Here is a 42,292-nt window from a genome sequence, read left to right on the forward strand (position 1 = left end):
ATTGCAGTTTGATGATGAGATTGCCGCAACACAATACAATGTTTTTTTACAGACGGATATCAGCCTGGCAGAAAATTTTATTATAAATGCAGGGGTTAGTTATAATAATTACAATTATGGTTTTACAAGGTTGAATCAACACCCGGTAACAACCATCAATAAAACATTTAACCCCGTTATTGTACCCCGCATTTCTTTATTAAAAAAGATACATAAAAATTACAGTCTGTATGCAACTGTCAGTAAAGGATACTCTCCGCCAACGATAGATGAGATAGTACCTTCTGCAGGTATTTTTAATGCCGGGCTGGATGCAGAAAAGGCCGTGAATTACGAGTTGGGGCTAAGAATGGAACCGGTAAAAAATAAATTATTTATAGATGCGGCGTATTATATTTTTTACCTGAACAATACAATTGTTACAAGGCGTGACGCAAGCGGTGCGGATTACTTTGTAAACACCGGCAAAACCGAACAGCATGGTTTGGAGCTGGCTATAAATTATTATCCTGTTCGCCGCAGCACAGGTTTTGTACAAAGCTTGCACTTGTGGAGTAATTATACAAAAAGTATGGCAAGGTTTAAAGAGTATAAACAGGTAGCCAATGATTATAGCGGCAATAAGTTAACCGGTACACCACCCAATGTATTTTTATTGGGTACAGATATTGTTACGGGCACTGGGTTGTATGCTAATATTACTTACAGGTATACAGATATATTGCCGCTAAATGATGCAAATACTTTTTTTGCAAGTCAATATAATTTGTTATTGGGTAGGGTGGGTTACAAAAAGAAATTTTGTAAGGTGCTGGAAGGGGAAATTTATATTGCTTTCGACAGATCTTTTAATACACCGTATAGCCTGGGTAACGATCTGAATGCAGCAGGAAACAAATATTTCAATCCAGCAGCACCAGAAAATTATTATAGCGGTATAAAATTAAAATTTAATTTATAAAATGATTTTCTTGAAAAAAGAGCTGACTGTTTTTTTAACAGGTGTAATGTTTTTAACCAGGCTGCCCGTGCCAAAAAATATAGATCATGGCGAAAACTATTTACAAAAGTCTCCCACGTATTTTCCATTAATAGGATGGATTGTTGGGCTGATAAGTTTTGCAGCATTTTTTATTTTTCACAAATTTGTTGGTGCAGATATTGGTTTACTGGCAGCCATCATTGCAGGAATATTTACAACAGGTTGTTTTCATGAAGATGGTTTTGCAGATACCTGTGATGCTTTTGGTGGTGGCTGGACAAAAGAAAAGATACTGGCCATTATGAAAGACAGTCGCCTTGGTACCTATGGCGTAGCCGGACTGGTGTTAATGTTAAGTGCAAAATTTTTATTGTTGAAAGAACTGGTAACCTGGTTTTCATTTAAGGCAGTAACCGAAAAGGAATTGTATCTGTTGGTAGCAGTAACCATGGTTGCTGCTCATGCTGTCAGCAGGTTAATGCCCGTATTTGTAATTCAGTATTATCAGTATGTTACCGCGGATAATGGCAGCAAATCAAAACCACTGGCATCAAAAAAATTGCAATGGCCGGAATTAACCAGTTCGGTGGTTTTTGCTTTATTACCCTTTGCGTTTTTTCATTATTATGTTTTACTGGCTATAGTGCCCGTGTTACTAATTAGTTTTAAACTGGCAAACTATTTTAAAAAATGGATTGGTGGTTACACCGGGGATTGCCTCGGTGCCATACAGCAGGTAGCAGAAGTCACCTTTTATTTATCCTTGTTAATTATATGGAAATATATCTTGTAAGGCACACAGCACCGGATGTAGCAAAAGGTATTTGCTATGGGCAGGCTGATATTGATGTGAAAGAAACGTTCGCAGCGGAAGCTGCGTGTATACAAAAATTTCTTCCTGAAAATACCGGTACTGTTTTTAGCAGTCCGTTGCAGCGGTGTAAAAAACTGGCAGCGCATTTATTTCCAACACACCACATTCACCTTCATGATGACCTGATGGAGATTAATTGTGGTCAATGGGAATTAAAAGCCTGGGACAGCATTGCAAGGGAAGAAATTGATCCCTGGATGAACGGATTTGTAACAGTGCGTATACCTGGCGGCGAAAGCTACGAAGACCTTTATCAAAGAGTAAAAAATGTCTTCATAGATATTCATCACAAAGCCGGACCAGTTGTAATTGTAGCTCATGGAGGAGTAATTAGAAGCATCTTATCTTATATAACCAATACCGCTTTAAAAGATTCTTTTAGCACTTTTTCGCTCCATTATGGCTGTGTTATAAAAATAACTGCTACACCTTTTGGTTTGCAGCACGAGATACTATCCAATATCATGCAGGAAAAAGAAACACATAAACCTTCTTATTTATAATGGCACACGTTTTTGAAAATGTATATTTGCAAAAATTGAAACCGATATGGATATCCATCAGATTGCCATTAAGGAAATACTAACTGTTACTTTTACGCTTTTTGCAGTAATTGATATGGTGGGTAATATTCCTGTATTGGCTTCTCTTAGGGTGAAGATGGGTGGAGAGATAAGGTCAACCGAGGCCACGCTGGCATCCGGAGCGTTAATGATCTTATTTTTATTTATTGGCAGGCAGTTTTTAGGGTTACTGGGGCTGGATGTGCAATCATTTGCGGTAGCCGGTAGTATCGTAATTTTTATTATCGGACTCGAAATGGTGTTGGGGCATGAGTTTTTTAAACCAGATGGCGATGCAAAAAGTGGCAGTATGGTACCCATTGCATTTCCGTTAATAGCAGGTTCCGGAACACTCACTACCCTGATGAGTTTAAAAGCCAACTACCATGATATAAATATTTTTTTCGGCATACTCATTAACTGTATAATTATTTATGTGGTACTTAAATCTTTAAAGTGGGTAGAAAGTTTTATGGGTCCCAATGGAATGATGGTTATAAGAAAATTTTTCGGTGTAATATTGCTGGCGATAGCGGTAAAAATATTTGGCAGTAATATCAGCCATTTTGGAAAGTAATGCACCAGCGGCCTCGTAGTACAATGGATAGTATAAGGGCCTCCGAAGCCCCAGATTCAGGTTCGATTCCTGACGAGGCCACTACTTAAATTTTAGATAGTTTATAATGAGCTAATTGTAACATTTATTTATTTTACACGATTACTTACACTTATTTTGGTTGTTAGGCATTTAACCGGTTTAAAATGGTATACTCTTTATAGGGAAGGTTGATGTTTGGTATTGCTTGATTATTTTTTTAAACATACCATATATTTCACTGGTAAATTTTAAAGGCCTGTCACTACCGTTACTGGAGTCTTTCGCCATTTTAACCGACACAACTTTTCTTTCTATCGCCAATAAATCAGTCTTATCTGTTTTAATTTAATAGGCTCGATACAGGAACGTTATACTATCAAATATCTTATGCGCACTGGAATTATTAAGGATTTTAGAAACAGGTTTTCCTTATTCTTCTTTAATTGGTTGAAAGTGAGAACTTTCCGTACGTTCTGTTATTTTTTTGGCTGAAATGCTCTTTTTTACCCGATCATTATGGACCCAAATCGTCGGGAATTTAAGTTCAAAAATTAATTTGATTATCAAAACTTATCCCCCTGGTTTACCAATTCCTCTTAAGGGGTGTCCTGTATGAGATTGGTAAGTTTCCTTCGCCGTTTTAAAATCTTTTTCTTCTCTAGGGATGCCCGGTTCATAGCTATTTTAAAATAGAGTTTGGCAGACACACTTTTGCTCCATTTCTTACAAAAAAACTAATCACATTTTATAATATAGATAAATAAAAAATTGTTAAAATAGTTATTGTCCTTTAGTATTTAAAATACAAATTAAACTATGGATATTATTCTTTGTCACACAGGCAACAAATAAACATTAAAAATGAAAAAGAGTATAAATTTTATCACAATATCGGCTGTTGTTTTATTGGCAACATCTTGTGCTACACCAAGGGCTGCTTCACAAACCAGTGTAGGTATTTCGGTTAGAGTCGAGCCTCCGGCTTTGCCATTTTATGCACAGCCGGTTTGTCCAAACGATGGTTATTTGTGGACACCAGGTTATTGGGCTTATGGTGATGGAGGTTATTTTTGGGTATCTGGTGTTTGGGTTCGCCCGCCACAATTAGGGTTTTTATGGACACCAGGTTATTGGGGTTATAACGATGGTGGGTATGGGTATCACGGGGGATATTGGGGGAGGCATATCGGCTTTTACGGCGGTATTAATTATGGCTACGGTTACGGCGGTTCTGGTTATGATGGGGGTCAATGGCGAGGTAATTCATTTAGCTATAACACAGCGGTAACCAATGTCAATACAACGGTGGTCAAAAATACGTATGTCAACAAAACGGTGATCAATAATACAACTATTAATAACCGTACCAGTTTTAATGGTCAAGGGGGCGTAATGGCTCAACCCCGTCAGGAAGAAAGGATTGCCATGAATGAAAAACATGTACAGCCTACGACTGAACAGGTGTTGCACCAGGGGGTAGCCAGCCACGATCGTAATCAATTTGCATCTGTAAACCATGGTCGTCCAACCACTCCAGGCATAAGTAGAATAAATGGAAATAAAATCACTTCAGAAGATCATAAGGATGCGCCTCCGGCAATAAATATTGGTAATAATTCTGCAAGGCTAAATAATACACCAGTAAATGCGCAGCGTGTAAATCAACCGAACAATCCTCCTCAGTCGTATAGCAAGTCAAACCAATTGGCACTTGTAAATTCAGCACGGGTGCATTCTAAACAACCACAACAACCTGCTTCGCAACAATATGCTCCACAACAACATGCTAATCAATATCATAATAAACCTCCTCAACAACATGCTGCTCAATATCATAATAAACCTTCACAACCACATTTTCAGCCCCAACAGCAACGCAACGGGTCTTCTCGTCAGGGATATGAAGACCGTGACAAACATCATAAATAATTACTGGGTTTCGTTTTTTCTACACGGTCACGTGCCATCCGCCCGCCTGTTTTTATCACAACCATGCAACCATTGCGCACCCTTGGAAGATAGCGGGTACATACTATTTTAAAGGTATTATGAATCCCTGCACATCGCTTTTTACAGTAATTTTATTACGGAGCTTATACAATATCAGCCCCATGCCGATTTAAGCAATTTTTATTATATGCTTTTTGTGCCATGCATTTTAGGGATCATTGACAATTATAAAGTAAATAACGAATACCTTAAAATTATTACTAACACCATTGGCAGCAACTATTTAACCTGCAGTATTTTACAATGGATGATAGGGATACAGTTAAACAGGTAAGAAAAAAGGTGTTGCCGGGTAGGGAAACGAAGTAATTAATATTTTGAAAATGCTTGATTCTACTAAAATTATTTTGTGGATGAATTGATATTATCAGCACCGCAGCATACTTCAGAAAAGATAAAAACAGCCGCTATTCATTTAATCCGCCAAAAAAATATTCCGGTTTCATTGGATGTTTTATGCAATGGTTTTAAAAAATAATAATATTGCAATCATTAAAGCCGATGCCATACAAACACTTTGTACAACTGCTATGGAGTATCCATTTGTTCTTTTAAAGGTGCCTCAATTAAATCGGCTGCAGCCTGTTCCCTCACATATCAAAACAGCAGCAATAAACCATCCGTCAAATAGGGCTTGAAAAATGTACTCAGGCAGAAAATATATTACTTCGTGCAACTGCTATGTATATTAAACTAAGTTTGTAATTTTATTGTATACATTTATCAGATGAAAAATTAAATTTTATTGTATGTCTACATCCCCCGGCAGCCAGAGTTTGTTACTGATTGAAAAAGTATTGCTATTAAGATCATTGAGTATTTTCAGCGATACACCTGAAATAATTCTTGCCGAACTGGCACCATTGATGCAGCAGAAAGAAGTAGAACAGGGAACCTTAATTTTTGAGGAAGGAGAACAGGGTGATTGTATGTACATTATTTTGAGTGGCGAAATTGAAATTCATAAGGGTAAAACCATGCTGGCTGTTTTGAAGGAAAAGGAAGTTTTTGGGGAACTGTCGTTGCTGGATGCAGAAACAAGAAGTGCTTCTGCTACCGCCAAAACAGATTGCCTGCTTTTTAAAATTGACCAGGAACCATTTTATGAATTGATTGAATCAAGACCTGAAGTAGCCATGGGGTTTATAAAAATTTTATGTAAAAGATTAAGGCAACTCAATGATAAAACAGCCTTAGGGGCAAGCTGATTTTTTAAATTTTTCTTTGGGTTTATTTATTTATTATAATTGCGCACATTTACTTTGCTATATTTTTCACATTAAAACAGAAATTCGAATAAGTTGTGTGCCAACAGCCAAATTGATTATCACTATTTAAGCTTATCTTTTCTTTTTTAATCAAAAAATATAATTCACTTTAATTCATGAAACAAAAATTCTTTACATCGACAACACTGGTACTTGCTTTTCTGTTGCTGCTAAACAGTAGTTTTATAAATGCCGTTAAAGCTCCCGGCGGCGAATATTACCAGCTTACAATTTATCATTGCAAAACCGCTGATCAACTGGGGGTAATCAATGCTTACCTTAAAAATACCTACCTGCCTGCACTGCACAAAACCGGGTTAACCAATATTGGTGTATTTAGCAGTATAGACAATGATACTGCCACAGATAAAAGATTGTATGTGTTGATACCTTTTGCATCCTTACAAAAATATGAAGCACTGATGACCAGACTAACGGAAGGGTCATTGATAAAAAATAATACTTCTGATTATAACATTGCAGCATTTAATAAAATGCCTTTTGAAAGAATAGAAACAACATTGCTAAAAGCTTTTAAAGACATGCTTCATTTAAAAAAGCCTGTACTTACCGCACCTTTAACAGAAAGGGTATATGAGTTGCGTAGTTACGAAGCCCCGACTGAAAGACTGTACCGCCAGAAAGTAAAAATGTTTAATGACGGGGGAGAAGTAACCTTGTTTGATCGTTTAAAATTTAATGCTGTTTTTTACGCTGAAGTATTAAGTGGCAGCCACATGCCCAACCTGATGTACATGACCACCTTTAATAACAAGGCTGAAAGGGATGAACACTGGAAAAATTTTGTTGATGACAGTGTTTGGAAAAAAATTTCTGTAATGCCCGAATACCTGAATACTGTTTCAAAAGCAGATATCTTTTTTCTCCATCCAACTGAATATTCAGATTATTAATACCATTGTTTCTCCATCCTCAAAAATAAATTACAGTTTAAAATCGCCACATGAAATTTAAAAATTTATCCCTGCTGTTAGTCACGGCATGTACCACTACCGTATCTTTTGCCCAGCAGGGTGATCCTACAGCAACTGAATTTTACAGCCCGGTGCCAAAAGTAATAACACCAGGCAAAACTACTGCTGATGCTCCTTCTGATGCCATCGTTTTATTTGGCGGCAAAAATCTGGATGAATGGGTATCAACAAATGACACCACAAAAGCTGCGAACTGGACAGTTGCAAAAAATATTTTAACTGTTAAAAAGGGTACCGGTAACATACAAACCAAAAAATTATTTACCGATTACCAGTTGCATATTGAATGGCGTATACCGGCTAATATTACCGGGCAGGGTCAGGCCAGAGGAAACAGCGGCGTTTTCCTGGCATCCACCGGTGGTGGCGATGCCGGTTATGAAATACAGATATTGGATTGTTATAACAATTCCACTTATGTAAACGGGCAAACAGGAAGCATTTACAAACAATCTATTCCGTTGGCGAATGCCTGTAAAAAACCAGGTGAGTGGCAGGTGTACGATATCATTTGGACGGCACCCCGGTTTAATGATGACGGCACTATTAAATTACCGGCCCGTGTAACCGCAATTCACAACGGTGTATTGGTACAAAACAATTATGAATTAAAAGGAGAAACAAAATATATTGGCGCCCCTGTGTACATAAAGCACGGACCTGAACCCATTAAATTGCAGGCTCATGGAGATAAAAGTGAACCAATTAGTTTCCGCAATATCTGGGTTAGAGAACTATAAAATATTAATTGTTGCAATAAAAAAAGGTAGTACGAAAGCACTACCTTTTTTTATTGAATTGCAAGCTGTATTTATTTTATACCGATGGCATACTGAATGCCTCCGAGAATATGTTGCAAATATAAGGGGTCACTGTAAGATTCTTCTGTGTGGCCCAATTCTGTGTAAAAAACTCTTCCGCCTTCATAGTCCTGATACCATGCCATCGGGTGATTGTCGCCGTTTTTTCCGCCTGTATAACTCGTTTCATCAATCTTTAATAAAACTTTTACATCCGGGTTCATGTTTTTAAAATTATACCACTCATCCTTTCTAACCCAGGTAGCGGGTAAATGTTTGGTGGAGGCATGCGTGTTATCTACGACAATTATTTTTGCCTGCTGTTGCTGTGGATGCGATAAAAAATTGGCGCCAATCATCTTGTCGTACCATGGCCATTCATACTCACAATCTGTTGCTGCATGAATGCCCACAAAGCCACCACCGTTGTGAATAAAATTTTGCAAAGCGAGTTCCTCACTTTTACCCAACACGGTGCCGGTAGTACTTAAAAAAATAACAGTTTTGTATTTTTTAAAATTGGCATCGTTCAGATAAACAGAGTCTTCTGTTGCATCCACATCAAAGTTATTGGCTGCTCCTAATTTTCTGATAGCAGCTATACCGGTTTCAATACTGGAATGGCGGTAACCATTTGTTTTAGAAAAAATAAGAACTTTATTTTTTTCTTGTTTTTGATGATCCAACGTAAAAGAAACTGTGGCAACAAAACATACTAGATAAAAAATGCTACGGACAAATGAAATAGCAGGCATAACGATGTTTTTTACAATTGTTTAATTTCAATATTGCGATACCAAACAGCATTGCCATGATCCTGCAGCGCTATCTTTCCTTTTTTAAAAGTGCCAAAATCCGGCATATTTTTAAACTTACTTGCAGCAATCAGTTGTTTCCAGTTGTCATTCCACATAGTAGTTGTAACTACATTGGTGCCATTCATAAATATCTGCAGCTTACCTTTATTGCAAATAATTTCAGCTGCATTCCATTCGCCCGGCTCCTTAACAGGTTCAGAAGAACTTTTTATCAAATCGTATAAATCGCCTGCACGGTGTTTAGGAATTTTTCCATCCGGATGTCCTTCATTGTCCAGCACCTGAATTTCAGGGCCGGTTTTGTAAGTTTCATTATACTTTGCAGCGTCTTCATGAACGTTGATAATGATACCGCTGTTACCGTTTTTAGAGATCTTCCATTCTAATTTTAAATCATAATTTTCATATTCTTTATCCGTTACAATATCGCCCCCTTCTTTAACTGTATTATCAATATACAGGGCGCCATCTGCAATTTTCCACCTGTCGTTTACGGAACTTTTACCATAGGTGTGCCAGCCCTTTGTTGTTTTACCATCAAACAATTTTTTCCAGCCATCATTTTTAATTGATTGACCGGGGTTGTTAATTTTTGCCATATTATTTTGGTTAATATTGCTTCCACTCATAACAAAATACAGCAAAGAAATTAAGATCATTTTCATGTGTAACTGGTTTAATTATTTTTTAATAGCAAAACATATTTAGCCATTGCTGCTGCATCTTCCACCGATAAATTAGGGTGTGCTGCCATTGGGATAGAACCCCAGTTGCCCTGGCCACCGTTAATGATCTTGTGAGCCAGTGTATCTAATGTTGCTGCGTTGTTTGGATATTTATTGGCAATATCCCTAAAGGCCGGACCAATCAGCCTTTCATCAATTTTATGACAGGTTTTACAGTCATTGTTATTTACCAGGTCCATCCCTTTATGAAATTCAGGAGTATCTGTTGGATCTGCTTTCGCTGTTACTTTGGAATCTGCTGTGGGCGCTTCAGTCTTTGCCTGATCATTTGTACCACTGTTGCACGCATAAAACCCAGCTGTTAATAAACAAATAGTTATGATTTTTTTCATGTAAATATTATTTTAATTTAAAATTATTGCATACAAAATTACTAATCTAATCCTAATATATTGCGGTTAAATTTTTCATTGTTGCCGGTGCTGGCAAAATCATCAAAAGCTTTTTCTGTTACCCGTATAATATGATCTTTAATAAAGACAGATCCTTCTTTGGCACCGTCTTCCGGATGTTTGATGGCACACTCCCATTCCATTACAGCCCAGCCTTTAAAATCGTAGGCCGCCAGTTTGCTAAAGATGCCTTTAAAATCTACCTGTCCGTCACCCAGGGAACGGAAACGTCCTGCACGGTTAATCCAGTTTTGGTAACCACCGTACACGCCTTGTTTCCCGGTTGGGTTAAACTCGGCATCCTTTACATGAAACATTTTTATCCGCTCATGGTAATGATCTATGTAGGTTAAATAATCTAGGCATTGCAATACAAAATGCGAAGGGTCATACAATAAACAGGCTCTTGGATGGTTGTTTACTTTTTCTAAAAACATTTCATAGCTAACACCATCATGCAGGTCTTCGCCTGGATGAATTTCATAGCATAGGTCTACCCCCTGTTCATCAAAATGGTTCAATATCGGTAACCATCTTTTTGCCAGTTCGTTAAAACCTGTTTCAACTAAACCTGCAGGACGCTGCGGCCATGGATACACCGTATGCCACAGCAAAGCGCCGCTAAAAGTACCGTGGGCACTCAATCCTAAATTTTTAGACGCAATGGCAGCATACTTTAATTGTTGTACGGCCCATGCTGTTCTTGCTGGTGGATTGTTGCGGTAAGCTTCGGGCGCAAAGCCATCAAACAAGGCGTCATAAGCTGGGTTCACTGCAACAAGCTGGCCTTGTAAGTGCGTAGATAATTCTGTTATTTCCAGTCCGCAACTGTTGATGATGCCTTTCAATTCATCGCAATAGGTTTTGCTTTCGGCAGCCTTTTGCAGGTCAATGAGGCGGCTGTCCCAGGTGGGTATTTGCACGCCAATAAAGCCAATACTTTTTGCCCATTTACAGATACTTTCCAGCGAATTAAACGGAGCAGTATCCCCCATAAATTGTGCAAGAAAAATTCCGGGTCCTTTTAGTGTTGTCATAAATATGTGTTAAGTTTTTTGTTTCACGCAACGAAAGCCAAGAAGACAAAATAAATGAAGGCATATTTTATTATTTTTTCTTTTGCCTGCTTTCTATCCTCTGTTTCGCTGTGTAAAAAAATATTTGTTAGCCTATTCAACTATGTGATCAAACCATTTTTTATCAGACTGTGATGAAGCAACCACGTTATCAATAAATGCCATGCCGCGAATGCCATCTTCTACTGAAGGAAAATCAAGTGCCTCTTTTGAAGGCGTTGTGCCGTCAATTTTAGCCCCTAATGTTTGCGCAAAATTTCTATAAATATTTGCAAAGGCTTCCAAATATCCTTCAGGATGTCCGCCTGGTGTACGGCAACTGTTTTTTGTAAAGCTGGAAAGCCAGGGGTAATTGCTGCCTGCCCTTAAAATTTGCGTAGGTTGATCAAGCCATTTAACCAGCAAAGTATTGGGTTCGTGTTGTGCCCATTCTACGCCTCCCTTTTCTCCATACACTCTTATTCTTAATGCATTTTCTTCACCCGCTGCAACCTGCGATGCCATTAAAACACCCGCTGCGCCATTGCTGAATTTTAGCAACACATTACCGTCATCATCCAGCGCACGGCCATCTACCAAAATATTTAAAGCTGCACACATTTGAGTAATTTGTAAACCGGTAATGTATTCTGCCAGGTGGGCTGCATGCGTTCCAATATCGCCCATGCATCCACTTTTTCCACTTTTTGTTGGGTCTGTTCTCCAGGCAGCCTGTGCGTTGCCTTCCCGCTCACTTAATTTACTCAGCCATCCCTGTGGATATTCTACCCATACTTTTCTTATCTTTCCCAACACACCTTCTGAAACCATTGCTTTGGCTTGCTTTACCATCGGGTAACCAGAGTAAGTGTGCGTTAAACAAAGTATAAGGCCTGTTTCTTCTACCTTGGCTTTTAATAGTTTTGCTTCTGCTAAAGTAAAAGCGATTGGTTTTTCAATCACCACATGAAAGCCATGCTCCAGCGCCATCATTGCGGGTGCAAAGTGCGCAAAATTGGGCGTAACGATTGTTACAAAATCGATGCGTTTATCCGCTGGCAATTCACTTTCTTTTTTTATCAGTTCATCGTAAGTAAGATAGCTTCTGTCTTTTGGTAAAAAAAGCATCTCACCCGATTCACGGGCAATATCAGGATTAATACTTAATGCACCAGCTGCCAGTTCTATCAGCCCATCCATGTTAGAGGCAAGCCGGTGTATGGCGCCGATAAAGGCATCTTTACCGCCGCCGATCATACCCATTCGTAATTTTCTGTTCATGTTATTTTTATTATAAGTGGTTGATTGTTTTTAAGCATCGTTGATGAAATGAAGACCCCCAAATTAATTGTTATTTTCTTTTCTTAACCAGCCGCTGTTTTTGGAAGGTTAAAATTATCATTTTATTTTTAACAGATGGCCCACCACGAAAATTAAAAATGATGATTTGGATTGTTAAAGATAAAAGCCAATCCCTTAAAAAATCATCTTCTTATAAATTAAAGTTTTTGGTAAAAATATCAGTACAATAATTTGAAAAGATGGGAAAAAATAGTGTGAAGGATATATATTTATTAACGATTCGATTTTTTATTTAGATAAATTCATACCTTGTTACTTCATTCCTTAAAAAAAACTTAACGATTATGCCTGCCTCTATTCAGCGAAATAAATTATTTGTAGCCAGTTGTCTCGGCCTGTTAGTAACGTCCCTTTCTTTCGGTATCAGAGCCGGGGTTTTGGGAGACCAGGGAACTCAGTTTAATCTAAATTCTGCGCAGTTAGGAACCATTGCTGCTACAGCATTTTGGGGTTTTCCACTTGCCGTAATTATAGGTGGTTTTGTTGTTGACGTTATTGGAATGAAAAAGCTATTAATAATGGCATTCGTTTTCCATCTCGCTGGTATTTTCTTAACTATTTTTGCAACCGGTTATTGGACTTTATTTTTTTCTACACTTTTGATAGGGATTGCCAACGGTACCATTGAGGCTGCTTGTAACCCTCTTGTAACAGCATTATACCCAGATAATAAAACTACAAAGCTTAACCACTTTCATCTTTGGTTTCCAGGAGGTATATTCTTAGGCACGTTAATAGTTTTCTTTTTAAGTAAACTAGGCGTTATCTGGCAATTACAGGTTGCAATAATGCTGATACCAACCTTATTATATGGCTATTTTTTCAGCAAACTGGATTTTCCACCAACAGAAAGAGTTTCCAGTGGTATCTCCACGTCACAAATGTATAAAGCTTTGCTAAATCCATTGTTTGCTGTGATGATAATATTAATGTTTGGTACGGCAATAACTGAATTATTTACTGGTCAGTGGATCGATGTTTTATTAAAAAATGTAACTGAAAACGCGTTGCTTTTGCTTACATTAGAAACAGGTATAATGGTAATAGGCCGGGCATTTGCCGGGCCTGTTGTTCATAAATTCTCTCCACCAGGGGTGTTAATAATTTCTTCAGCTTTGGCTGCATTGGGTTTATATATATTAGGTCATTCATCCGGTAGTATGTTATTCGCAGGAGCAATTGTTTTTGGAATGGGTGTATGTTATTTCTGGCCAACTATGTTAGGGTTTGTATCAGAAAACTTACCGCGTACCGGGGCTGTTGGTCTTAACTTAATGGGTGGTGCTGGAATGCTTGCGGTATCTCTTTACACGATCATAATGGGAGGTTATTATGATAAATTAATTGTTGCGAAATTGAATACTAATATACCTATTGGGGCATATTCCGCACCTTCAGCTACTCCGGAAATGATAAGTGCGCTTACAGAGGCAAAAAAGGCCGCTGGCCCACAAATTATCAATGCAACTTTAATTATTCCCATTATATTGACAGCTGCTTTCATTGGTTTATTTATTTATATCCGCTCTAGAAAAAAAGTATCAACTCAGCAACCAGCACCGATAAATGTAGAATCTTATCAACTATAAATTTTCCTCAATATGCCTTCAAATCAAAACAGACGTACGGTTATAAAAAATTTGCTGGCAGGTTCAGTGGCCGTAGGTGCGTCTTCAATTTTAAATGCCTGCGTGGCAGAAACTAAAAACGATACCCGTTCAATGAAATTAAAAGGCAATATCAATCACTCCGTTTGTCAGTGGTGCTACAGTTCTATTCCATTGGAAGAGCTCTGCCAGGCAGTAAAAGAAATGGGCTTCGGTGCCATTGATCTTATTGGACCAAAAGATTGGCCCATGCTGCAAAAATATGGGCTATACAGTTCAATGTGTTACCATGGCGGCAATGTTAGTTTAACCAATGGGTTTAATAACAAAATATACCATGAACAATTGATTAAAGATTATACAGATGTTATTCCTTTGATGAAGGAAGCGGGGTATAAAGACCTGATTTGTTTTAGCGGAAGCCGCAATGGAATGGATGATGAAACCGGGTTAAAGAATTGTGTGGAAGGCTTGCAGAAGATTTTGCCGCTGGCAGAAAAAAATGGCATAACGATCCAGATGGAATTATTAAACAGTAAAGTGGATCATAAGGATTACATGTGCGATAAATCTGCCTGGGGTGTTGACTTGTGTAAACGCCTTGGATCAGAAAATTTTAAATTGTTGTACGATATTTATCACATGCAGATAGATGAAGGAGATGTGATCCGCACTATCCAGAATAACCACCAGTACTTTGGTCATTACCATACAGGAGGTGTTCCGGGCAGGCACGAAATTGATGAAAGCCAGGAATTGTATTACCCGGCTATAATGAAAGCAATTGTTGCAACGGGCTTCAAGGGTTATACAGCACAGGAATTTATTCCAACTGCAAAAGAAAATAAAGACAAGCTGGCCAATTTAAAAAAGGCCATCCAGATTTGTGACGTGTAATTTTAATCGGATTTAGGTAGGGCAATTAATTCATAACCTGACAATGATAAACTAAAATGCCAGATAATACATACGATGCGATAGTAGTGGGTTCAGGAATAAGCGGAGGATGGGCTGCAAAAGAACTTACTGAAAAAGGATTAAAAGTTTTGATGCTGGAACGTGGACGGAATATTGAACATGTGAAAGATTATGTAAACGCCAATAAAGAGGCATGGGATTATCCACACCGGGGCGAACGCACACAACAGATGATTAAGGATTATCCTGTTTTAAAAAGAGACTATCCTTTAAACGAAACCAACCTGGATTATTGGGCAAGCGATAAAGACAGTCCTTATACTGAAATAAAGCGTTTTGACTGGTTCAGGGGATATCATGTAGGAGGAAGATCACTGATGTGGGGAAGACAGAGTTATCGGTGGAGTGATTTTGATTTTGAAGCCAACCTTAACGACAACATTGCTGTTGACTGGCCGGTACGTTACAAGGATATAGCTCCATGGTATGATTACGTGGAGAAATTTGCTGGTATAAGTGGCTCAAGAGATGGTTTACCACAATTGCCCGACGGACAGTTTATGCCAGCCATGGACATGAATATTGTTGAGAAGGATGTGAGTGCCAGAATGAACAGGCATTATAACAGTTACAGAAAAATGATCATTGGCCGCACAGCCAACATAACTGAACCGTTGCCCGGCAGAACCAATTGTCAGTACAGGGATAAATGCTGGCTGGGATGCCCTTTCGGCGCGTATTTTAGTACACAATCTTCTACTTTACCGGCAGCCAGTGTAACTGGTAAACTTACATTAAGACCCTGGAGTATTGTTACAAAAATTTTATACGATAAAGATAAAAAAAGGGCTACAGGTGTAGAAGTACTGGATGCGGAAGACAACAAAACCTACGTTTATAATTCAAAAATAATTTTTCTCAATGCTTCTACATTAAACAGTGCCTGGGTGCTGATGAACTCGGCTACTGATGTATGGGAAGGCGGTTTAGGTAGTAGCAGCGGCGAACTGGGGCATAACGTTATGGACCACCACCTGGGTGTTTACGCAAGCGGCCTGGTGGAAGGTTTTGAAGATAAAACCACTTTTGGCCGTCGTGCAAATGGCATTTATATTCCGCGGTACCGCAACCTGTTTGGCGATAAAAGAGACTACCTGCGTGGCTTCGGTTACCAGGGTGGGGCCAGTCGCGATGGATGGGGAAGAAATATTCCTGAATTCAATATTGGTGCAGGTTTTAAAGAAGCAATTACGGAACCTGGTGCATGGTCAATGGGTATCGGTGGCTTTGGGGAAACCTTGCCATACCATGAAAATAAAATAACCCTTGATAAAACCAGGAAAGATAAATGGGGGTTAAATATTCTTGCCATGGATATTGAGTATAAAGAAAACGAAAAGAAGATGCGGATTGACATGCAGAAAGATGCGGAAGAAATGCTGACCGTGGCAGGCGTTAAAAATGTACAAAGTTCAATGGGGGATGGAACCCTAGGCCGTGGCATACACGAAATGGGTTCCGCAAGAATGGGAAGAGATCCAAAAACATCCGTACTCAACAGCTTTAACCAGGTATGGGATGCACCCAATGTATTTGTAACAGACGGATCTTTTATGGTATCTGCTGCCTGTCAGAATCCGTCACTCACCTATATGGCTTTTACCGCAAGAGCAGCTGAACACGCAGTTAGTGAATTGAAGAAAATGAATCTTTAAAAGAGTTATGAATCAGGAGTTAAAAGTGAAATCTTATCTGCCTGGGAATTTAATAAGTGTTAGCAGAAGAAAATAAATAGTGTACCCAAAAAAAATAATTATGCCACAGGATTCAACCAATGTAAACAACAAAGCAGTTACCCAAAATACCTATGATGCCATCGTAATTGGTTCCGGTATCAGCGGCGGATGGGCTGCAAAAGAATTAACAGAAAAGGGGTTAAAAGTATTGATGCTGGAACGGGGACGTGATATAGAACATGTAAAGGACTATGTAAACGCTACTAAAGAAACATGGGATTATCCGCACCGCGGCAGGCGCACGCAGGAAATGATAAAAGAATACCCGGTATTAAAAAGAGATTATCCGTTAAATGAAACGAACCTGGATTATTGGGCGAGTGATAAAGACAGTCCGTATACAGAAGTAAAACGTTTTGACTGGTTTCGCGGTTACCACATGGGTGGCCGTTCGTTAATGTGGGGCAGACAAAGTTACCGTTGGAGTGATTTTGATTTTGAAGCAAATTTAAAAGACCATGTTGCGATAGACTGGCCGGTAAGATATAAAGACATTGCACCCTGGTATGATTATGTTGAGAAGTTTGCCGGTATCAGCGGATCAAGGGATGGGTTGGCTCAGTTACCAGACGGACAGTTTATGCCTGCCATGGATATGACGATTGTTGAAAAAGATGTGGCCGCAAGAATTAAAGACCATTACAAAGGTAAAAGATCAATGATCATTGGCCGTACCGCCAATATCACTGAGCCATTGCCTGGCCGTACCAATTGTCAATACAGAAATAAATGTTGGTTGGGTTGTCCGTTTGGATCCTACTTCAGCACACAATCGTCTACATTACCGGCGGCAAAAAAAACCGGTAATCTTACGGTTCGTCCATGGAGTATTGTTACAAAAATTTTATACGATAAAGATAAAAAGAAAGCTACCGGTGTGGAGGTATTGGATGGCGAGAACAACAAAACATATACCTACAATTCAAAAATAATTTTCCTTAATGCCTCTACTTTAAATAGTGCCTGGGTGCTTATGAATTCTGCTACGGATGTCTGGCAGGGAGGGCTTGGGAGCAGCAGTGGCGAACTGGGCCACAACATCATGGATCATCATTTGGGTGTTGGTGCTGGTGGCAGGGTAGAAGGCTTTGAAGATAAATACACATTTGGCCGTCGTGCCAACGGAATTTATATTCCCCGTTACCAGAATTTATTCGGTGATAAAAGAGATTACTTAAGGGGATATGGTTACCAGGGTGGAGGTTCAAGAGAAGGATACAACCGTTCCGCAGAAGAAATCTCCCTGGGTATTGGATTAAAAGAAGCATTGTCAGAACCAGGCTCCTGGACAATGAATATTGGTGGTTTTGGTGAAACACTTCCTTACCATGAAAATTTTGTAACGCTTGATAAAACCAAAAAGGATAAATGGGGTTTAAATATTTTATCAATGGACATTGAGTACAAAGAGAACGAAAAGAAGATGCGTAAAGATATGCTTGCTGATGCCATCGAAATGCTGGAAGCTTCAGGAGTTAAAGATGTAAAAGGCCGTGATGGTGATGGCACGTTGGGAAGAGGTATTCATGAAATGGGATCGGCACGTATGGGCAGAGACGCCAAAACATCGGTGTTGAACAGTTTCAACCAAATGTGGGATGCGCCCAATGTTTTTGTAACAGACGGCTCGTTTATGACTTCAGCAGCGTGTGTAAATCCATCATTAACTTACATGGCTTTTACTGCCAGGGCAGTAGATTTTGCAGTAAGTGAATTGAAGAAAGGAAATATTTAATCAGTTATAAGTTATGAGTAATAAATTATGGGTGAAAGCATGATCAGTGCTGTGATGTAGTTCCTGGAATTGATAATAATCAGAATAATAAAAGTAAAAGTATGCCAGGCGATTCAACCAACTTCAATAACAAGGCGATAGCACAGAACACGTACGATGCAATAGTAGTGGGCAGTGGCATCAGCGGTGGTTGGGCTGCTAAAGAGTTATGTGAAAAAGGTTTAAAAACTTTGGTACTTGAAAGAGGCCGCAATGTAGAGCATATAAAAGATTATACAGATACCACAAAAGATCCATGGGAGTTAACGCACCATGGTGCCACCACTCAGCCAGATAGAATCAACAGCCCGACGCAAAGTAAAATTTATGCCTGGAACGAAGTTTCTAAAAAATTCTTTGTAAACGATGTTGAAAATCCTTACACACAGGTAAAACCATTTGACTGGATAAGAGGCAACCATGTTGGCGGAAGAAGCTTAACCTGGGGAAGGCAATGTTATCGGTGGAGTGATGTGGATTTTGGTGCCAATGCAAAAGACGGGCATGGAGTAGACTGGCCCATCCGTTATAAAGACATCGCACCATGGTATGATTATGTTGAGCCTTTTGTTGGAATAAGCGGATCAATTGAAAATTTGCCACAGTTACCCGATGGTAAGTTTATGCCTCCCATGCAAATGAATTGCCTGGAAAAACAAGTAGCTGAAAGAATAAAGAAAAGTTTTGGTGATGGGAGAACAATGATCATTGGCCGTACTGCCAATCACACAATGAAAGTGGGGGATAGGGGTCCTTGCCAGTTTAGAAACAAATGCCATGAAGGCTGTCCGTTTGGAGGATATTTTAGTAGCAATGCCGCAACATTACCTGCCGCTGCAAGAACGGGTAATATGACATTAAGGCCATTTTCTGTAGTAGAGCAGGTGATATATGATAAGGATAAGAAAAAAGCAATTGGCGTACGCATTCTGGATACAGAAACAATGAAGACTGAGGAGTATTATGCAAAAATTATTTTTCTAAATGCTTCTACATTGGGCACAACCCACATTTTGCTGAATTCAGTTTCGGATGCTTTTTCTAATGGTTTGGGTAATTCAAGTGAACAGGTGGGGCATAACCTGATGGATCATCATTACGGCGTAGGGGCGCATGGAGAAACAGAAGATTTTAGTGATCAATATACATACGGACGTAGGGCCAACGGTATTTATGTTCCGCGGTTTAGAAATATCAATCAGGCTACTCAGCAAAAAGATTATGTGCGTGGTTTTGGTTACCAGGGAGGTGGAGGTCGCGGAAAAATAAGCATTGAGGGTGGGATAGGTGCCGGTTATAAAGAATCATTAACAGAACCTGGTAAATGGACATTTGGGATAGGTAGCTGGGGTGAGCATTTACCCTATTACGAAAATAAAGTAACTCTTAGTAAAGATAAGAAAGATAAATGGGGCCTGCCTTCTTTGGATATAGATTGTGAGTTTAAAGAAAACGAGAAGATAATGCGTAAGGACATGAAAGACAGTGCTGTAGAAATGCTTGAAAAAGCAGGATTGAAAAATATAGCTTCTTATGACAATGCACCTGCTCCAGGTTTTTGTATTCATGAAATGGGTACGGCAAGAATGGGAAAGAATCCAAAAACATCTGTCTTAAATGGCAACAACCAGATGCACGAGGTAAAAAATGTTTTCATAACTGATGGGTCATGTATGGCATCAAGTGCTTGTCAAAACCCATCAATCACCTATATGGCTTTAACTGCAAGAGCCTGCGATTTTGCGGTGAACGAATTAAAAAAAGGGAATTTATAATAAGCATATAAAAACTATCAATATGGAAAGAAGAGAGTTATTAAAAATGATCGCAGCTTTAACGGGCGGTGTATTCATTGGTGGTGAGTTGCTCACCAGTTGTAAAAGCGGCCCCATGGTAGGAGGTGCAACATTCGGGGAAGCAGATACTGCTTTTTTGGATGAAGTAGCTGAAACCATTTTGCCCGCAACTAAAACCCCCGGAGCTAAAGCTGCAAAAGTTGGCCAGTTTATGGTGGTAATGGTAAATGATACTTATGAAGATAAGGATCAGAAAATATTTCATGCGGGCATTGGCAAACTGGAAGAAGCCTGCAAAAAAGCCAATGGCAAATCTTTCTTAGAAGCTACTCCCGAGCAAAGAACTACCCTGCTTACTGCGCTTGATAAAGAAGCTAAAGACTACCAGAAAAGCAAAAAGCCTGAAGATCCAGCTCATTATTTTACTATGATGAAACAGTTAACTTTATTCGGGTACTTTACATCAAAAGAAGGTGCCACACAAGCTTTGCGTTATATTGCTGTGCCAGGCAAATATGATGGTTCATATCCATATAAAAAAGGAGACAGAGCCTGGGCAACATAGAATTATTTTAGCTATAAATAACTTAACTCAATAAGCAGAAGCAAATGGCCTTTGCTTATTGGTCATGTTTAAGAATTAATAAAACGATTATGAAAAGAATTGCCCTTATACTTCTTCTTCACATTGCCCCATTGTTACTCATGTGCCAAACAGTTATACCATTATACAAAGACAGCATTCCCAATAGCAAGCCGTCAAAAAATGAAGAAAAATCAGAACAGTCGAATGGTATACTGATCATTAGTAAAATATCCATACCTACCCTTAGCATTTATCTTCCGTCAAAACAAAACGCAACAGGTACGGCGGTAGTAATCTGCCCCGGTGGTGGATATTCAATTGTAGCTGCAGGGCATGAAGGTGCAGATATTGCAAAAACGTTTACAGATATGGGCGTAGCTGCCTTTGTAGTAAAATACCGGATTCCAAATATTGAAACAATGATTGATCCGGAAATTGGACCATTGCAGGATGCACAGCAAGCTATAAAGATAGTAAGGGAAGGTGCTAAACAATGGAACGTCAATTCTGCTAAAGTTGGTATAATGGGCTTTTCAGCAGGGGGACATCTTGCATCAACTGCAGGAACACATTTTAGCAAGTCAGTTATCTCAAATCCAAATAATACCAGCCTTCGCCCCGATTTTATGTTGTTGATTTACCCGGTAATCAGCTTCGCAGACAGCATCGGACACATGGGTTCCAGGGATAACCTGATTGGTAAAAATCCATCTGCTCAAAAGATTATTGAATACTCAAACGAGTTGCAGGTAAACACCGATACACCACCAACTTTTTTAGTGCATGCAAGTGATGACGACGCGGTAAAACCACAAAACAGTATTGTATTTTACCAGGCATTATTAAAAAATCATGTAGCGGCCGAAATGCATTTGTATGAAACCGGTGGACATGGTTTTGGGTTGAATTTAAAAAATAAAAATGAACATTGGATGGAACGTTGTAAAAACTGGATGCAAAACCATGGCTGGTAGAGCAGTAAATTATCTTATGAAATAAGTTGTTTTACAAAAATTACAAAATAACAGTCATGGTTACACGAAGAAAATTTATACAACAGTGTTCTGTTCTTACAGCAGTTTCAATGGTTAATACACCCAACTTATTTAAAATGCATAAAGATTTGGGTCTTCAGCTTTATACTGTAAGAGATGAAATGAAAGATATCAAAAATGCACTTGCTAAAATTTCAGCAGCAGGGTATACTAACCTGGAACTGTTCGGTTACAACAACCGTATGTTTTTCGGAAATACCGTAGAGCAGTTTGCATCGATGTTAAAAAATAACAATCTTAAAACGGTGAGTGGTCATTATGGTCTTGCAGATATGTTACATGCACCCGGTTACAACTGGGATACGTGGAAATATTTAATTGAAGATGCCACCACACTGGGCAATAAATATATTACCATTCCTTACCTCGATGACAAACACAGAACCGGCGATGACTTTAAAAGAGTTGCAGAAAGATTGAACAAGGGTGGAGAGTTAAGTAAAAAGGCTGGTATCGCCACGGCATATCATAACCATAATTTTGAATTTGAAAAAGAAGGAAATATTACCAAATATGAAATATTACTAAATAACACCGACCCTAACCTGGTGAAATTTGAAATGGATTTATATTGGGTTGTATATGCAGATCAAAACCCCGTAGAGTGGTTTAAAAAATACCCAGGACGTTTCCCAATGTGGCATATTAAGGACATGGAAAAGCCTGATGCCAGCGGCGCTAAAGGGCAAACCTGTGAAGTGGGTAAAGGTATTATTGACTGGAAGCCGATATTTGCTGCAAAAGCTATTGCCGGTCTGGAGTATACTTTTGTGGAACAGGAGCAATACAGGCATCCTGTGTTTGACTGTATAAAAACGAGTGCGGATTACATGAAAAAGAATTTGCTTAAATAAAAAAAGTTAATTAGTAATTGAATAGTTGTGCAGTGAAGACTTTACAACTATTTTTTAATATACTAAACACACTAACTTTTAGCATACCAATTTTTATATTAAAAACTAAATATGAATTACACACCTTTATCTGCAAGATATGATACCATGACTTACAACCGTTGCGGCAACAGTGGTTTATTATTACCCGCAATGTCACTGGGCCTTTGGCACAATTTCGGTGGGGTTGATAATTTTGAAAACGGCCGCGAAATTATACGTGCTGCTTTTGACAACGGCATAACGCACATTGATCTGGCTAATAATTATGGGCCACCTCCCGGTTCTGCTGAAGAGAACTTTGGCAGTATTTTGAAAAAAGATTTTACTGGTAATTTGAGGGATGAACTGATTATTTCCAGCAAGGCAGGCTATAACATGTGGCCTGGTCCTTATGGAGAATGGGGATCAAGAAAATATTTAATTGCCAGTCTTAACCAAAGCCTGCAACGCATGCAATTGGATTATGTGGATATTTTTTATTCTCATCGTCCCGATCCCGATACACCGCTGGAAGAAACAATGCAGGCTTTACATGATATTGTAAAAAGTGGTAAGGCGCTATACGTTGGTTTGTCTAATTACCGCTTGCAGGAAGCAAAACAAGCGATCAAAATATTAAAAGATCTCGGTACTCCCTGTCTTATCCATCAGCCAAAATATTCTATGTATGAGCGATGGGTGGAAGAGGGATTGATGGATGTACTGGAAAAAAATGGCGTTGGATGCATTCCGTTTTCTCCCCTGGCGCAAGGGCTGTTAACCAATAAATACCTTCAGGGAAATATACCGGAACAATCAAGGGCAGCAAAAGCGCACGGGGCATTACAGGCAAGTGCCATTACACCCGAAGTACTGGCACAATTAAATTCATTAAACAACCTGGCTCAAAAAAGAGGTCAGTCACTTGCGCAAATGGCGTTGGCCTGGATATTGAAAGATAAAAGAGTTACCACAGTTTTAGTTGGGGTAAGCAGTGTGGCACAATTACACGATAATCTTGCTACATTAAATAATCCTGACTTTAATCAGGAAGAACTTGCAGCAATAGAACAAATTTTAAAAACAGATTGATTTTTTCAGGAAACAGGTAGTGTTATCAAAAAATAATATTTCATTTTTACGAAGCAGATGGATAATACCGGGCTGCTATTATGCAAATTTATTTTGAATTGGTAAAAAAATAAATCCTTTTAGTTTTTTACAGCCATTTTTCTTAACTCTTTTATTAAATTTCATTCTTTTAAAATAGAAAATTTTTGTCAAAAACAACTAAAATTATTACTATAAAAATGCATGTTTGCTCATCGTGTTTTGTTAAATAAAATTGTTTCTGATTTTGTACTATAGTCAAAAACAGGCGGTTAATTATATTTTTATTTTTGAAGTTATTTGATGGCTACCAGAATAGTTTGTTAATTTTACGATAGTTTACTACGCAACTATTGATATATGGACTGTAAAGAAATGCCGGATACACTTGGTTTTATGATTGTTCATACAGGAAAATTACTGTTAAAAACAATCAATGGAGCCTTTTCTGATATCACTAAAGATATCACTTTCGAGCAATTAGGGGTACTGTATTATCTGTCGCGTAGCACAACAAAAGAAATGATACAACAGGATATTGCTACTATAATGGATAAAACAAAGTCTGCTATATTGAGGTCTATCGACATTTTGCAGGAAAAGGGTTTTGTAAAAAGATTGCCTGTTGCAGGAGACAGAAGAAAAAATGTGATTGAACTAACAAGCTCTGGAAAATCTGTTGTAGATATCATGCACGGTAAATTTTTGGGGCAGGATGGGATTTTGAAAGAAGGGATCAATGAAAAAGATCTGGAAACCTGTATGTGCGTGCTGGCAAAAATTCAGGAAAAATGTAAATAAAATAATTCTACTTTAATAATACAATATTTTTTGTAATTAAAACGCATAAGGAAACATTTAAAAAACTGCAATGACTAATAAAACTTTGCTAGAAAAAGTATCAGCATTTAAGACTGCTGAAGATTTAAAATCTGCTGACATTTACCCTTTTTTCAGGCCACTCGAAAGTGACCAGGATACTGAAGTAATTATTGCAGGTAAACGGGTACTAATGTTTGGTTCAAACAGTTATCTTGGTTTAACCAATCATCCCGAGGTAAAAGAAGCCGGTAAAAAAGCCATTGATAAATACGGCAGTGGTTGCGCAGGTTCCCGTTTTTTAAACGGAACCCTGGATTTGCACATTGAACTGGAAGAAGCTTTGGCGCAGTTTGTAGGTAAAGAAGCTGCCCTTGTTTTTAGTACAGGTTACCAGGTAAATGTTGGCGTATTATCAGCTTTGGGTGGCAGAACGGATTATATATTTTCAGACGAATTGAACCATGCATGTATCATTGATGGCGCACGTTTATCTTTTTCTAAATTGTACAAATATGGCCATTCCGATATGGTACATCTGGAAAAGTTATTAAGCAATGTACCGTATGAAGCCTTTAAGATAATTGCTACAGATGGTGTGTTTAGTATGGAAGGAGATATTTCCAAATTAGATGAAATAGCTGCTTTGGCAAAAAAATACAATGCCTCCATTTTTCTGGACGATGCACATTCGTTGGGTGTACTTGGGCCCGCAGGTCAGGGTACCGCAGCCCACTATAACATAACCCATAAAGTTGATCTCATCATGGGTACATTTAGTAAATCGCTCGCTTCTATCGGAGGTTTTATAGCTGCTGATAAAGTAATTATTGAATATCTAAAACATCATGCCCGCTCTTTAATTTTTAGTGCCAGCATTACGCCTGCAGCCACAGCAAGTGCTTTAGCTGCATTGGCTGTTTTAAAAAACGAGCCACAAAGAATTGAAAAATTATGGGCCAATACCAATTATGCATTGGATGCTTTTAAGAAGGCCGGGTTCGACATTGGGTTATCAGAATCTCCCATCATTCCCATTTTTGTAAGAGACAATGAGAAAACATTTTTAATGGCAAAAATGCTGATGGATGAAGGAATTTTTGTTAACCCCGTTGTTTCTCCGGCAGTCAGCAGTGATTCTTCAATGATTCGTTTTTCATTAATGGCAACGCATTCTTTTAAACAAATAGATTATGCGGTAGAAAAAATCAAGAAAGTTTCATACAAATTGAAAGTGCCATTATTAAAAGTTAAAAGAGCATGATTGAAATAAAGAAGGTTGAAGGCAAGAAGCAATTGGCAGCTTTTGTAGATTTTCCGCACATATTGTATGAGGGAGATCCTAATTATGTTCCTGAATTACACATAGCTCAGCATGATATTTTAACACCCGGTAAACATCCTTTTCACAAACATTCCACCATGCAGCTTTTTTTGGCGTATAAAGATGGGGTCATCAAAGGACGTATTGCTGCAATCTTAAATAACAATCACAATAAATTTAAAAACGTAACGGAAGGGTTTTTTGGTTTTTACGATTTGTATAATGATCGGGAAGTATCAAAAAAATTATTGAACGAAGCAGAAAAATGGCTGATTGACAAAGGCGCTACAAAAATGATTGGACCGGTAAATCCTTCCACGAACGAAACGGCCGGGTTACTGATAGATGGTTTTGATTCTCCACCTGTAGCCATGATGACATACAATAAACCTTATTATCTTGATTTGTTAACTGAAGAAGGGTTTAAAAAAAATGTTGACCTGTTAGCATATGATCTGCCCACCAACGTTGTAGATAAAAAAACGCTGAAGTTAAAAGAACTGTTGCGTCAGCGGTTAAAAGATAGAAATATCATTATTAGAAATATCAATCTCAAAGATTTCGACAGCGAGGTACAAAAAATATTAAAAGTGTACAATGCGGCATGGCAAGAGAACACCGGTTTTGTGCCTATGACCGATGATGAATTTAAATACCTGGCCAAGGATCTTAAAATGATACTGGATAAAGACTTTGCATTTGTAGCAGAGTATGAAGGAAACACCATTGGTTTTGCGTTGGCCATTCCAGATATCAACCAGACATTAATAAAAATAAAAAAAGGACGCTTATTACCGACGGGAATTTTTAAATTATTATTCGGCAAAAAGAAAATAAATTATGTAAGGGTAATAGCATTGGGCGTAAACAAGGAATATAGAAAGGCAGGAATAGAAGCATTTTTTTATGCTGAAATAATTCAAAGAGCCATGGACAAAAAAATACGGGGAGGAGAGGCTTCCTGGATTTTGGAAGACAACGAAATGATGAACAAAGGTTTGTTGAAAATGAATGCGAAGGTATACAAGCGGTATAGAATTTTTGAAAAAGCAATATGAGTGAAAGCGTTTTAGTAACAGGGGCCAGTGGGTTTTTAGGATACCATATCATATTGTCGGCGCTTGAAAAAAAACTGTTGGTATATGCAGCAATAAGAAAAAACAGCAATGTTGATCACCTGAAAAACTTTCCGGTTAAATACCTTTTTCTTGATTACAATAATGTGGATGAACTATCGAAAGTACTTGTAGAAAATAAAATACATTTTATCATTCATGTCGCTGGTGTAACAAAGGCATTGCGTCAACACCACTACAATGATATCAATGCGGTTAACTCTGTTAACCTGGCGAAAGCTGCGGAAAAAATTGGTACAAGTTTTAGAAAGATGGTATTTATCAGCAGCCTGGCAGCAGTAGGTCCGGCAATGGATTTGGCAGGCGTTATTACAGAGCAATCCAATCCCCGGCCGGTTACAGCATATGGAAAAAGTAAATTGCTGGCAGAGATAGAATTGTCAAAAATAAATATACCCCTTATCATCCTGCGCCCAACAGCTATTTATGGTCCGAGAGATAAAGATATTTTTATAATGCTTAAAACAGTGAGCAGGGGATTTGATCCATACATGGGAAAATTTTTGCAACAATTAAGTTTTGTTTATGCAGGAGATGTGTCGGATGTTGCAGTGCAGGCCTTGTTTGTAGATAAAGAAGGAGTATATAATATTTCTGATGGCAACAGTTACAAAAGGTATGAATTTGCAGACATTACCAAAAAGATATTAAACAAAAAAGCAGTCAGGTTTCACATACCAATGCCTTTAGTAAAACTATTGGCTTATTTTTTGGAAACTACCAGTAGATGGCTAAATAAACCGGCGGTAATCAACCGGGAAAAATTATACGAACTGACTGCAAGCAATTGGTTTTGTGATATAAGTAAAGCAAGAAAGGATTTAAACTTTAATCCAAAATTCAGTCTTACAGAAGGTTTAAAAGATAGCATTGCATGGTATCAGAAAAATAAATTATTATAGATATAAAATTTGGAAAAGATATTAAAATTGTGGGGGAAGAAAGTGTGGTTTAGTTTAAAATTATATTTTTAAAGATTGCAGATACAGCAATCCCGAAAAAGTATTCCTGGTTAATCGTTGTTAATTCATCAATCCGGCTTAACAATTTACGGCCGTTGAATCAATGAAATGAAGGTTTATAAAATAATAGCATCTGTACTAGGCATTGGTTATGTAGGTAAGGGTGGAGGTACTATCGCAGCTTTATTATATTGTATTATATGGTTATTACTGCCTGTCGCCTATTCAGATTCAGTCTGGCAGTGGGTAATAGCTTTTTTTATTATTGCCACAGGTATTGTAAGCGGCAATAAAGTAGATGAGATATGGGGAAAAGATAGCAGTAAAGTAGTGATAGATGAAGTAGCAGGTATGTGCGTAGCTTTATTATTTGTACCACAAAAAATTGTGTACGCTTTTATTGCATTGGTGTTATTCAGATTTTTTGATATTGTAAAACCAGCAGGAATAAAAAGTTTGGAAAAATGGCCGGGAGGCTGGGGCGTAATGGCAGATGATGTTTTGGCTGGAGTATATGCTTTGATAGGGATTAAATTGTTGTTACAGGTTCAATATTTTCTATAATAAAATTATTTCTTACAGTTACTGCGGCTTCTTTAACTATCAGGCATATGTCATTAGCTGGTGATCATTTTGGCGGCTTACTTTTTGTAGGTATACCCGCTGGAAGCGGTCGTTATAATAACGTTCTTTGGAAATACTGCAAATTATTTTATTGGCAGGCCCTGGATTTTTCTCACAGGGTAGTTTCATTAGTGTGCAGTTTAAAAGATGCTTGCTAAGCTGGACGGATAATTTAGTCTTTACACATACAGCCTTTATGTGTTGAGTACAATATTAAAAGTTCAGTATGTTATTGCAAAGTTACCACGTTTGCTATTGTGGCCTTTGCATAGAATTACTACATTCAAAAAAGGCAAGTGTTTAAAAATAAGTAATGAAAATTGAAAATTGGTGGATAAAACGAAGGGGACTATTTTTATTTATTCTGCTGATTTGTACTATAACAATAAGTGCTCAGACTTCAGTAAAGGGATTTGTAAAAGATGCCGTTACCCAGGAGCCGCTGGCTTTTGTTAGTATTTATTTTCAGGGGGGAAATGGTGTAACCAGTAATGATGATGGAAGCTATTCAATACAATCAAACAACAGCAAGTATACCACACTTGTATTTTCTTATACAGGGTATAAAAAGACACTAAAAAAAATTATTTCCGGTAAAGAGCAAATTGTTAATATAGATTTTGAAACTACCAATTCTTTAAGCACGGTAGTAATAAAAACAAAACGGGGTAAATACAGGAATAAAGATAATCCTGCAGTAGAATTAATTGATAAGGTAATTGCTAATAAAGAGAAAAATAAAATTACTGCCTACGATTTTGTACAATATCAGCAATATGAAAAACTTGAGCTGTCCCTTACCAATAAGCCGGAAAAAATAATGAGTAACCGGTTGTTTAAAAACTATAAGTTTATTCTTGAAAATGTAGATACAACTACGCTGGAAGGTAAAGCGCTGGTGCCGGTTTATCTGGAAGAAAAACTATCTCAGAATTACTACAGAAAAAATCCACTTAAAAATAAATCATTTATTCAGGCTGAAAAAAAGGTAAATTATGGTGACCTGCTGGATGAAAATGGAATAACATCTTATCTTAAAAGACTGTACGCAGATATCAATATTTATGATAACAATATTGTTGTACTCACCTCCCAGTTTTTAAGCCCTATTGCGGACATGGCACCCACATTTTACAGGTTTTACATTACCGATACTGTTGAAAATGAGGGCATCAAATTGATCAGGTTAAATTTTATGCCCCGTAATACTACCGACCTTTTATTTAAAGGGGTAATGTATGTAACGCTCGATGGCAATTATGGAGTGCAGAAAATCAATTTGTCTATCAGTAAAAAGGCCAATTTAAACTGGGCAAGAGAACTAAAGATCAACCAGGATTTTGAAAAAAATCCTGCTGATGGAAGATATCATGTGATAAAAAGCACCATGATAGCAGAGTTTTCACTCCGTCAAAATTCAAGCTCCGGTATTTTGGGTGAAAGAACAGTCTCTTTTAAGAATTTTACGGCTAATAAACCAGCCGCAGACAGTATTTACAGCGGTAGTGATGAAGTAAGGCTCAACATGCCTGGAAACAATACCGATAGTTTTTGGATGGCCAACAGGCATCAGCAACTATCAAATGTAGAAGCAAAAGTGTATGCTAATATTGACAGTTTAAAAAATATGAAATCTTTTAAAAATACCCTTAAGATTGCAACATTGCTTTTTTCAGGGTATATTAAATTTGGAGGCTTTCAACTGGGTAACACCAATACTTTTTACAGTTTTAATTCGCTTGAGGGGTTTAGGGTAAAAATAGGGGGCCGCACTACGCCTGATTTCAGCAAACATATTTATCTTGAAGGCTATGGCGGCTATGGTTTTAAAGATGAAAAATATAAATACCTCCTTGCCGGGGCCTACTCTTTTAACGGCAAATCAATTTATACCTATCCGTTAAATTATATAAAATTTACCCGGCAATATGAAACTGCTTTACCAGGGCAGGAATTGGTTTTTGCAGCAGAAGATAATTTTTTACTGTCTTTTAAACGTGGCAAAACCGGTAAATGGTTTTATCAGGATAGTTATAAGCTGGAATATGTACATGAATTTGGTAAAAACTTTACCTATAAATTCAGATATTCAAATTTAAAACAAACGCCCGCAGGATCTCTTGTATTCGAAAAAAATCTGCCTGGCCGCTTAGATACTATACCTGATATTACTACTTCAGAAATAAGTGCAGAATTAAGATGGGCACCGCATGAACAGTTTTACCAGGGCAATAATTTTCGTGCTCCTATCAGAAACAAATTTCCCATTTTTACCCTTCTTATTCAGAATGGTTTTAAAGGCTTTTTACACGGGCAATATAAATATCAGCAGCTAACGTTGGCCATCGCTAAAAGATGTTATTTATCGCAGTTGGGTTATGCAGATGTAACCCTGGAGGCAGGGCATATTTTTGGACAAGTGCCTTTCCCGTTGCTCGACATTCATCGTGCTAACCAAAGCTACGCTTATCAAGTAAACGCATATAACCTGATGAACTTTATGGAGTTTGTCAGTGATCATTATGCAGCAGTGAATACCGATTTTTATTTCAATGGTTTCTTCTTTAATAAAATACCGTTGCTAAAAAAATTAAAACTAAGGGAAGTAGCTAGTTTTAAAATACTGTATGGTGGTATCAGGGATGAAAATAATCCATCAAAAAATACCGGTGTATACAATTTTCCTAAAGCAGGTTTGTTGGGCGTGCCCACCACTTATTCACTTAGCAAAATACCTTATATGGAAGCCAGTGTAGGCATTGCCAATATTTTTAAAATATTACGGGTTGATGTGGTTAAAAGACTTACTTACCTGGATCATCCGGATATTTCAACCTGGGGAATAAGGACAAGGGTAAGGGTTGATTTTTAATAATAAAAAATGAAAGTATGGGAGATACTTTAGTAAGAGATAAACTGCAAAAAGGCATTTACATAGTGATAAACCCACTGGTAAAAGGGCTTATAAAGATAGGTTTTACGCCCAATATTGTTACTGTAGCCGGGCTGGTATTAAATATAATGGTTGCAATAGTATTTATAAAGGGTGCTGAACAGGGTAATCGTGGAGACCTGTCTTACGTGGGCTGGGCAGGGGCATTAATTTTGTTTGCCGGTTTGTTCGACATGCTGGACGGGCAGGTGGCAAGACTTGGAAATATGAGTTCATCTTTTGGGGCTTTGTTTGATTCTGTTTTGGATAGATATAGCGAACTGATTATGTTTCTCGGTATCTGTTATTACCTGGTGGCGCATCATTATTTTATCAGCTCACTGGCAGCATTTATCGCTATGATTGGTTCCATGATGGTTAGCTATATCAGGGCAAGAAGCGAAGGGCTGGGCATTCAAAATAGTGGTGGGTTAATGCAAAGACCGGAAAGAGTAATTTTAATCGCTTTATCTGCCATCGCCTGTGGCGTAACCGGTCATTTTATTGGCGGAGACTATAAATATTATGTACCTGGAATTTCTTTTCATGTATTTGAAACCATGACTATTTTTACACTACCAATTGCTGTAATGGCAGTGTTAACAAATATAACGGCAATTAAAAGATTGATGAATGCAAAACAAGCGCTGGAGGCCAAAGGCCAACAAACAAAATGATATGTATATAAAACCGTTATTTTTTGTTACGTTATTGCTCGTTACTCAACTTGTATTTAACTTTGCTGCTGCGCAGGACAAAATTTTTCCGGTACCTGGTGGCAATGAAAAGCAGTTATTTTTTTTGCAGCGTACACCCAATACAAACACCATTGTGTGCGAATTGAATTATAAAGAGGGTGTTGTTGATAAGGAAGATCCGATACATGTATTCTGGATTCGTTACCAGGAAAAAGGACAGACAGAAGACCTGAGTTATATACAACGTAAATTTGCCTATGGTGTTAAAACAAGGCAGATTGGTGAAAATAAATATGAACTGAATTTTGTATCGTACAAAAAATACAAAATGTATCTGATGCAGTCATCAGATAAACAGTTTCATGTGTACACCACCATTAATAAAAAACCGGCCATTTTAACCCGTATTTATATTGAAATAAAAGGGGGTACTTTTTGGTCGCCAAATATTGAATATGTTGAGGTAACTGGTATTGACCCAACCACCCTTTTACCCATTAAGGAACGGCTTAAAATTTAATTTTATTATTTTAAATGATCAGTAATGCAAAAGAATTATGTTTCAAATTCTGAGGAATCGATAAGAATGTTTAAGAGTGATTTAATAGAAAATCTTTCCAAAGTTCATTTTGCGGTGCCTTTATTTATTTTTGTACCCGCCATTTTTATTTTTATTTACAAAGCCTTTTCCGCAGGTGTAAACTTCTTAAATTTTGGATTGTATTTTCTTATCGGCCTTGCTGTATGGACGCTTACTGAGTATATCATGCACCGCTTTATTTTTCATTTTCAGCCAACTTCTGAATTTGGGAAAAAAATGCATTTTATTTTTCACGGTGTTCATCACGATTACCCGAGAGATAAAAAAAGACTTGTGTTACCGCCATCAGTAAGTATTCCATTGGCTACGTTATTTTATTTTTTATTCAACAGTTTTTTAGTGCCTCAATTATTATTCTCCTTTTTTCCAGGATTTTTGCTAGGCTACTTAATATATGATATGCTACATTATGCCATGCACCATCATAATTTTAAAAGTGGTATTATGAAAAAAATAAAGCAACACCACATGCTGCATCACTACCAGGATCCTGAGAAAGGCTATGGTGTAAGCAGTTCTTTATGGGATATAATACTAAGATCAGGATTTGTCAGGGAAGCTAAAAAAGTTAATGAATAATTCCGACGCTTCATTTTATTCTTTCAATGGCATTGTTATAATATTTTTTATTGTAGCCGCGTATCTGCTTGTTTCATTTCTTTTAATTGGGTATAATACAGACCAACTTGTATTGTCGGTAATATTTTGTACAGGCTATTTTGCTTCTGCCATCAGCAGAAAATTTATGATCGCTTTCGTTATTTTTATTGTGTACTGGATCATATTTGATTATATGAAAGCCTTTCCCAACTACGCTTATAGCCCGGTAAGTATTTTGCGATTGCATCAGGCCGAGTTATCCATTTTCGGTATTCATCAAAATGGAATTGTTGTAACCCCCAACGAATTTTGGTTCAATCATTCCACTACTTTTCTGGATATACTTTCCGGCATATTTTATTTATGCTGGATCCCGTTACCGCTTGCATTTGCTGCAGGACTTTTTTTTAAAGACAAAAAAACTTTCCTCCAATTCTCCTTAACTTTTCTGCTGGTAAATTTAATAGGATTTGTAATTTATTATATTTACCCGGCGGCGCCACCCTGGTATTTTCAAAAGTATGGATCTGCCTTTTTTGCCAATACGCCTGGTAACAGTGCCGGCCTGCAAAGGTTTGATGATTATTTTGATGTGGGTATTTTTAAAAGTATTTATGCCAAAAGCAGCAATGTATTTGCGGCAATGCCTTCGCTCCACGTCGCTTACCCCATGATAGTATTGTACTACGGAATAAAGAAAAAAATGGGATGGATTAATGCACTGTTTGCTCTTGTGATGGCAGGTATCTGGTTTGCAGCCATATACACTGGCCATCATTATGTGCTGGATGTTGTGGCGGGAATCGCCTGTGCAATAGCAGGCATTTTTATTTTCAAAAAATTGATTTTACCTGCGCAACCGGTTCAGCGTTTTTTACAATATTATTTATCGAAAATTTGAAGTAATGTCAAATTTTTGATGCTATGGCTCATTAGTGTGAGCATTTTGCATCGGTAAAAAATTGCACCATTTTGTATTGTCCTGATGACTTATTTGTACAACAGTTTACTAACAGTTACAGGCTACTATAATAAAAGAGGTATCCAAAAAATTGACTACCCTAGTCAGCTCAGCCATCATACATCATCCATCAAACAAGCAGCTTATTAATTTCATCAACCAATTCCGCTTTCGTAATCGGGATACCCATAATTTTATTGTAGCCTTTCGCATCCACAAAATATACATCGCGGATTATTTTTATCAACTGCCCGTTATTGATTTCGGGGATTAAAACATGATCGAAATTTTTGATGATGTCGCCCAGGTTTTTTGGAAAAGGCCGAACATACCTGAGATGTGCATGTGATACTTCCACGCCCTTTTCCTGCAATTCCTTACAGGCACTTTTAATAGTACCATACGTACTTCCCCATCCAAGCACCAACACTTTGCCTTTTTCAGCACCGCTATCTAATTTTTGTTCGGGAATGTAATTGGCAATCAGGTCAATTTTTTTCTGTCTGGTTTTTACCATGTGCTGGTGGTTCTCCGGTTCGTAGTTGATGTTGCCGGTAATATCCTGTTTTTCTAAACCACCTACCCGGTGCTCAAGGCCCGCCGTACCAGGTATTGCCCAGGGGCGTACTAGTTTTTCATCTCTTTTATACGGTTGAAATTTACCCTTATCATCCAGGTCGGTTGCAACATTCTGCGACGCAAAAGATACTTTTATTTCCTGCAGTTCATCAGCCGTTGGAAATTTCCAGGGTTCTGCACCGTTGGCAATATATCCATCACTCAATAATATAACGGGGGTCATGTGTTGTACACTTATCCTTACGGCTTCGTAGGCCGCAGCAAAGCAATCGCTTGGTGTTGTTGCGGAAACTATCGGCATCGGACACTCGCCGTTGCGGCCGTAATACGCCTGCATTAAATCACTTTGCTCTGTTTTGGTAGGTAAACCAGTGCTTGGTCCGCCACGTTGTACGTTTACAATAATCAATGGTATTTCAAGCATCACTGCTAAACCCATTGCCTCTGCTTTTAACGCCATTCCCGGGCCACTGGTGGTGGTTACCGCAAGGCTGCCACCATAACTTGCACCAATACTTGATGTGATAGCAGCTATTTCATCCTCGGCCTGAAAAGTTTTTATACCAAAGTTTTTATACTTGCTTAGTTCATGTAAAATATCGCTGGCAGGGGTTATGGGGTAGCTTCCTAAAAACAAAGGTAGACCGCTTTTTTGCGAAGCTGCAATAAGACCATAAGATAAAGCCTGGTTACCCATAATGGAACGGTACGTTCCGGTATCCATCTTTGCTTTCTCCACTTTGTAACGCGTTGTAAAGGTTTCAGTGGTATCACCATAATTGTAACCGGCCTGTAAAGCCTTAACATTACTTTCAAAAATCTCGGGCTTCTTTCCAAATTTTTCTTTAATAAATTGAATGGTATTATCCATTTCACGATTGTACATCCAATATAAAAATCCCAGTACAAACATATTTTTTGCACGATCCTTTTCTTTCATCCCCATGGTAAATTCTTTCAATGCTTCCCTTGTCATTTTGGTAACATCAATTGTAATTAACTCATAGCTTTCAAGACTATGGTCTTCCAGCGGGTTAACCCCTTCCGGATAATTAGCAAGGCGCAGATTTTTGCTGTCAAAACCTTCAATATTGGCGATGATAATTCCGCCGGGTTTTAAAGCTTTTAAATTTACTTTTAAAGCAGCCGCATTCATGGCTACCAACACATCACAGGCATCACCGGGAGTAAAAATTCTATCGCTGCTAAAACGCAACTGGTAACCACTCACGCCGGGAAGCGTACCTATCGGGGCACGGATCTCTGCCGGGAAATCAGGAAACGTTGCGAGGTCAATGCCCAGCAGGGCAGTGTTATTGGTAAACTGGCTGCCGGTTAATTGCATGCCATCGCCACTATCGCCTGCAAATTTTATTACAACTTCGGATAATACCTGGTCTGATCTCATATTTTTTTAATTACTGCAAGTTACAATCATTTTTATTTGTGTAAACAGGCTTTTGCATCTTTATTTTATCAGTAAACCTGTCATATTTTTATTTAAAAATAACAGGTTGTTCAGCGTATAAATGCAGTAAATGTTGGGCATTATTTTACATTTTTCTAACCTGCCTGATCGTACGGTTGTACATATCAGTAAAGGTCAGAAATATTTTTTCGTAAGTAAAAAAGATTAACAACACTGCAATAAATCATTTTCAATACCTGTTATTAAATTAATTAATTTTACATCCTAAAAAATTATCAATTATGTCCTTATTCAAATCAGGTAATCCTGCTTTATCAGAAAAAAATTTTCAGTCTGTATTTGTTGGTGGTAATAGTGAAACGATGACACTGAGGGGTACTTTAAATAAATTTGGGTTCATGCTGTTAATGCTGATGGGTACAGCGTATTATTCCTGGAAAGAATTTGCAATTGGCGGAAATGTACAGCCACTTATATGGACGGGCCTTATCGGTGGACTCATTACGGCAGTTATCATTATTTTTAAAAAAGAGTGGGCGGGTTATCTTGCTCCGTTGTATGCTTTACTGGAAGGCCTTTTTTTAGGTGCAATATCTGCCACGTACAATGATGTTTTTGCAACCAAAGCTCCTAATATTGTTATGAATGCGGTGGGCTTAACTTTTGGTACAGCTATCGCCATGTATTTGTTGTATAGTTTTAAAATTATAAAAGCCACTGAAAAATTTAAGGCTGTTATTTTTACGGCTACTGCAGGCATTGCAATATTTTACTTAATTGCCATGGTATTAAGGATGTTTGGTGTTGATATGGCCTTTTTGCATGAAGGTTCTTTAATGGGCATTGGCTTTTCCCTTGTAGTGGTAGTGGTAGCTGCATTAAACCTTATTTTAGATTTTGATATGATCGAAAAGGGTACAGAAGCAGGAGCACCAAAATACATGGAGTGGTACGGTGCTTTTGGATTAATGGTTACCATTGTTTGGTTATACCTGGAAATATTAAGGCTATTAGGAAAATTGAGTGATAGAAGATAATCAGTTTTTAGTAATGAAAACCGCTCCGCTATCGGGGCGGTTTTTTTATTGCAGCGATTCAATCAGTTGCTTCACTTTGTTTTTTATAAAATCCCTCACTTCATTAAACTGTTCCGGCTCCATGTTTTTTGGGTCGGGTATCTGCCAGTCGATAAATTGTTTGGCGGGCATCCAGGGGCAGGCATCACCGCAACCCATTGTTACAACCACATCAAATGGGGCATAAGCTTTTACTTCATCTAAACTTTTGCTGTCATGGATACTTAAATCGTAGCCCAGCTCTTTCATGGCTGCAATTGCTTTGGGATTTACAGTACCGCTGGGTTTACTGCCCGCGCTAAAAGCATCTACTTTATCACCACCAGTTATTTTTGCAAATGCCTGACTCATTTGCGAGCGGGTACTGTTTTCTATACATACAAACAATAGTTTCTTTTTCATTTTTTTTGATTAAAGTATTATGAAATTGCCGTTTTAGTATAATATTTTTTTCTAAACCAGAAAGCTACATTTACCAATGCAATCAAGGCTGGTACTTCTACCAACGGACCAATTACACCTGCAAAAGCCTCTCCGCTGTTGATGCCAAATACACCAATCGCAACAGCTATAACCAGTTCAAAATTATTGCCGGTGGCGGTGAATGCAATCGAGGCTGACCGGGAATAATCGGCGCCAAAATATTTACCTGTAAAAAAGCTGACTACAAACATGATCACAAAGTAAATGGCCAGTGGAACAGCAATCCTGACTACATCCATTGGTATCAGCACAATCAATTCACCCTTTAAGCTAAACATCACCAGTATGGTAAAAAGCAGCGCAATCAAGGTGACCGGAGAAATTACCGGAACATATTTTTCATTGAACCAATCTGCTCCTTTTAGTTTTATTAATGCATAGCGGCTGACGATACCGGCGGCAAAGGGAATGCCTAAATAAATACCTACCGTTTTTGCAATTTCACCAATGGTAATATTCACCGTTAATCCCTTTAACCCAAACAGCGGCGGTAAAACAGTAATAAAGATATAGGCATATATACTAAAAAATACCACCTGAAAAATACTGTTCAATGCAACCAACCCCGCGGCATATTCCCTGTTACCTTCGGCTAGTTCATTCCACACTACAACCATGGCAATACAGCGGGCCAGCCCTATCAAGATCAATCCAATCATGTATTCGGGATAGCCTTGTAAAAATGTGATAGCCAATATAAACATCAATATGGGGCCAATAACCCAGTTTAACAATAAAGAAGCCCCCAGCACTTTGATATTTTTAAACACTTCACCCATCTTCTCATACCTTACTTTTGCCAGTGGGGGATACATCATCAATATCAATCCTACCGCCAATGGGATGTTGGTTGTACCGGAAGAAAAGGAATTAATAAATGTAGATGAAGAAGGGTAAAAATACCCGATTGCCACACCCCCAGCCATTGCTAAAAAAATCCACATGGTGAGATAGCGGTCTAGAAAACTTAATTTTTTTCTTTCCTGCGCAGGGGCACAATTAATAGCACTCATAAAAATATATTTCCGGGTTTAATAATAAAGCCAGATTTTTAAAACTGGCTTTACCGAATTATCAGCAACATCCGCTTCCAGGCTCACAACAATTGCGCTCATCTTTTACCGGCTTTTCTGCATACACGGTAATGCTTGTAATTTTAGCTTTTCCATTTTTGTATTCCAGTATTTCATCCGCAGTTAAGTAATTGGATAAAATGGTATCTGGTATAATGATCACTTTGTCTTTTTGTAAATTAATATTTTTAAAACCTGCCTGTTCAATAATTTCAAGGTACAACTGCTTTTGAATGGCGCCTGAAACACAGCCAGCATACAACTCTGCGATCTCTCTCCATTTGGCAGGCAGCTCACCTTCGAGCACAATATCGCTGATAGAAAAATGGCCACCTGGCTTTAACACCCTGTAAATTTCGCTGATCACTTTATGTTTGTTAGGTACCAAATTCAAAACACAATTGCTTACAATAACGTTGGCGTAATTACTGGTCACAGGCATATCGTCAATATCACCTTGCCGGAATTCTACATTGTTCAATTCTAATTTATCTGCATTGGTTCTTGCTTTTTTTATCATCGGTTCAGTAAAATCAATTCCAATTACCTTGCCTGTTTTGCCGGTAAACCGCCTGGCTATAAATGCATCATTGCCTGCACCGCTGCCTAAATCAATTACGGTGTCGCCTTCTTTTATTTTGGCAAATTCGGTCGGCAGTCCGCAACCCAACCCCAAATCAGCATCCGGATTATAGCCCTCCAGTTTGGTATAATCATCTGCCATTATATTGTACACTTCATCCCCACAGCAGGACGATGTGGCTCCACAACAGGAAGTAGCATTTTGAGTTTGGCTTTGTAAAGCAATCGCTGTATATTTTTCTCTAACAAGTTCTTTCATTTCATGATCGTTCTTCATAATTTTTATTTTAATAGTTAACAACAGGATTTTTTATTTTTTATTTTAAGATTCGTAAACAGCAAACTAAACTGCTGGTTAAATTTTTCAAAAGCTTTCCAGTTTATACAATAGCAACTCCTTGGTCCATCCACACTTCCTTTGATGAGGCCTGCATTTTTTAATTCCTTTAAATGTTGCGATACGGTAGATTGCGCCAGTGGCAAAACCGCTACTATCTCACCACAAATACATTCGTTGTGTTCTGCCAATACTTTCAGGATAGCAATTCTTGCAGGATGGGCGAGTGCTTTTGCAAACTCGGCCAGGTCCTGTTCTTTTTGTGTAAATGATTCTTTTTTGTGAATGGCCATTATGTACTTAATTTTTTAAAGCTGCAGAATAAAAAATTTTGAAGGGTTTTAAAGGGCGTAGTGTGGTTGGTAGTAACGCAGTAAATTTTTGTAAACCAATGTTGCAAAGCGCTGGTGAGTAAATTTTCGTTATATCGCTTTACAGGTAAGCTACTGCATTTTTCAGGACCGTCGGTGGAAAATGTGCCGATAATTAATTTACCATATGTATTTAAGTGCTGTTGTGCTATACTTAAATAACTTTTCACTTCATCTTCTTTTGTAAAGAAATGAAACGCAGCCCGGTCATGCCAGCAATCATACTTTATTGTATCGGTAAATTCAAGTACATCTGCAACAATCCATTTTACTTTTGCAGCTTTACGGCCAAGCCTTTGTTTTGCCCTTTTAATTGCAGCAGATGAAATATCCAATACAGTTATATTGCTATATCCTTTATCAACAAGATTGTCTGCCAAAAAACTGTCACCTCCTCCAACATCAATAATTGCTGCAGTGTTTGGTAATTCAAGTTGTTCTATAAAGTTGATAGAATCTTGTGGTGTTTGCTGATACCAGCTTACCTCGTCTATTTTTTTTGAGGTAAAAACAGTTTCCCAATGTTGCTTTTTATTCATCTTCAAATCTTATATCGCAAATATACGATTAAATAAATTAGTCGTCCAGATAAAAAATAAAATGCCTGACTGTACAGTAAGGCCCGTATTAAGTAAAAATTTAGTGATTACTCCCTTCCATCAAATAAATTATCCAGACCGCCTAAAATACTTCCTTCTTCTTTTCTGCCAACCATTTGTGGCGCGTACCGTATCAAGCTGCCCGCAAGCCTGCTGATGGGTAAAGATTGTAACCCTACTTTTCCCGGACCGGTAAGGATTGCAAAATACAAACCGTCGCCGCCGAACATCCAGTTTTTGATGCCTCGTATAAACTCAATATCAAAATAAATTCCCTGTGTATAGGCTACCACACAATCGGTTTCTACTTTTAAAATTTACCGGCCGTCAGTTCTTATTGTATTATATATCTGCCTGCATGTGCAAATGCCAAACAATCACCTTCCAGTTTTTCCACGATAAATTCTACACCTCCGAATATACCGGTACCCAATCTTTTTGAAATTCGAATAGCTGGTTAATTCCTCGGCATCCGGAACTGTTGCTTTAATAGCCTGGTGAATTTTTCAAGTGCAGCCTGATCATTTTCTGGTTGAGCATCAATGTATGCGTCAATATCTTTTGGAATAAATTTCATGATGGCAATATTTTCTTCCTTGTCAGGGTTGACATATACTGATTGATCTACTCCTTACAAAATTATACCTATGCTATTTATCGTGGTTACTGTTGCCTTGGCTTTCAAAATATTTGTGTTGAAAGAAATGTATTTTAATGTTCCTGAAATTGCAGCTATTTGTATCATTGTTTGGCTCCTGCCCGTTGCGTTTTTGCTGCTGGATTTTTCATAAAAAGAATACCAAAGTAAATTGCAAAAAGGGCGTATACTGCAGCTGCAGCCCATAGTAAGGGAGGTAAACCGGGGTTGGCCAATACTGCTTTTACAAGGGCAGGGGCACCTATCAAAAAATGAGTAAGATTAGCAACTATAATTGGTTTGTTGTAAATGCCCCCGAATACACCTGACCTTGTCATCCAGTTTAACATGGCAAAGCTAAAGTAAAGGGCACCTGAGATTTGTATCAGTAATACAAATGGTTTAGAAGCAGCAGCATTAAAATACTGTAGTATTTCAGCAGGTAAAAAAGTAAATAGTAAACCTATTGTTGCTAATAGCAGGGCACTC

42 protein-coding genes and 1 tRNA gene are annotated in these 42,292 nt (G+C 38.0%); 30 read left to right on the plus strand and 13 right to left on the minus strand.

Annotated elements, in window-relative coordinates; genetic code table 11:
• The 10 genes from H7254_RS05490 to H7254_RS05535 all read left to right on the plus strand — a co-directional run.
• Positions 1–961 (plus strand): TonB-dependent receptor (locus H7254_RS05490; RefSeq protein WP_301932016.1); only part of this gene is annotated, 961 nt, incomplete at its 5' end.
• Position 962: 1 nt separating this feature from the next.
• A complete protein-coding gene (locus tag H7254_RS05495; RefSeq protein WP_301932017.1) occupies positions 963–1,775 on the plus strand; it encodes an adenosylcobinamide-GDP ribazoletransferase in 813 nt (270 codons plus the stop codon).
• Entirely contained in the window at positions 1,757–2,359 is a 603-nt protein-coding gene (cobC, locus tag H7254_RS05500) for an alpha-ribazole phosphatase (protein WP_301932018.1), read from the plus strand. The genes H7254_RS05495 and cobC overlap by 19 nt, the downstream gene beginning before the upstream one ends.
• A 46-nt stretch (positions 2,360–2,405) precedes the next feature.
• On the plus strand, positions 2,406–2,996 hold the full coding sequence (locus H7254_RS05505; protein WP_301932019.1) for a MarC family protein: 591 nt from the start codon (positions 2,406–2,408) through the stop codon (positions 2,994–2,996).
• A gap of 9 nt (positions 2,997–3,005) precedes the next feature.
• Positions 3,006–3,077, plus strand: a tRNA-Arg gene (locus H7254_RS05510).
• An 801-nt stretch (positions 3,078–3,878) separates the two neighbouring features.
• On the plus strand, positions 3,879–4,946 hold the full coding sequence (locus H7254_RS05515; protein WP_301932020.1) for a YXWGXW repeat-containing protein: 1,068 nt from the start codon (positions 3,879–3,881) through the stop codon (positions 4,944–4,946).
• Between the two features lie 430 nt (positions 4,947–5,376).
• Complete coding sequence (locus tag H7254_RS05520) at positions 5,377–5,505, plus strand: hypothetical protein (protein WP_301932021.1); 129 nt, start codon at positions 5,377–5,379, stop codon at positions 5,503–5,505.
• 271 nt (positions 5,506–5,776) lie between these two features.
• Positions 5,777–6,235: a cyclic nucleotide-binding domain-containing protein gene (locus tag H7254_RS05525; protein ID WP_301932022.1), complete on the plus strand. Its 459-nt coding sequence runs from the start codon at positions 5,777–5,779 to the stop codon at positions 6,233–6,235.
• Positions 6,236–6,411: 176 nt separating this feature from the next.
• Entirely contained in the window at positions 6,412–7,209 is a 798-nt protein-coding gene (locus H7254_RS05530) for an NIPSNAP family protein (RefSeq protein ID WP_301932023.1), read from the plus strand.
• Between the two features lie 50 nt (positions 7,210–7,259).
• The gene (locus H7254_RS05535; protein WP_301932024.1) at positions 7,260–8,030 is read left to right on the plus strand and encodes a DUF1080 domain-containing protein; all 771 of its coding nucleotides are present in this window, start codon (positions 7,260–7,262) and stop codon (positions 8,028–8,030) included.
• A 71-nt stretch (positions 8,031–8,101) separates the two neighbouring features.
• On the opposite strand, the gene H7254_RS05540 is transcribed toward H7254_RS05535, so the two are convergent.
• The 5 genes from H7254_RS05540 to H7254_RS05560 all read right to left on the minus strand — a co-directional run bounded on the left by H7254_RS05540 (position 8,102) and on the right by H7254_RS05560 (position 12,382).
• Positions 8,102–8,845, minus strand: coding sequence for a ThuA domain-containing protein (locus tag H7254_RS05540; protein ID WP_301932025.1), 744 nt, complete (start codon positions 8,843–8,845; stop codon positions 8,102–8,104).
• 11 nt (positions 8,846–8,856) lie between these two features.
• Positions 8,857–9,507, minus strand: a complete 651-nt coding sequence (locus tag H7254_RS05545) for a DUF1080 domain-containing protein (RefSeq protein WP_301932026.1) — start codon at positions 9,505–9,507, stop codon at positions 8,857–8,859.
• 77 nt (positions 9,508–9,584) lie between these two features.
• Positions 9,585–9,986 (minus strand): c-type cytochrome, encoded by a 402-nt coding sequence (locus H7254_RS05550; protein ID WP_301932027.1) that lies wholly within the window; start codon positions 9,984–9,986, stop codon positions 9,585–9,587.
• A gap of 41 nt (positions 9,987–10,027) precedes the next feature.
• Positions 10,028–11,083 carry a sugar phosphate isomerase/epimerase gene (locus H7254_RS05555; protein WP_301932028.1) on the minus strand — a complete coding sequence of 352 codons (1,056 nt, stop codon included), beginning with the start codon at positions 11,081–11,083 and terminating at the stop codon, positions 10,028–10,030.
• 132 nt (positions 11,084–11,215) lie between these two features.
• Positions 11,216–12,382, minus strand: a complete 1,167-nt coding sequence (locus tag H7254_RS05560) for a Gfo/Idh/MocA family protein (RefSeq protein WP_301932029.1) — start codon at positions 12,380–12,382, stop codon at positions 11,216–11,218.
• A 365-nt stretch (positions 12,383–12,747) separates the two neighbouring features.
• Here H7254_RS05560 and H7254_RS05565 point away from each other — a divergent pair, with 365 nt between their 5' ends.
• From H7254_RS05565 to H7254_RS05655, 19 genes are all read left to right on the plus strand, one after another.
• Positions 12,748–14,052 (plus strand): sugar MFS transporter, encoded by a 1,305-nt coding sequence (locus H7254_RS05565; RefSeq protein WP_301921991.1) that lies wholly within the window; start codon positions 12,748–12,750, stop codon positions 14,050–14,052.
• A 12-nt stretch (positions 14,053–14,064) separates the two neighbouring features.
• Positions 14,065–14,967, plus strand: coding sequence for a hydroxypyruvate isomerase family protein (locus H7254_RS05570; RefSeq protein WP_301932030.1), 903 nt, complete (start codon positions 14,065–14,067; stop codon positions 14,965–14,967).
• Between the two features lie 56 nt (positions 14,968–15,023).
• A complete protein-coding gene (locus H7254_RS05575) occupies positions 15,024–16,703 on the plus strand; it encodes a GMC oxidoreductase (RefSeq protein WP_301932031.1) in 1,680 nt (559 codons plus the stop codon).
• Between the two features lie 100 nt (positions 16,704–16,803).
• A complete protein-coding gene (locus H7254_RS05580; RefSeq protein ID WP_301932032.1) occupies positions 16,804–18,519 on the plus strand; it encodes a GMC oxidoreductase in 1,716 nt (571 codons plus the stop codon).
• Between the two features lie 101 nt (positions 18,520–18,620).
• Positions 18,621–20,333 (plus strand): GMC oxidoreductase, encoded by a 1,713-nt coding sequence (locus tag H7254_RS05585; RefSeq protein WP_301932033.1) that lies wholly within the window; start codon positions 18,621–18,623, stop codon positions 20,331–20,333.
• A 22-nt stretch (positions 20,334–20,355) separates the two neighbouring features.
• The gene (locus H7254_RS05590) at positions 20,356–20,919 is read left to right on the plus strand and encodes a gluconate 2-dehydrogenase subunit 3 family protein (protein WP_301932034.1); all 564 of its coding nucleotides are present in this window, start codon (positions 20,356–20,358) and stop codon (positions 20,917–20,919) included.
• 89 nt (positions 20,920–21,008) lie between these two features.
• On the plus strand, positions 21,009–21,914 hold the full coding sequence (locus H7254_RS05595) for an alpha/beta hydrolase (RefSeq protein ID WP_301921985.1): 906 nt from the start codon (positions 21,009–21,011) through the stop codon (positions 21,912–21,914).
• A gap of 56 nt (positions 21,915–21,970) precedes the next feature.
• Positions 21,971–22,849, plus strand: coding sequence for a sugar phosphate isomerase/epimerase (locus tag H7254_RS05600; RefSeq protein WP_301932035.1), 879 nt, complete (start codon positions 21,971–21,973; stop codon positions 22,847–22,849).
• Positions 22,850–22,960: 111 nt separating this feature from the next.
• The gene (mgrA, locus tag H7254_RS05605; RefSeq protein ID WP_301932036.1) at positions 22,961–23,962 is read left to right on the plus strand and encodes an L-glyceraldehyde 3-phosphate reductase; all 1,002 of its coding nucleotides are present in this window, start codon (positions 22,961–22,963) and stop codon (positions 23,960–23,962) included.
• Between the two features lie 378 nt (positions 23,963–24,340).
• Positions 24,341–24,781: a MarR family winged helix-turn-helix transcriptional regulator gene (locus tag H7254_RS05610; RefSeq protein WP_301932037.1), complete on the plus strand. Its 441-nt coding sequence runs from the start codon at positions 24,341–24,343 to the stop codon at positions 24,779–24,781.
• Between the two features lie 70 nt (positions 24,782–24,851).
• On the plus strand, positions 24,852–26,063 hold the full coding sequence (locus tag H7254_RS05615) for an aminotransferase class I/II-fold pyridoxal phosphate-dependent enzyme (RefSeq protein ID WP_301932038.1): 1,212 nt from the start codon (positions 24,852–24,854) through the stop codon (positions 26,061–26,063).
• Positions 26,060–27,181 (plus strand): hypothetical protein, encoded by a 1,122-nt coding sequence (locus tag H7254_RS05620; protein ID WP_301932039.1) that lies wholly within the window; start codon positions 26,060–26,062, stop codon positions 27,179–27,181. Before H7254_RS05615 ends, H7254_RS05620 begins: the two co-directional genes overlap by 4 nt.
• Positions 27,178–28,161 (plus strand): NAD(P)-dependent oxidoreductase, encoded by a 984-nt coding sequence (locus H7254_RS05625; RefSeq protein ID WP_301932040.1) that lies wholly within the window; start codon positions 27,178–27,180, stop codon positions 28,159–28,161. Before H7254_RS05620 ends, H7254_RS05625 begins: the two co-directional genes overlap by 4 nt.
• A gap of 168 nt (positions 28,162–28,329) precedes the next feature.
• Complete coding sequence (locus H7254_RS05630; protein ID WP_301932041.1) at positions 28,330–28,785, plus strand: phosphatidylglycerophosphatase A; 456 nt, start codon at positions 28,330–28,332, stop codon at positions 28,783–28,785.
• A 373-nt stretch (positions 28,786–29,158) separates the two neighbouring features.
• Positions 29,159–31,717: a DUF5686 and carboxypeptidase-like regulatory domain-containing protein gene (locus H7254_RS05635; protein ID WP_301932042.1), complete on the plus strand. Its 2,559-nt coding sequence runs from the start codon at positions 29,159–29,161 to the stop codon at positions 31,715–31,717.
• A gap of 17 nt (positions 31,718–31,734) precedes the next feature.
• Entirely contained in the window at positions 31,735–32,454 is a 720-nt protein-coding gene (locus H7254_RS05640) for a CDP-alcohol phosphatidyltransferase family protein (RefSeq protein WP_301932043.1), read from the plus strand.
• A 1-nt stretch (position 32,455) separates the two neighbouring features.
• Positions 32,456–32,995 (plus strand): DUF4833 domain-containing protein, encoded by a 540-nt coding sequence (locus tag H7254_RS05645; protein ID WP_301932044.1) that lies wholly within the window; start codon positions 32,456–32,458, stop codon positions 32,993–32,995.
• 24 nt (positions 32,996–33,019) lie between these two features.
• On the plus strand, positions 33,020–33,655 hold the full coding sequence (locus tag H7254_RS05650; RefSeq protein ID WP_301932045.1) for a sterol desaturase family protein: 636 nt from the start codon (positions 33,020–33,022) through the stop codon (positions 33,653–33,655).
• The gene (locus H7254_RS05655) at positions 33,648–34,577 is read left to right on the plus strand and encodes a phosphatase PAP2 family protein (protein ID WP_301932046.1); all 930 of its coding nucleotides are present in this window, start codon (positions 33,648–33,650) and stop codon (positions 34,575–34,577) included. The genes H7254_RS05650 and H7254_RS05655 overlap by 8 nt, the downstream gene beginning before the upstream one ends.
• A 190-nt stretch (positions 34,578–34,767) precedes the next feature.
• Here the strand turns inward: H7254_RS05655 and H7254_RS05660 are convergent, their stop codons facing one another.
• Entirely contained in the window at positions 34,768–36,624 is a 1,857-nt protein-coding gene (locus H7254_RS05660; protein WP_301932047.1) for a 2-oxoacid:acceptor oxidoreductase subunit alpha, read from the minus strand.
• Positions 36,625–36,926: 302 nt separating this feature from the next.
• Here H7254_RS05660 and H7254_RS05665 point away from each other — a divergent pair, with 302 nt between their 5' ends.
• Complete coding sequence (locus H7254_RS05665; protein ID WP_301921970.1) at positions 36,927–37,682, plus strand: Bax inhibitor-1/YccA family protein; 756 nt, start codon at positions 36,927–36,929, stop codon at positions 37,680–37,682.
• A gap of 45 nt (positions 37,683–37,727) precedes the next feature.
• On the opposite strand, the gene H7254_RS05670 is transcribed toward H7254_RS05665, so the two are convergent.
• The 7 genes from H7254_RS05670 to H7254_RS05700 all read right to left on the minus strand — a co-directional run.
• A complete protein-coding gene (locus tag H7254_RS05670; protein WP_301932048.1) occupies positions 37,728–38,123 on the minus strand; it encodes an arsenate reductase ArsC in 396 nt (131 codons plus the stop codon).
• A gap of 17 nt (positions 38,124–38,140) precedes the next feature.
• Entirely contained in the window at positions 38,141–39,217 is a 1,077-nt protein-coding gene (arsB, locus tag H7254_RS05675; RefSeq protein WP_301932049.1) for an ACR3 family arsenite efflux transporter, read from the minus strand.
• Positions 39,218–39,278: 61 nt separating this feature from the next.
• Positions 39,279–40,136, minus strand: coding sequence for an arsenite methyltransferase (locus tag H7254_RS05680; RefSeq protein WP_301932050.1), 858 nt, complete (start codon positions 40,134–40,136; stop codon positions 39,279–39,281).
• A gap of 17 nt (positions 40,137–40,153) precedes the next feature.
• A complete protein-coding gene (locus tag H7254_RS05685; RefSeq protein WP_301932051.1) occupies positions 40,154–40,489 on the minus strand; it encodes a helix-turn-helix transcriptional regulator in 336 nt (111 codons plus the stop codon).
• Positions 40,489–41,106, minus strand: coding sequence for a class I SAM-dependent methyltransferase (locus H7254_RS05690; RefSeq protein WP_301932052.1), 618 nt, complete (start codon positions 41,104–41,106; stop codon positions 40,489–40,491). The genes H7254_RS05685 and H7254_RS05690 overlap by 1 nt, the downstream gene beginning before the upstream one ends.
• Positions 41,107–41,213: 107 nt before the next feature.
• Positions 41,214–41,459, minus strand: coding sequence for an AIM24 family protein (locus H7254_RS05695; RefSeq protein ID WP_301932053.1), 246 nt, complete (start codon positions 41,457–41,459; stop codon positions 41,214–41,216).
• A 448-nt stretch (positions 41,460–41,907) separates the two neighbouring features.
• Positions 41,908–42,292, minus strand: a 385-nt coding sequence (locus tag H7254_RS05700) for a hypothetical protein (protein ID WP_301932054.1), incomplete at its 5' end; no start/stop codon positions are given.

This window comes from Ferruginibacter sp., from assembly GCF_014377975.1.
Lineage (GTDB): Bacteria > Bacteroidota > Bacteroidia > Chitinophagales > Chitinophagaceae > Ferruginibacter.

Excerpts from the sequence above, each read along its gene's own strand:
- H7254_RS05515 (WP_301932020.1), top strand. The coding sequence starts at position 3,879 with ATGAAAAAGAGTATAAATTTTATCACAATATCGGCTGTTGTTTTATTG.
- H7254_RS05525 (WP_301932022.1), top strand. The coding sequence starts at position 5,777 with ATGTCTACATCCCCCGGCAGCCAGAGTTTGTTACTGATTGAAAAAGTA.
- H7254_RS05600 (WP_301932035.1), top strand. The coding sequence starts at position 21,971 with ATGGTTACACGAAGAAAATTTATACAACAGTGTTCTGTTCTTACAGCA.
- H7254_RS05620 (WP_301932039.1), top strand. The coding sequence starts at position 26,060 with ATGATTGAAATAAAGAAGGTTGAAGGCAAGAAGCAATTGGCAGCTTTT.
- H7254_RS05545 (WP_301932026.1), bottom strand. The coding sequence starts at position 9,507 with ATGGCAAAAATTAACAACCCCGGTCAATCAATTAAAAATGATGGCTGG.
- H7254_RS05540 (WP_301932025.1), bottom strand. The coding sequence starts at position 8,845 with ATGCCTGCTATTTCATTTGTCCGTAGCATTTTTTATCTAGTATGTTTT.
- H7254_RS05570 (WP_301932030.1), top strand. The coding sequence starts at position 14,065 with ATGCCTTCAAATCAAAACAGACGTACGGTTATAAAAAATTTGCTGGCA.
- H7254_RS05615 (WP_301932038.1), top strand. The coding sequence starts at position 24,852 with ATGACTAATAAAACTTTGCTAGAAAAAGTATCAGCATTTAAGACTGCT.
- H7254_RS05590 (WP_301932034.1), top strand. The coding sequence starts at position 20,356 with ATGGAAAGAAGAGAGTTATTAAAAATGATCGCAGCTTTAACGGGCGGT.
- cobC (WP_301932018.1), top strand. The coding sequence starts at position 1,757 with ATGGAAATATATCTTGTAAGGCACACAGCACCGGATGTAGCAAAAGGT.
- H7254_RS05550 (WP_301932027.1), bottom strand. The coding sequence starts at position 9,986 with ATGAAAAAAATCATAACTATTTGTTTATTAACAGCTGGGTTTTATGCG.
- H7254_RS05610 (WP_301932037.1), top strand. The coding sequence starts at position 24,341 with ATGGACTGTAAAGAAATGCCGGATACACTTGGTTTTATGATTGTTCAT.
- H7254_RS05580 (WP_301932032.1), top strand. The coding sequence starts at position 16,804 with ATGCCACAGGATTCAACCAATGTAAACAACAAAGCAGTTACCCAAAAT.
- H7254_RS05665 (WP_301921970.1), top strand. The coding sequence starts at position 36,927 with ATGTCCTTATTCAAATCAGGTAATCCTGCTTTATCAGAAAAAAATTTT.
- H7254_RS05680 (WP_301932050.1), bottom strand. The coding sequence starts at position 40,136 with ATGAAGAACGATCATGAAATGAAAGAACTTGTTAGAGAAAAATATACA.
- H7254_RS05505 (WP_301932019.1), top strand. The coding sequence starts at position 2,406 with ATGGATATCCATCAGATTGCCATTAAGGAAATACTAACTGTTACTTTT.
- arsB (WP_301932049.1), bottom strand. The coding sequence starts at position 39,217 with ATGAGTGCTATTAATTGTGCCCCTGCGCAGGAAAGAAAAAAATTAAGT.
- H7254_RS05535 (WP_301932024.1), top strand. The coding sequence starts at position 7,260 with ATGAAATTTAAAAATTTATCCCTGCTGTTAGTCACGGCATGTACCACT.
- H7254_RS05565 (WP_301921991.1), top strand. The coding sequence starts at position 12,748 with ATGCCTGCCTCTATTCAGCGAAATAAATTATTTGTAGCCAGTTGTCTC.
- H7254_RS05595 (WP_301921985.1), top strand. The coding sequence starts at position 21,009 with ATGAAAAGAATTGCCCTTATACTTCTTCTTCACATTGCCCCATTGTTA.
- mgrA (WP_301932036.1), top strand. The coding sequence starts at position 22,961 with ATGAATTACACACCTTTATCTGCAAGATATGATACCATGACTTACAAC.
- H7254_RS05640 (WP_301932043.1), top strand. The coding sequence starts at position 31,735 with ATGGGAGATACTTTAGTAAGAGATAAACTGCAAAAAGGCATTTACATA.
- H7254_RS05575 (WP_301932031.1), top strand. The coding sequence starts at position 15,024 with ATGCCAGATAATACATACGATGCGATAGTAGTGGGTTCAGGAATAAGC.
- H7254_RS05645 (WP_301932044.1), top strand. The coding sequence starts at position 32,456 with ATGTATATAAAACCGTTATTTTTTGTTACGTTATTGCTCGTTACTCAA.
- H7254_RS05635 (WP_301932042.1), top strand. The coding sequence starts at position 29,159 with ATGAAAATTGAAAATTGGTGGATAAAACGAAGGGGACTATTTTTATTT.
- H7254_RS05690 (WP_301932052.1), bottom strand. The coding sequence starts at position 41,106 with ATGAATAAAAAGCAACATTGGGAAACTGTTTTTACCTCAAAAAAAATA.
- H7254_RS05630 (WP_301932041.1), top strand. The coding sequence starts at position 28,330 with ATGAAGGTTTATAAAATAATAGCATCTGTACTAGGCATTGGTTATGTA.
- H7254_RS05530 (WP_301932023.1), top strand. The coding sequence starts at position 6,412 with ATGAAACAAAAATTCTTTACATCGACAACACTGGTACTTGCTTTTCTG.
- H7254_RS05655 (WP_301932046.1), top strand. The coding sequence starts at position 33,648 with ATGAATAATTCCGACGCTTCATTTTATTCTTTCAATGGCATTGTTATA.
- H7254_RS05660 (WP_301932047.1), bottom strand. The coding sequence starts at position 36,624 with ATGAGATCAGACCAGGTATTATCCGAAGTTGTAATAAAATTTGCAGGC.
- H7254_RS05685 (WP_301932051.1), bottom strand. The coding sequence starts at position 40,489 with ATGGCCATTCACAAAAAAGAATCATTTACACAAAAAGAACAGGACCTG.
- H7254_RS05670 (WP_301932048.1), bottom strand. The coding sequence starts at position 38,123 with ATGAAAAAGAAACTATTGTTTGTATGTATAGAAAACAGTACCCGCTCG.
- H7254_RS05555 (WP_301932028.1), bottom strand. The coding sequence starts at position 11,083 with ATGACAACACTAAAAGGACCCGGAATTTTTCTTGCACAATTTATGGGG.
- H7254_RS05625 (WP_301932040.1), top strand. The coding sequence starts at position 27,178 with ATGAGTGAAAGCGTTTTAGTAACAGGGGCCAGTGGGTTTTTAGGATAC.
- H7254_RS05560 (WP_301932029.1), bottom strand. The coding sequence starts at position 12,382 with ATGAACAGAAAATTACGAATGGGTATGATCGGCGGCGGTAAAGATGCC.
- H7254_RS05585 (WP_301932033.1), top strand. The coding sequence starts at position 18,621 with ATGCCAGGCGATTCAACCAACTTCAATAACAAGGCGATAGCACAGAAC.
- H7254_RS05650 (WP_301932045.1), top strand. The coding sequence starts at position 33,020 with ATGCAAAAGAATTATGTTTCAAATTCTGAGGAATCGATAAGAATGTTT.
- H7254_RS05495 (WP_301932017.1), top strand. The coding sequence starts at position 963 with ATGATTTTCTTGAAAAAAGAGCTGACTGTTTTTTTAACAGGTGTAATG.